The organism is Streptococcus sp. SG1 (assembly GCF_030439935.1).
GTDB classification, from domain to species: Bacteria; Bacillota; Bacilli; order Lactobacillales; family Streptococcaceae; genus Streptococcus; species Streptococcus gordonii.
Genome location: NZ_JAQFJC010000007.1, coordinates 115,344 through 164,767 on the forward strand (window position 1 = coordinate 115,344; position 49,424 = coordinate 164,767).

At 35.2% G+C, this 49,424-nt stretch carries 45 protein-coding genes and 5 tRNA genes (1 of these 50 only partly in view); 27 read left to right on the forward strand and 23 right to left on the reverse strand.

All coding sequences use genetic code 11. From position 1 onward, the window contains the following. The 8 genes from PCY06_RS07405 to PCY06_RS07440 form a co-directional block, all read right to left on the reverse strand. A protein-coding gene (locus tag PCY06_RS07405; RefSeq protein ID WP_061596356.1) for a pyridoxal phosphate-dependent aminotransferase crosses the window boundary here: on the reverse strand, positions 1–1,067 show its 5' portion. 121 nt of this gene lie to the left of the window's left edge; the window shows 1,067 of its 1,188 coding nt (coding positions 1–1,067); its start codon is at positions 1,065–1,067; the stop codon falls past the left edge of the window. A 124-nt stretch (positions 1,068–1,191) separates the two neighbouring features. Then, positions 1,192–1,482, reverse strand: coding sequence for a Veg family protein (locus PCY06_RS07410; protein WP_011999582.1), 291 nt, complete (start codon positions 1,480–1,482; stop codon positions 1,192–1,194). A 1-nt stretch (position 1,483) separates the two neighbouring features. Continuing rightward, positions 1,484–2,839, reverse strand: a complete 1,356-nt coding sequence (dnaB, locus tag PCY06_RS07415) for a replicative DNA helicase (RefSeq protein ID WP_008808062.1) — start codon at positions 2,837–2,839, stop codon at positions 1,484–1,486. A 26-nt stretch (positions 2,840–2,865) separates the two neighbouring features. Beyond that, the gene (rplI, locus tag PCY06_RS07420) at positions 2,866–3,318 is read right to left on the reverse strand and encodes a 50S ribosomal protein L9 (protein ID WP_011999581.1); all 453 of its coding nucleotides are present in this window, start codon (positions 3,316–3,318) and stop codon (positions 2,866–2,868) included. Further along, positions 3,315–5,294 carry a DHH family phosphoesterase gene (locus tag PCY06_RS07425; RefSeq protein ID WP_045634538.1) on the reverse strand — a complete coding sequence of 660 codons (1,980 nt, stop codon included), beginning with the start codon at positions 5,292–5,294 and terminating at the stop codon, positions 3,315–3,317. The genes rplI and PCY06_RS07425 overlap by 4 nt, the downstream gene beginning before the upstream one ends. A gap of 342 nt (positions 5,295–5,636) precedes the next feature. Continuing rightward, entirely contained in the window at positions 5,637–7,556 is a 1,920-nt protein-coding gene (gene mnmG / locus PCY06_RS07430) for a tRNA uridine-5-carboxymethylaminomethyl(34) synthesis enzyme MnmG (protein WP_060971226.1), read from the reverse strand. Positions 7,557–7,693: 137 nt separating this feature from the next. Further along, a complete protein-coding gene (mnmA, locus tag PCY06_RS07435) occupies positions 7,694–8,839 on the reverse strand; it encodes a tRNA 2-thiouridine(34) synthase MnmA (protein WP_223352299.1) in 1,146 nt (381 codons plus the stop codon). Between the two features lie 185 nt (positions 8,840–9,024). Then, complete coding sequence (locus PCY06_RS07440) at positions 9,025–9,588, reverse strand: LysM peptidoglycan-binding domain-containing protein (protein ID WP_008808057.1); 564 nt, start codon at positions 9,586–9,588, stop codon at positions 9,025–9,027. Positions 9,589–9,913: 325 nt separating this feature from the next. On the opposite strand from PCY06_RS07440, the gene sdaAB reads away from it, so the two are divergent. Together sdaAB and sdaAA are read left to right on the forward strand one after the other, a co-directional pair. Continuing rightward, complete coding sequence (sdaAB, locus tag PCY06_RS07445) at positions 9,914–10,585, forward strand: L-serine ammonia-lyase, iron-sulfur-dependent subunit beta (protein WP_045772597.1); 672 nt, start codon at positions 9,914–9,916, stop codon at positions 10,583–10,585. A gap of 8 nt (positions 10,586–10,593) precedes the next feature. Continuing rightward, positions 10,594–11,466, forward strand: a complete 873-nt coding sequence (gene sdaAA / locus PCY06_RS07450; RefSeq protein ID WP_011999574.1) for an L-serine ammonia-lyase, iron-sulfur-dependent, subunit alpha — start codon at positions 10,594–10,596, stop codon at positions 11,464–11,466. A 75-nt stretch (positions 11,467–11,541) separates the two neighbouring features. Here sdaAA and PCY06_RS07455 read toward each other — a convergent pair whose 3' ends face one another. The 8 genes from PCY06_RS07455 to PCY06_RS07490 form a co-directional block, all read right to left on the reverse strand. Then, the gene (locus PCY06_RS07455; protein ID WP_081102625.1) at positions 11,542–12,156 is read right to left on the reverse strand and encodes a LysM peptidoglycan-binding domain-containing protein; all 615 of its coding nucleotides are present in this window, start codon (positions 12,154–12,156) and stop codon (positions 11,542–11,544) included. A gap of 201 nt (positions 12,157–12,357) precedes the next feature. Then, positions 12,358–13,152 carry an energy-coupling factor transporter transmembrane protein EcfT gene (locus tag PCY06_RS07460; protein WP_045772594.1) on the reverse strand — a complete coding sequence of 265 codons (795 nt, stop codon included), beginning with the start codon at positions 13,150–13,152 and terminating at the stop codon, positions 12,358–12,360. Beyond that, positions 13,145–13,984: an energy-coupling factor transporter ATPase gene (locus PCY06_RS07465; RefSeq protein WP_011999571.1), complete on the reverse strand. Its 840-nt coding sequence runs from the start codon at positions 13,982–13,984 to the stop codon at positions 13,145–13,147. Before PCY06_RS07465 ends, PCY06_RS07460 begins: the two co-directional genes overlap by 8 nt. After that, complete coding sequence (locus tag PCY06_RS07470) at positions 13,969–14,793, reverse strand: energy-coupling factor ABC transporter ATP-binding protein (RefSeq protein ID WP_045506007.1); 825 nt, start codon at positions 14,791–14,793, stop codon at positions 13,969–13,971. Before PCY06_RS07470 ends, PCY06_RS07465 begins: the two co-directional genes overlap by 16 nt. A gap of 3 nt (positions 14,794–14,796) precedes the next feature. Further along, entirely contained in the window at positions 14,797–15,336 is a 540-nt protein-coding gene (gene pgsA, locus PCY06_RS07475) for a CDP-diacylglycerol--glycerol-3-phosphate 3-phosphatidyltransferase (protein WP_045505006.1), read from the reverse strand. Positions 15,337–15,344: 8 nt separating this feature from the next. Beyond that, positions 15,345–16,175 carry a cytoskeleton protein RodZ gene (gene rodZ, locus PCY06_RS07480; protein ID WP_061582581.1) on the reverse strand — a complete coding sequence of 277 codons (831 nt, stop codon included), beginning with the start codon at positions 16,173–16,175 and terminating at the stop codon, positions 15,345–15,347. 246 nt (positions 16,176–16,421) lie between these two features. Continuing rightward, on the reverse strand, positions 16,422–17,717 hold the full coding sequence (locus tag PCY06_RS07485) for a pitrilysin family protein (protein ID WP_008808048.1): 1,296 nt from the start codon (positions 17,715–17,717) through the stop codon (positions 16,422–16,424). Then, positions 17,717–18,964: a pitrilysin family protein gene (locus PCY06_RS07490; protein WP_061596358.1), complete on the reverse strand. Its 1,248-nt coding sequence runs from the start codon at positions 18,962–18,964 to the stop codon at positions 17,717–17,719. Before PCY06_RS07490 ends, PCY06_RS07485 begins: the two co-directional genes overlap by 1 nt. Positions 18,965–19,118: 154 nt before the next feature. On the opposite strand from PCY06_RS07490, the gene yaaA reads away from it, so the two are divergent. Both yaaA and recF read left to right on the forward strand, forming a co-directional pair. Beyond that, positions 19,119–19,508 carry a S4 domain-containing protein YaaA gene (gene yaaA, locus PCY06_RS07495; RefSeq protein WP_061596360.1) on the forward strand — a complete coding sequence of 130 codons (390 nt, stop codon included), beginning with the start codon at positions 19,119–19,121 and terminating at the stop codon, positions 19,506–19,508. 1 nt (position 19,509) lies between these two features. Further along, positions 19,510–20,595: a DNA replication/repair protein RecF gene (gene recF, locus PCY06_RS07500; RefSeq protein WP_060971115.1), complete on the forward strand. Its 1,086-nt coding sequence runs from the start codon at positions 19,510–19,512 to the stop codon at positions 20,593–20,595. 102 nt (positions 20,596–20,697) lie between these two features. On the opposite strand, the gene guaB is transcribed toward recF, so the two are convergent. Beyond that, positions 20,698–22,179, reverse strand: a complete 1,482-nt coding sequence (guaB, locus tag PCY06_RS07505) for an IMP dehydrogenase (RefSeq protein WP_008808044.1) — start codon at positions 22,177–22,179, stop codon at positions 20,698–20,700. Between the two features lie 104 nt (positions 22,180–22,283). Beyond that, positions 22,284–23,306, reverse strand: a complete 1,023-nt coding sequence (trpS, locus tag PCY06_RS07510) for a tryptophan--tRNA ligase (protein ID WP_008808043.1) — start codon at positions 23,304–23,306, stop codon at positions 22,284–22,286. 229 nt (positions 23,307–23,535) lie between these two features. Between trpS and PCY06_RS07515 the strand changes: the two genes are divergently transcribed. From PCY06_RS07515 to PCY06_RS07525, 3 genes are all read left to right on the forward strand, one after another. Then, positions 23,536–25,158, forward strand: a complete 1,623-nt coding sequence (locus PCY06_RS07515; protein ID WP_008808042.1) for an ATP-binding cassette domain-containing protein — start codon at positions 23,536–23,538, stop codon at positions 25,156–25,158. 39 nt (positions 25,159–25,197) lie between these two features. Then, positions 25,198–27,765: a YfhO family protein gene (locus PCY06_RS07520; protein ID WP_008808041.1), complete on the forward strand. Its 2,568-nt coding sequence runs from the start codon at positions 25,198–25,200 to the stop codon at positions 27,763–27,765. A 68-nt stretch (positions 27,766–27,833) separates the two neighbouring features. Next, positions 27,834–28,352, forward strand: coding sequence for a YehR family protein (locus PCY06_RS07525; RefSeq protein ID WP_020992856.1), 519 nt, complete (start codon positions 27,834–27,836; stop codon positions 28,350–28,352). 18 nt (positions 28,353–28,370) lie between these two features. On the opposite strand, the gene PCY06_RS07530 is transcribed toward PCY06_RS07525, so the two are convergent. From PCY06_RS07530 to PCY06_RS07550, 5 genes are all read right to left on the reverse strand, one after another. Further along, positions 28,371–28,574 carry a DUF951 domain-containing protein gene (locus tag PCY06_RS07530; RefSeq protein ID WP_008808039.1) on the reverse strand — a complete coding sequence of 68 codons (204 nt, stop codon included), beginning with the start codon at positions 28,572–28,574 and terminating at the stop codon, positions 28,371–28,373. After that, entirely contained in the window at positions 28,574–29,710 is a 1,137-nt protein-coding gene (gene dnaN / locus PCY06_RS07535) for a DNA polymerase III subunit beta (protein ID WP_008808038.1), read from the reverse strand. The genes PCY06_RS07530 and dnaN overlap by 1 nt, the downstream gene beginning before the upstream one ends. A 155-nt stretch (positions 29,711–29,865) precedes the next feature. Further along, positions 29,866–31,218, reverse strand: coding sequence for a chromosomal replication initiator protein DnaA (gene dnaA, locus PCY06_RS07540; protein WP_008808037.1), 1,353 nt, complete (start codon positions 31,216–31,218; stop codon positions 29,866–29,868). Positions 31,219–31,421: 203 nt separating this feature from the next. Continuing rightward, positions 31,422–32,186: a ParB/RepB/Spo0J family partition protein gene (locus tag PCY06_RS07545; protein ID WP_008808036.1), complete on the reverse strand. Its 765-nt coding sequence runs from the start codon at positions 32,184–32,186 to the stop codon at positions 31,422–31,424. Positions 32,187–32,251: 65 nt separating this feature from the next. Continuing rightward, complete coding sequence (locus PCY06_RS07550; RefSeq protein WP_008808035.1) at positions 32,252–33,445, reverse strand: S1C family serine protease; 1,194 nt, start codon at positions 33,443–33,445, stop codon at positions 32,252–32,254. A 193-nt stretch (positions 33,446–33,638) separates the two neighbouring features. On the opposite strand from PCY06_RS07550, the gene rlmH reads away from it, so the two are divergent. The 20 genes from rlmH (at position 33,639) to PCY06_RS07650 (ending at position 49,207) form a co-directional block, all read left to right on the forward strand. Beyond that, entirely contained in the window at positions 33,639–34,118 is a 480-nt protein-coding gene (rlmH, locus tag PCY06_RS07555; RefSeq protein WP_008808034.1) for a 23S rRNA (pseudouridine(1915)-N(3))-methyltransferase RlmH, read from the forward strand. Between the two features lie 42 nt (positions 34,119–34,160). After that, positions 34,161–34,234 (forward strand) — tRNA-Arg (locus PCY06_RS07560). Between the two features lie 169 nt (positions 34,235–34,403). Beyond that, on the forward strand, positions 34,404–34,568 hold the full coding sequence (locus tag PCY06_RS07565) for a bacteriocin (protein WP_080998577.1): 165 nt from the start codon (positions 34,404–34,406) through the stop codon (positions 34,566–34,568). Positions 34,569–34,580: 12 nt separating this feature from the next. Further along, entirely contained in the window at positions 34,581–35,942 is a 1,362-nt protein-coding gene (comD, locus tag PCY06_RS07570; protein ID WP_061582573.1) for a competence system sensor histidine kinase ComD, read from the forward strand. Continuing rightward, positions 35,939–36,706: a competence system response regulator transcription factor ComE gene (gene comE / locus PCY06_RS07575; protein WP_008808031.1), complete on the forward strand. Its 768-nt coding sequence runs from the start codon at positions 35,939–35,941 to the stop codon at positions 36,704–36,706. Before comD ends, comE begins: the two co-directional genes overlap by 4 nt. Positions 36,707–36,767: 61 nt before the next feature. Then, a tRNA-Glu gene (locus PCY06_RS07580) sits at positions 36,768–36,839 on the forward strand. A gap of 5 nt (positions 36,840–36,844) precedes the next feature. After that, a tRNA-Asn gene (locus PCY06_RS07585) sits at positions 36,845–36,918 on the forward strand. A 109-nt stretch (positions 36,919–37,027) separates the two neighbouring features. Further along, entirely contained in the window at positions 37,028–38,143 is a 1,116-nt protein-coding gene (gene ychF, locus PCY06_RS07590; RefSeq protein ID WP_061586345.1) for a redox-regulated ATPase YchF, read from the forward strand. Positions 38,144–38,216: 73 nt separating this feature from the next. Next, complete coding sequence (gene pth, locus PCY06_RS07595; RefSeq protein ID WP_060970646.1) at positions 38,217–38,786, forward strand: aminoacyl-tRNA hydrolase; 570 nt, start codon at positions 38,217–38,219, stop codon at positions 38,784–38,786. Continuing rightward, positions 38,779–42,282 (forward strand): transcription-repair coupling factor, encoded by a 3,504-nt coding sequence (gene mfd / locus PCY06_RS07600; RefSeq protein ID WP_105165102.1) that lies wholly within the window; start codon positions 38,779–38,781, stop codon positions 42,280–42,282. The genes pth and mfd overlap by 8 nt, the downstream gene beginning before the upstream one ends. Before the next feature lie 65 nt (positions 42,283–42,347). After that, positions 42,348–42,614 (forward strand): RNA-binding S4 domain-containing protein, encoded by a 267-nt coding sequence (locus PCY06_RS07605; RefSeq protein ID WP_012131074.1) that lies wholly within the window; start codon positions 42,348–42,350, stop codon positions 42,612–42,614. Then, positions 42,607–42,975, forward strand: a complete 369-nt coding sequence (locus PCY06_RS07610; RefSeq protein WP_012131073.1) for a septum formation initiator family protein — start codon at positions 42,607–42,609, stop codon at positions 42,973–42,975. Before PCY06_RS07605 ends, PCY06_RS07610 begins: the two co-directional genes overlap by 8 nt. A 2-nt stretch (positions 42,976–42,977) precedes the next feature. Then, a complete protein-coding gene (locus PCY06_RS07615; protein WP_012131072.1) occupies positions 42,978–43,094 on the forward strand; it encodes an SP_0009 family protein in 117 nt (38 codons plus the stop codon). Next, entirely contained in the window at positions 43,094–44,374 is a 1,281-nt protein-coding gene (locus PCY06_RS07620) for a serine hydrolase (protein WP_082307312.1), read from the forward strand. Before PCY06_RS07615 ends, PCY06_RS07620 begins: the two co-directional genes overlap by 1 nt. Next, positions 44,371–45,648, forward strand: a complete 1,278-nt coding sequence (tilS, locus tag PCY06_RS07625) for a tRNA lysidine(34) synthetase TilS (RefSeq protein ID WP_008808024.1) — start codon at positions 44,371–44,373, stop codon at positions 45,646–45,648. Before PCY06_RS07620 ends, tilS begins: the two co-directional genes overlap by 4 nt. A 4-nt stretch (positions 45,649–45,652) precedes the next feature. Beyond that, entirely contained in the window at positions 45,653–46,195 is a 543-nt protein-coding gene (gene hpt / locus PCY06_RS07630; RefSeq protein ID WP_060970644.1) for a hypoxanthine phosphoribosyltransferase, read from the forward strand. Between the two features lie 18 nt (positions 46,196–46,213). Next, a complete protein-coding gene (gene ftsH / locus PCY06_RS07635) occupies positions 46,214–48,196 on the forward strand; it encodes an ATP-dependent zinc metalloprotease FtsH (RefSeq protein ID WP_046164766.1) in 1,983 nt (660 codons plus the stop codon). 176 nt (positions 48,197–48,372) lie between these two features. Beyond that, positions 48,373–48,444: transfer RNA gene (locus tag PCY06_RS07640), tRNA-Glu, on the forward strand. 5 nt (positions 48,445–48,449) lie between these two features. Next, positions 48,450–48,523: transfer RNA gene (locus PCY06_RS07645), tRNA-Asn, on the forward strand. Between the two features lie 201 nt (positions 48,524–48,724). Next, entirely contained in the window at positions 48,725–49,207 is a 483-nt protein-coding gene (locus tag PCY06_RS07650) for a sigma-70 family RNA polymerase sigma factor (protein ID WP_048778891.1), read from the forward strand. Positions 49,208–49,424 lie beyond the last annotated feature (217 nt).

Genomic DNA, 49,424 nt, shown 5'->3' on the forward strand with positions numbered 1-49,424 from the left:
AAAGCTGCACCTGGAATAAAAGCAACTGCTTTTTTCTCAGCAAAATCTTTCAGAAAAGCAAACGAATCCTGCGTAAACCCATCCGGAATCTTAGCAAAGATATAAAAAGCACCGTCCGGTTTTATAATTTTAAAGCCCAAGTCCCTCATCTTTTCTAAGATATAATCTCGCCTTATGATGTATTCCTTCTTCATAGGAAGAGCGTCGTCTTTTCCAGCTGATAAGGCTTCTACCCCTGCAAATTGGGCCATAGTATTTGCTGCTGTTACCAAATATTGGTGGCTCTTGATGATCTGAGCGGTAAACTCAGCAGGCGCAAAGATAAAGCCTAATCGCCAACCAGTCATAGCATGAGATTTGGAAAGACCATTGATAACAATAGCTTGCTTAGGTAGGTACTGACCGATGGAAACATGAGCCTCTTCTCTGTAAGTCAGCTCTGAATAAACTTCATCGCAGACAACAAAGACTGGATATTTACTCAACACTGCTGCCAAGTCCTGGATTTGCTCCCTAGAATAAGTCACACCAGTTGGATTGGCTGGATAGTTCAGGATGACAGCCTTGACTTTTTCACCTTGCTCTAAAATAGCCTTTTCTAGCATTTCAGGAGTCAAGACAAAATCATTTGCTGTTGTATCAATCTCGACAATTTTAGCTCCTACAAGATTAACAATCGGCTCATATCCTGGATAAGCAGGTGCAGGAAGTAAAACAACATCATCTTCTTCTAAGATAGCTGTCAAGGTTGCAGACAGAGCTTCTGTTGCACCAATAGTCACCAACACTTCACTTTCTGGTTTATATTCTAAATTATATTTTTCTTTGACAAACTCGCTCGCTGCCTGTCTTAGCTCAAGCAAACCACTCATACCGGTATAATGACTCTGATCGGCATCAATGGCAACCTTAGCCGCTTCTTTTACATGGTTCGGAGTTGTAAAATCTGGCTCGCCCAAGGTCAGGCGTAAAACCCCGGGAATACTTGATATGGACTGATCAAACTGACGAATCATCGATACTTCAATTTTATCTAAATTCTTATTAAAACGTTTCGTTAAATCCATACATTGCCTCCATATCTTTATCTTTTCAAATATTATACTACAAATAAAAGACCGTCGCAAAAACTGACTGTAATCACACAAAAGGAAAAAGATTGCAGCTCAAGCCCAATCTTGTATCCTTTCTTTATTGTTCTTCGCTTTCATCATCGAAATAGCGAATCAAGTTCTTTTCTGTCAAAATATCTGAGTAAGTATAAGATTCTACATAAGTACTTGCAGAGTCTCCAGCTGGAACATTGTCATTTGTATACTCTACTATAAATAAAGAAGGATAAACCTCAATCAAACGTCCTTTTTTATCCTTTTGACGCTTCCGTCCATTTTCCAGAGTCATCTCGACAATCTGCCCCTCATGTGCCTTGATGTCTTCTTTAATTTTTTTCATTTTTGCTACATCTGTAAATGCATCACTCATTTTATACTTCCTCCCTTTTAGAAATACTTGAGAACTTGTTGTATTCTTTTTGGAAAATCAATTCTACCGTACCACGGGCGCCACTCCGGTTTTTCTCAATAATAACTTCCACCTTGTTATTTGGAATACCTTCTTCTTCCTCGCCAGCACGATCATAATAATCATCCCGATAGAGAAAGGCTACGATATCCGCATCCTGCTCGATAGATCCAGATTCCCGGATATCAGACAGCACTGGCCGTTTATCTTGTCGTTGCTCTACTCCACGAGAGAGCTGACTCAAGGCGATTACTGGTACTTTTAACTCTTTTGCTAAAATCTTCAGCTGACGAGAAATTTCTGATACCTCTTGCTGACGATTTTCGCGTCCGGTTCCTGTGATCAACTGCAGGTAGTCAATCAAAATTAAGCCTAAATTGCCTGTTTCTTGAGCCAACTTTCTTGCCCGCGAGCGAATTTCTGTAATCCGAATCCCTGGTGTATCATCAATATAAATGCTGGCTTGTGCCAGATTTGCTTGAGCGATGGTTACTTTCTGCCATTCTTCATCGCTTAGTTGTCCTGTACGGATAGAATGCGAATTAATAACTCCTTCAGAAGCTAACATCCGGTCCACCAAGCTCTCTGCCCCCATTTCCAGAGAGAAAATAGCGACAGTCTTATCTAGTTTGGTCCCAATATTCTGAGCAATGTTAAGGGCAAAAGCAGTTTTTCCGACCGCAGGACGTGCTGCCAAGATAATCAATTCTTCCTCATGTAAACCTGTAGTCATCTTATCCAACTCAGGATAGCCGGTCGCAATCCCCGTAATATGAGAAGTTTGCTGGGAACGAACTTCCAAATTTTCAAAGTTGATATTCAAGATATCTTTGATATTTTTAAAACCACTACGGTTGGCATTCTCACTGACATCAATGAGCGCCTTCTCCGCCCCAGCAATAATTTCATCTGCTGGGCTTGCTCCATCGTAAGCTTGATTGATAGAGTCTGTCAACCGAGCAATTAAGCGACGCAAAATAGCTTTTTCAGCTACGATTTTAGCATAATATTCCGCATTGGCAGAGGTTGGCACTGAGTTAACCACTTCAACCAAATAGCTGAGTCCACCAATGTTCTGTAAATCATCCTGGCTATCCAGAATATTGCGAACAGTCGTCGCATCAATCGCATCACCACGATCAGCCAGATCAATCATGGCTTTGAAAATCAAACGATTGGCATACTTAAAGAAGTCAGCTGGCTCGATATATTCACGAACGAAAACGAGCTTGCTCTCATCAAGAAAAATAGCTCCCAGAACAGACTGCTCAGCTAAAATATCTTGAGGCTGTGCTCGTAATTCATCAATCTCTGCCATAAAGAACTCCTCTCTCCCCTACTTACTTATCCTTCCTTGACACGCAGATTGATGACACCTGTGATATCTTGGTAAATCTTCACTGGAACATCAATCAGACCTACTGAACGAATCGGTGAATCCACTTTGATATTGCGTTTGTCCAACTTAATACCAAATTGTTTTTCTAACTCTTCTGCAATTTTTTTACTGGTAATAGAGCCAAACGTCCGACCATCCGGACCAACTTTTTCAGTAAATTCAACCAAAGTTGCTTCTTCTGCTAATTTGGCCTGAATCGCTTGAGCTTCTGCCACTAATTCAGCATGAGCTTTTTCTTCAGATTTCTGTTTACCCCGCAACTCACCAATAGCCTGAGCAGTTGCTTCTTTCGCTAAATTTTTCTTAATCAAAAAGTTTTGAGCATATCCTGTAGGAACTTCCTTTACTTCCCCTTTTTTGCCCTTACCTTTTACATCTGCTAAAAAGATTACTTTCATTCTACTATCTCCTCTTCTTTTTTGATCACTTCATCAATGATTTCTTGGTTTAATTTTCGGGTAACCTCTGCAACCGTAAGGTCTTTAATCTGAGCAGCTGCTAGATTAAAGTGGCCGCCACCACCCATATTTTCCATAATACGTTGGACATTAATCTTACTACGACTTCTAGCTGAAATCGAAACATAACCTTGCGTATTTTTACTTACCACAAAGGTTGCTTCGATCCCCGACATAGCAAGCATAGTGTCCGCTGCCTTACTGATTGCGACCGTCTGATAACTTTTATCTTCTGGCCCACTAGCTACAATGACGTTTGGTAATATCTTATTACCTCGTAGGATTAGCTCGTTGACCGCCCGATATTCATCAAAATCTGTTGCAGAAATATCTTGAATGGTTACACTATCACTGCCCCGTGTCCGTAAATAACTAGCCACATCAAATGTCCGACTAGTAACGCGAGAGGTGAAATTCTTAGTATCCAACATCATTCCAGCCATCAAAACACTGGCCTGCATCTTACTTAATCGATTTTTCTTAGAATTTTGGAACTGAAGCAACTCCGTCACAAGCTCACTAGCACTGCTGGCTCCACTTTCAATATAAGTAATAACAGCATTTTCTGGGAAGTCATCATCCCGTCGATGATGATCAATTACAATAGTCTGATAAAACTGTTTATAAAAATCCTTAGATAGGGTCAAACTAAGCTTAGAATGGTCAACCATAATGAGTAAAGAGTTTCCTGTGACCATAGTCATGGCTTCCGCAACAGTTACCATATTGGTCTGACCTTCTTCTTGGAGTTTATTGACAGCTCTCTCAATATCTGCAGCCATTTGATACTGATCATAGACAACATATGTCTTATCAATTAAATTGCTTGCAAAAAGTTGCATTCCAACTGCCGAACCCAAAGCATCCATATCCAAATTCTTATGACCCACAACAAAAATTTGATCAACACTACGGATTTTATCCGAAATAGCGGTCATCATGGCCCGAGTACGTGTACGTGTGCGCTTCACTGCAGCAGCAGAGCCACCTCCAAAGAAGATTGGATTCTTGCCATCAGCATTTTCTTTTACGACAGCCTGATCTCCTCCACGAACCTCAGCTAGGTTTAGATTTAACAAAGCCGTTTTACCGATTTGATCGTGGTCTCCATCTCCATAAGCGAAGCCCATACTGAGAGTCAGAGGTATTTCACGATTCTTAGCTTCAATCCTAAATTGATCAATAACTGAAAATTTATCCTGCATTAACTGATCAAGTACCGTAAAATCTGTAAAAAGATAAAAACGATCCATACCTACACGACGATAAAACATACGATGGCGATCAGAGAATTCAGCAATGTAATTGGCAACAAAACTATTAATCTGACTGATATCCGAATCTGATACAACATCTTCTAAATCATCATAGTTATCAACAGATATAATACCAATAACAGGGCGTGTAGTTGCTAATTCTGCAGTTGCATCATACTCATTAGAAGCATCAAAAAAGTAGAAAACATTAGAGGAACGATCCAGATAAATCGAATATTTCTTGTCACCGATTGTCATGTAGCGACCAGAACCTTCTAAACCTGTCTCCATCATCTGCTGTAGCATTTGTGTATCAAAATCCCCATCTTCTGTTGTACAAAGCAACTCAGCATAGGGATTAAACCACTCAACTTCACCAGTTTCTTCTTTAATTTTAATGACTCCAACAGGCATTTTATCTAGTAAAGATGCCAAACTATTTTCTGCATGGTGATTAACATACTGAATTTGTTCAAATTCTGCTGTTTCAAAAAACTTTTGTTGATAAATTAGAAGGGAAACCAAAAAGGCCACTACCAAGAAGGCAGCAAGCAAAACAAGCGTTCCTTCACCAAACGCTCGCAGTAAAACTGCTAAGATTCCAAAAGAAATAACGCCCAGCATTACAAAGTGAATTGGGGCAAAATGAAATTTTTTCATCACAAACCTCTTATCCGCCATTTTACCATAAATTCAAGAAAAAAGCGAGTTTCTACTGGTTCTAAGCTTATTTGTGATGTTTAAACTTTTTGTAAAATTAGTAATTATTTCTCGATGGATTGCATCATCCTCTAGTTAATTGTTTGTTGTCATAGTTGTAAAACAATTTTACAGCAAAGTAAACATATTGGTTACTCCACTCAAGGAAGCTAGTTATTTAGTCATGTTTAATAATTAAAAATTCTTTTTTTCACAAGCTTTTAAACTCAATCCATATCAGGCGAATATTATTTACACTATATTTACAATATTGTAAATATAGTGTAAAAACCACGTTTTTTATTAAACGTGGTTTTGTTTTTCTTTATTTTTTGAAATACTACGTGCTTTTCCTTCCAAATAAACCATCAAAATAGAAATATCTGCTGGATTGACACCAGAAATACGACTCGCCTGACCAATTGTTTCTGGATTGATTTTCTTAAACTTCTGTCTTGCTTCTGTCGCAATCGAATCAATATCATCCCAGTCAATATTAGCCGGAATGCGCTTCTCTTCCATGCGCTTCATCTTTTCAACCTGATCAAGAGCTTTGGAAATATAGCCTTCATACTTAATCTCTGTTTCAATTAGCTCGATAATCTTTTCATCAAGCTCCTCTGCCGCCGGACCAATGAACTGAACCACATCCTGGTAAGACACTTCCGGACGTCGCATAAATTCTTTGGCAGTTACTGCATCTGTCAGAGGCTTAAAGCCAAGCTCTTCTACCTTAGCATTGGTTTCCTTGACAGGTTTTAGCTTGATGGATTCCAAACGCTTCATTTCATTGTCAAATTGATTCTTTTTAATCTCGAAACGAGCCCAGCGCTCATCATCTACCAGACCAATTTTTCGCCCCATCTCTGTCAAACGCATATCGGCATTGTCATGGCGGAGAATCAAACGGTACTCAGCTCGGCTAGTCAAAAGTCGATAAGGTTCTACGGTTCCCTTGGTGACCAAATCATCAATCATGACTCCAATGTATCCATCACTGCGCTTCAAGATTAACTCCGGCTTACCTTGGATTTTCAAGGCCGCATTAATCCCAGCGATAATCCCTTGACCTGCAGCTTCTTCATAGCCAGAAGTCCCATTTGTCTGACCTGCTGTAAAGAGACCTGAAATTTTCTTGGTTTCCAAGGTTGCCCGCAACTGGTGAGGCATAATCATATCGTACTCAATGGCATAGCCTGTCCGCATCATTTCGGCATTTTCTAGACCCTTGATAGAGTGAACCAAGTCCTTCTGCACATCTTCTGGCAAACTAGTTGACAGCCCTTGCACATAAACCTCTTCTGTATCACGACCCTCAGGTTCTAAGAAAAGCTGGTGGCGTTCCTTGTCCGCAAAACGGACAATCTTATCCTCAATTGACGGGCAATAGCGAGGACCCACACCCTTAACGATACCTGAAAACATAGGAGCACGATGCAGGTTATTTTGAATAATTTCATGACTTTCTGGATTGGTATAAGTCAACCAGCAAGGCACTTGATCTTTCACATAGTCTTCATCACGAGATGTGTAAGAGAAATGATTGGCTTTTTCATCACCTGGCTGAATCTCAGTCACGTCATAATTGATAGATGACGCCTTAACACGTGGAGGAGTTCCAGTTTTAAAACGACCAATTTCAAATCCTAGGTCACGCAGATTATCTGCCAAAGGAATTGCTGCTAAGCTATGGTTTGGACCAGATGAATACTTGAGATCACCAATAATAATTTCTCCCCGCAAAGCTGTTCCAGTCGTAACAATGACGGCTTTAGCTGCATACTCCTGATGAGTTGCCGTTTTAACCCCAATGACCTTACCATCTTCTACCAAGATTTCATTAATCATGGTTTGCCGCAAGGTCAGATTTTCTTGATTTTCAACAGTCTTCCGCATTTCTTTGGAATAAAGCTCTTTATCCGCCTGGGCCCTAAGAGCCCGAACTGCAGGGCCTTTGCCGGTATTAAGCATTTTCATCTGGATATAGCTCTTGTCAATATTCTTGGCCATTTCTCCGCCCAATGCATCTACTTCACGGACAACAATCCCTTTAGCAGACCCTCCGATAGAGGGATTACAAGGCATAAAGGCCAGCATCTCAATATTGATGGTTGCTAAAAGAACCTTGCAACCCATTCGACTAGCAGCCAGCGATGCCTCAACCCCAGCATGCCCTGCTCCAATCACGATAATATCATAACTTTCAGTAAAATTGTGTGACATTTCTTTTTCCTTCGTTTTTTCACCAAAAAAGGCCAAGTCTCCAGAAGTGCAGGACAAAAAAGCCTGCAACATCCATGAGCTTTGACCATCATAGGTATTGCTTATCTTATTTTAGCAGATTGTACTGAATTGTCAATCTAAATGTACTGCAAGACTTGACCATTCTTATAAGCTTTGTCAATTAAGCCTCCACCTAGGCACTCATCCCCATCATAGAAGACGACTGCTTGACCTGGTGTAACTGCCCTTTGAGGCTGATCAAAGTTGACAACCGCCTTGTCACCCTTTACAGTAACTGTCACCTTAGAATCTGGCTGACGATAACGGAACTTAGCTGTACATTCCATAGTAAATTCTTCTGGCATTTCTTTTGTGAAATGAACCTGACTAGCGTCAAGGCTGGTTGACATTAAGTTGTCATGATAAAAACCTTGACCTACATAAAGAATATTTTGGCTGAGATCTTTTCCAACCACAAACCAAGGCTCATTATCACCGCCATGTTGTCCACCAATTCCAAGACCACCCCGCTGGCCAATGGTATAATACATCAACCCAGCATGCTGGCCCATATCTCGGCCTTCTAAGGTCATCATGCGACCAGGCTGGGCTGGTAAATATTGACTCAGAAATTCTTTAAAATTCTTCTCACCAATAAAGCAAATGCCAGTCGAATCTTTTTTCTTGGCTGTAGCTAAACCAGCTCTTTCAGCAATTGCTCGAACTTCTGGCTTTTCTAAATGACCCAGAGGAAACATGGTCTTTTGCAGTTGTTCTTGTGACAGTTGACTCAAAAAGTAAGTCTGATCCTTATTGTTGTCCTTGCCACGCAGCATGTGAACTAGGCCGTCTTGGTCTCTCTTCACCTGAGCATAGTGACCTGTTGCAACGTAATCTGCACCCAGTGTCAAGGCATAGTCAAGGAAGGCTTTAAACTTGATTTCCTTGTTACACATGACATCTGGATTCGGAGTTCTACCAGCTCGGTATTCCGCCAAGAAGTATTCAAAAACGCGATCCCAATACTCTTTTTCAAAGTTGACAGAGTAGTAAGGAATGCCAATCTGGTCTGCAACAGCTGCCACATCCTTGTAGTCTTCTGTGGCTGTACAGACACCAAATTCATCTGTGTCGTCCCAGTTTTTCATGAAGATGCCAATTACATCATAACCTTGCTCTTTTAATAGCAAGGCAGTTACTGATGAATCGACACCTCCGCTCATACCAACAACGACACGAGTCTTAGAGTTATCACTCATTGTGTTCTCCCATCTTTTCGTTATTTCACGATTGAAGGTCGTGCTGTGCTTTCAACGATTGAAGGTCGCTTGAGCAAGCTCTATTATAGCACGAAATTTTTATAAGAACAAACAAATAGAGAATGCTTCCTTCTACTAGCCCAGTTAACTTTTTGTCAAGAATGTTTACAATAGTGTAAAGAAAAACTCTCAAAATTGAGAGTTTCCTTTTAATACCAGCCATTTGCTAACCAAAAGTTTTTAGCAGCTGACCATGAACCATATCGACTCGTTACATATTCATTCGCCACTTTTTCTTGATTTTCAGGCGAGAGATCTCCATTTAAGTATGTAATAGTTAATTGATATCGACCATAATATTGACCATTTTGAGCAGTGTAACTACCACTTGATTCCTTTTGAGCGATAAATTCTTTAGCTTCTGCATCTTCCGCACTTAAACCTGAAGAAGCATTTGCTGTGTTTGTACTTGTATTATTAGTCTCAGGCGTTGTTGTAGTTGGTGCAGTTTCTGTCTTGTTTTCCTTCTGTCCTCCTACTTCTAGGACTTGTCCAACATGGATAAGATTTACATCAGAAATTTTATTCAGTTCAGCTAGCTTTTCAACACTTGTATTATTAGCTGACGCAATAGCAGAAAGTGTATCTCCTGACTTCACGGTATAACTATCAGCGTTTGCTATTACTGGTAGGAATAAAGCTAAAGCTGCTAAGCTTACTACACCTGTCTTTACTGTATTTTTTTTATTTTTTAAAAATGTCTTTACTTGCATTTTATTCTCCTTTTCTTGTAACTAGCAAAACGAGATACAAGAAGTTCATAATTTTTTCTTGGTCTCATATTTATCATTTTGCTATACTCCTATCATACAGATTCTATGTTACCTTTATTTTTAAAGTATATGATAAATGTTACAAAATTGTTTAAATTAGAAAAAGAAAGCTTATAAAAGGCTTAAAATAAGAAATTTTATTTTGGTTTTCAAATGATTATCCTAATTTATAGGATTTGTTATTTTATAATTTTTTATTTAAAAATGAAGCAGATACACCTCAACTTTGTTATAATGAAGATAGAACTTTACACGAGGAGAAATTATGACATCATTAAGATTTCAATCTGTTTTTGATATTATTGGCCCTGTAATGATTGGACCATCTAGTAGCCATACAGCAGGAGCCGTTCGTATTGGAAAAATAGTCTATTCTATATTTAACGATGAACCTACTGAAGTGGAATTTCAGCTTTTTAATTCTTTTGCTAAAACATATCGAGGACACGGAACTGATTTAGCTCTTGTAGCAGGAATCTTAGGAATGGATACGGATGATCCAGAGATTCCCAATAGTCTAGAAATAGCCCATAAACGGGGTATCAAAGTTGTCTGGTCTATTCAAAAAGATAGTAATGCTCCACATCCCAATACAACGAAAATTACAATAAAAAACGATCATAAAACAATTAGTGTTACTGGGGTATCTATTGGCGGGGGCAATATTCAAGTAACAGAGCTGAATGGTTTTTCAGTTTCCCTCAGCATGAACACACCTACTATTATTATTGTTCATCAAGATGTCCCTGGTATGATTGCTCACGTTACCGAGGCCCTCTCACGCTACAATATCAACATTGCTCAAATGAATGTCACGCGTGAAAAAGCTGGCGAGAAGGCAATAATGATTATTGAAGTGGATAGCCGTAGCTGTGAAGAAGCTGTTGAAGAAATTCGAAACATTCCTCATCTGCATAATGTAAATTTCTTTAAGTAGGAGAAAATATGTTTTATTCTATAAAAGAATTAGTTGAGCAAGCTGACTTGGATTACCAAGGAAATGTTGCAGAACTAATGATTGCTACTGAGTATGAATTGACTGGTCGCGAAAGAGATGAAGTCTTAAGACTGATGGGTCGCAATCTAGAAGTCATGAAAGCCTCTGTTCTTCTTGGACTTGATGAAAGTAAGTCTCGCAGCGGATTGACTGGCGGAGATGCAGCAAAACTTGACCACTATATCCAATCTGGAAAAACATTGTCAGATCACACTGTACTGACTGCAGCAAAAAATGCTATTGCTGTCAATGAGCATAATGCTAAAATGGGTTTGGTTTGTGCCACACCAACGGCTGGTAGTGCTGGTTGTCTACCTGCTGTCCTTACATCTGCTATTGAAAAATTAGGACTCTCAGAAGAAGAACAGCTGAACTTTCTGTTAGCTGCAGGTGCTTTCGGCCTAGTCATTGCCAATAACGCCTCAATTTCAGGTGCTGAAGGGGGCTGTCAAGCAGAGGTTGGCTCTGCTTCTGCCATGAGCGCAGCTGCTCTAGTTCTGGCTGCTGGAGGTTCTCCTTTTCAGGCTAGCCAAGCTATTTGTTTTGTTATTAAAAATATGCTGGGCTTGATTTGTGATCCAGTTGCTGGTCTAGTAGAAGTGCCATGTGTCAAGCGAAATGCTATGGGAGCCAGTTATGCTTTTATTGCAGCAGATATGGCTCTTGCTGGAATCGAATCTAAAATTCCTGTTGATGAAGTCATTGACGCCATGTATCAAGTCGGGTCAAGTCTGCCTACTGCATTCCGAGAAACGGCTGAAGGTGGCTTAGCTACAACACCTACAGGTCGCAGACTTTCAAAAGAGATATTTGGAGAATAACACAGATTGACAAATGTGTAAACCTATTGATTTTTATAACATAAAAAACGGCTTTGAGCCGTTTTTAATTTTATATTAATAATTCCAAGCTGATAAACCTTGAGCATTATAGGCGTTGTATGCAGATTGGATTTGATCCTCAACAGTTGCTGTAGAACCCCATCCTGGCATAGTTTGGAATAATCCACTAGCACCTGAAGCATTATAGGCGTTTACTTGACCATTTGATTCACGAGCAATAATTGCTTCCCAAGTTGAAGCAGAAACTCCTGTCAGCTCAGCCATGCGAGCTGCTGCATAAGTACCTGTCTCACCTGCTGTATTACCGTTGGCAAGAACAGGTGTAGAATTATAGGTAGAATAGTTAGCTGATGGTGCAGGAACTGTAATAGTTGCCACTGGTGCAGGTGCTGCTTGATTAGTTTGTGTAGCTGGTCCTGGTGCTGCAGCAACAGCTGGAGCTTTTTTATTAGCTTTTGTATCACCAAGTTCTAGCACTTGATTCTCAAAAATTAAATCTGGATTTTCAAGCTTGTTTAATTTAATTAAGCTTTCAACAGTTGTAGATTTTTCTTTTGCAATTTTTGACAAGGTGTCGCCAGCTTTTACTGTATATGTGTCTGCCTTAGCTACAACTCCTGTCAAAAATAGGGTAGCTGCTGTAGCAACAAATGCGAAGGCACCTTTCATTGGTTGTAATTTCATTATAATTCTGGTTCTCCTTTTCACTGATAGTTCCATCATACACTTTAAATATTACAGGTTATTTAAAATAGGATTACAAAAATTACAAATGTATTTTATTTAAACACCAACATTGCCTTATCCATCGTATTTCTACATATTAATTTTAAATAATATGTGAAATTAACACAAAACCCAGACTTGACATCAATTTTTTAGCAAATATAATATAGCTCCTAAAATTAATAAGACAAGAATCGCATAGGAATCTTTATTTTGCCACTTTAACTGTCTATAGCGACTTCTTTGATCTCCTCCTTGATAACCACGCGCTTCCATTGCAATAGCTAAAGCATCTGCTCTTTTAAAGCTAGAAGCAAATAAAGGAATCAAAATCGGTATAATGGATTTCACTTTTTGTACAATGTTTCCCTCACCAAAATCCACTCCTCGAGCTCGCTGAGCGTTCATAATTCGAACAGTATCATCCATTAAGGTTGGTACAAATCGCAAACTCATTGATAACATCAAGCCTACTTCATGCACTGGAAATTTAAAAACAGTCAGAGGTTTTAGGAGAGCTTCTACCGCATCCGCCAAACTTAAAGGCATTGTAGTCAAACTGAGCAATGTTGAGAAAAAAATGATCAAAACGAATCGACTAAAAATAATGCCTGCTTGTGCTAAGCCTATATCTGTAATGCGAATAAAGGAAAATTGGACAAGAGTATTTCCCGTTGTAGTAAATAAGAGCTGAAAAACAGTCGTAAAGGCAACCAAGAAAAGCATAGATTGGAGACCTTTTACAAAAAATCCAATAGGGACTCTAGAAAGAAAAACTAAAAAAAATGTAAAAACAAAAAGCAAAAGGTTTGTTGCTAAATTATTTGCCCAAAAAATAATTAAAACAAACAAGAACATAGATAATAGTTTACTTCTAGGATCCAAACGGTGGATCAGAGAATTACCCGGAATATACCGCCCTAAAATCATCTTATCCATGCAGTATCTCCTTAAATTCAGTAATTGTAATCGGTAAATTAGGCAAGTTTAAACCTTTTTCTACCAGACCTTGAGCAAATTTTGTAATCTTAGGGACTCCCAGTTGGATTTTTTCCATAAATTCCACATCCTGAAAGATATCCTTTGGAGAACCACTTTTCACTAAATGTCCCTTCTCCAGAACATACGTAGTATCAGCAAAATTTGCCACGTCATCCATCAAATGAGTTACCAGCACAATAGTCATACCATCCTCATGTAAACCTTGGAAGATTTCCATTAGTTCCTTACGACCTGCTGGATCTAACCCAGCTGTCGGCTCATCAAGGACTAAAACTTCAGGCTCCATTGCTAGGATTCCAGCAATAGCTACTCGTCTCATTTGTCCTCCTGAAAGCTCAAAAGGACTACGTGAGAACAAGTCCTCAGAAATTCCTACCAAAAGAAGTTTTTCACGCGCCAAACGTTCCGCTTCTTCTTTAGAAACTCCAAAATTTTGTGGACCAAATGCCACATCATCTAAAACTGTTTCCGCAAAGACTTGGCTTTCTGCAAATTGAAACACCAAACCAACTTTTTTTCTTACTTGCTTTATGTCTTTATTAACAGAAGTAGCTGTAATTTCTATATCATTAACAGTGACACTTCCTACAGAAGGTGTCAACAAGCCATTTAAAAGTTGCAAAATAGTAGATTTTCCACTACCAGTATGACCAATTAGAGCAGTGTAAGAGCCATCTTTAATTTCCAAATTCACATCAAAAAGGGCAGGCCCTTCAAATGGTGTGCCTGCTTGATAAGTATAACTAACATTCTTTAAAGTAATTCCCATAAAGATTCCTGCAATTCTTTTTCTGTTAGATAGTCAGCTGGCAAATCAAAATCTTCATTCAAGGTTGCCTTGACTTGATTTGAAAAGGGTTCATCAAGTCCTAATTCCTGTAAATCTGATCTTGAAAACAGCTCTCTAGCTGTACTGCTTGATTCTACTTTTCCTTTTTTCATGACCAAAACACGGTCACTAAGTGCAACTTCATCCAAGTCATGTGTAATCGAAATGACCGTCATTTGATTCTCATCTTTGATGCGTTTCACTGTTTGAATCAGGTCTAAACGTCCTTCTGGATCCAACATACTAGTCGCTTCATCCAAAATAATAATATCCGGACGAAGAGCCACTATTCCTGCGATAGCCACCCTCTGTTTTTGCCCTCCTGAAAGACGAGCTGGTTCTCGATTTTTAAAGTCTTGCATCCCTACGATCTCAAGCGCTTCATTTACTCGATTTACCATAGTCTCATGGTCCATTCCCTGATTTTCCAAACCAAAAGCCACATCGTCTTCCACAGTTGCTCCAACAAATTGATTGTCTGGATTTTGAAAAACCATTCCAATATGACGACGTTTTTCCCAAACATTTTCTGGAGTCAGCTGATCACCTAAGATAATAATTTCTCCACTTTCAGCTTCTAAAAGGCCATCAATCAAACGAATCGTGGTCGATTTGCCGCTCCCATTATGACCAACAATGGACAACCATTCACCATGTTTCACGTGAAACGTTACATCATTTAAAATGTATTCTTCAGTATCGTTGTCGTATTTATATTTGAGGTTGTGTACTTCGATAATATTTTTCATCATTTATTTAAAGGTATCTTTAAAGAGATAGGCGCTCCCTTTGAAATAGTCATAACCAGAATATATTGTAAAGATTAAAGCGATATACAGACAGATTTGTCCCAAAAGCGTCCAATGAATCAGCAAGAAGATAATAGCAAACATCTGTGTGAATGTTTTAATCTTGCCGGGCATCGCTGCAGCTAAGACCGTTCCTCCCGTTTCTACCAACAAAAGACGCAATCCGGTCACAGCTAATTCTCGACAAATTATCACAGCTACCACCCAGGCAGGAGCCATTTTCATTTCAATCAGCATGATAAACGCTGACATAACTAAAAGTTTGTCTGCCATCGGATCAGCAAACTTCCCAAAATTGGTGACAACTTTCCATTTACGAGCTAAATATCCATCCAAATAATCAGTAATGCTGGCCACCGCAAAGATAATCGCAGCAATGACATGAATAGTCTTAGATGAACCAACGGTCAGTAATAAGATAAAAATTGGGATTAACGCCACTCTCAAGAGCGTTAAAGCATTTGGAATATTTTCTTTTTTCATAAGCATTCTCAATTATTGATTGTTAAAGTAATCGTTCCCGATTGGGTATTGATTGCAGAAGTATTAATGATCTGGTCGTTTACAGAGACCGTTACACCCTCTACAACACCTAAAGTGATAACTGTAGATGAACCAGGAGACACAGTAGTTGTTACACTTGGATTTTCTGGAGATAAAACAGCCCCATTGTCTAAATCTGTTCCCGACACACTGACCCAACTAGTTGCAGTTGTGACGGATAATTTGATAGTTACAGGATCTTTTGCCCCAGAATAAGTCGCTGTCAGATTTTGCCCGCTACCAGAAACTGTTAAAGCATTGCTGCTAGACGATGTGGTTGAAGAAGAACTCGTCAGATTAGAGCTAGTTGAAGTGGCCTCTGAAGACCCTTCGCTTTTAACCACACTGTAACTAGAAGAAGCTGAATTCTCCGTTTCCGTTTCCATCTGATTAACATATTGCCAGACATAGTAAGTTACAAAGGCAATGATTGCCAACGATATGACAGAAAAATAGAAAAGTGGCAAATAAGATGTTTTTTGTCTATTGCTTCTTCTTCTCCCCATATTTTCTTCATCAACATCTACTTCATCATAAGTAACCATACTACCTGATTCGTAGGCGTCTAAAATGATTTTTTCGTCTAAGTCTACTGCCCAAGCATACTTACGGAGAAAAGATTTGGCATAAAAACTACTAGGTAGTTTATCAAAATCATCTGCTTCTAAAGCCTCTAATAAATCTAACTGAATATCTGTTTTTTGTTGTAAATCTTCTAGGCTTAGTCCCTGATTAATTCGAGCTAACCTTAATACCTCACCTATCGTTTTTTTTCTCATACGTTCAAATTCCTCTAAAAAATACTAGAAAAAGCTGTGCCCAAGCCAGATGTCACAAGCTTTAAAGTTTATCATATTTATAAAATCTAGATTTCATAGCCAATAACATGAATCAGCCTTACAAAGATAATACTAGGGACTAGATCTTTGTTTCATTTTTTATGTTTTATATCCTCTTTTCTGAAAACATCTTCTATCATTTTTTTACAGACTATTGTACCAAATTTTTCTCTTCTTTTGTTAGGATTATTTTGGAAAAATTGTAAAATCTATCATGTCACAGTGATCAATAAACTCATGACCAACTTCTAAAATATCTTCTAAGTGAATATCCTGTAAAATTTTTGGCAAGTCAAAAAGATTTTCTCCATCTATAAGGGTTTCATACTGCGTTGCCATATATTCTAACGAATTTAGACCATGCATCAAATCACCATACATTTCACTTTTAACAATATCTAAATGCTCTTCTGTTACATCCATATCTTGAGCGAATTCTTTAATTGCTGTACGGATTTGATGAGATAGGGCTACTGGCTCCTGGGTATCCATCGTCAGCATAACAAAGTGGAAGCGTTCTTCTACTTCAACTTCCAGAGTCAAAGAAGCATCAATTTTCCCATTTTCATACATTTTTTGATAACGTTTAGAAGTCCAGCCAAACATCATATCAAATAATAATTTCAAAATAAGTTTATAGCGAAATAATTTTCTCTTTGAAATTTTGTCATTTCCTCGCATAGCAACAGCTAATTTAGGTCGGCTGACTTCCATCCTCATACTAGCAGTTGGAACTACAGGAGATAATTTTAATGAACGCCTTTTGATGGATGATTTTTCATCCTCTATTTCATACGAATTTTGTTGTTCACTAATAGTAGCTACCGTTTTATCCAGATCAAAATTTCCAACTAAAAATAAACTCATATTAGACGGATGGTAAAAAGTTTCAAAGTTTTCATCCAAATCTTCCACTGTGATTTCAGCAATCGACTCGCGATTCCCAGCTATATCTTGTGCCAGAGCTGTCCCTGGGTATAGATTTGCTAAAGCGCTAAAAAACAAACGATAATCTGGATTATCCTGGTACATTTCTATTTCTTGCTGGATAATTCCTTGTTCTCTCTGAACAGATTCTTCTGTAAAATAAGCTTCCCCAATCAAATCCTGTAGTAATTCCAAACATTCTTCTACATTCTCAGTTGTTGAAAACAGGTAACTTGTCTTTGTGAAACTGGTAAAGGCGTTACTTTCTGCTCCTAAGTCTACAAATTCCTGCAAAAGATCATTGCCATTTTCATCTTCAAATAATTTATGTTCTAAAAAATGAGCAATTCCAGCTGGATAATGGATAGCTTGCTTGGTCCCTCTTGGTACAAAATAAGTATCCACTGACCCAAAATTCACTGTCATAATACCATATGTCTCATGAAAATTTGTTTTAGGAAGTAAAAAAAGTCGCAATCCATTTGGTAAAATTACCCGATAAAGACTTTCTCCAATAGCTGTATATTCTATTTTTTTCAGCGCTAAATTCTGCATTATTTCCCTTCCATAAAGTACACCGCTTGAAGTTTTAAGGTATTCGCTGCTAAAACAATATCTTCCTTCTTAACATTTTCCATAACTTCTAACCATTCATCGACTCTTAAAAATTTCTTGCCTAAAACAGCCGACAAATAAGTTGTTTCCAGTAAAGCATTTTGACGATCTTGAGATAAGAGAGCACTGTTTTTAAGCATATTTTTTGTCTGTTGAAGCTCTTCTTCAGAAAATTTTCCTCTTTTTAGATCAGCTACTTGTCGGTTAATTAAAGTCATCGCTTTATTACGATTTTTTCTATCAATTCCAGCATATACTCGTAACATTCCTGAAAAAATATCCATAGTGCTAGAAACAGTATAGGCCAGACTTGCTTTCTCACGAACTTCTACAAATAATTTTGAGTGTGCATAACCACCCAGAAGACCATTCATTACAATCAAAGGGATATGACTAGTATCTCCATATTGAATAGGGAAATGATATCCCATTTCTAAAATGGATTGATTAGCTTCCTTTTGTTCAATCCCTTCTCGTAAAATTTTTGAAAAAGGTTGCTGATAATCCAATAGTAAATCCTGTTCACGATCCGTGAAGCCAAATTGAGAAAATTGTTCCTGCATAGCCACTTCATTAAAATCACCGATAAAAAAGATATCAATCTTATCTTCCTTCAGCATTTTTTGAAAAACTGCAAGACTAGTCTCAGGTGTCACTTGTTTCATTAAGTCAAGTCTTGAGACCCGAGGAAGTTGCATTTCTTCACTTAAATAAAATAACTTATTCAATTCCAAATGAGCGTGGTAAAAATGGTTTTCTATTTCAGATTCCAACTCATGAATAATATTTTTCTTTTCAATTTCAAAGATAGAGGAATCAAAACCTTTCTGGTCAACTAAAGGAGATAAGAGACTTGCTTTGATAAATTCAACCATCTCCGTTGTTAGGGCGTTTTTCCTACTTAAAAAAGAATCTCTAACAAAGGAAACATTTATATCTACATAATGAACCAAACCTCTTTTTGAAACACTGGTTGAATAATTTGATCCATATAAACTAGCTAAACGCTCACGAAATAGCTGAGAAGTTGGATAAACAGCATTTGCCGTTTCTAAAATACTAGAAACCAAAACTCGCTCAGCAACAGTAGCCGGACTCATTGGTGCAGAAAAACGAAGTTTTATTTTATTTGTTTTAAATTTCGTTGATTTAATAAAATGGAGATTGACTCCTTTTGCTAATTCCATAAGGTTCCTCTTGCTTCCTAATATGAATTCTATTATATCACGAAATGATGTGAAATTGGTGTTCCTTATAACAGATTAAAACGTTTTCTTTTCTGGATATTTTATACACTTTCAGTCTTAAAATATGGTATAATGACAAGGATTGAGGTGAAATATGGATTATAAATTATTTGATGAATATATCACACTGCAAGCTCTCCTGAAAGAGGTTGGAGTAATCCAAAGTGGCGGTGCTATTAAGGCATTTTTAGCTGAAAATGATGTTTTTTTCAATGGCGAATTAGAAACAAGACGAGGAAAAAAAGTCCGAGTTGGAGACCAAATAACGATTCCTAGAGAAAACCTAACTCTATCCATTCTTGAACCAAGTCCAGACGAAAAAGTTCGGCATACAGAAGAAACAGCTGAAAAACAACGCATTGCTAACATGGTTAAAGAAATGAATAAAAATCTTAAAAAAAATACTACTCCCGAAAAGAATAACAGAAAGCAAACAGGTATAAAGCAAGAGAAAAAAGCTCCTGTACGCTTCCCAGGAACATAATATGTGGCTAAAATCACTGACTCTTAAACATTTTCGTAATTATCAAGACGCGGAAATCAACTTTCACTCTGGTCTAAACGTTTTTCTTGGTCAAAATGCACAAGGAAAAACAAATATTCTAGAATCAATTTATTTCTTAGCATTGACTCGTAGTCATCGAACTAGATCAGATAAAGATTTTATTCATTTTCAAGAAAAAGATCTCAAAGTATCAGGTATCCTTGAAAAAAAGACAGGAACAATTCCTCTTGACATCGAGTTGACAGCTAAGGGACGTATTACTAAAATCAACCATCTCAAGCAAAATAGACTGTCTGACTATATTGGGACAATGAATGTTGTTCTGTTTGCGCCAGAAGATTTACAACTTATTAAAGGTTCGCCTTCATTAAGACGAAAATTTATAGACATTGAATTGGGGCAAATAAAGCCTCTTTATCTATCAGATCTTTCCAATTACAATCATGTTCTTAAACAAAGAAATTCTTATCTAAAGAACAGTCAAAAAATTGATGAGAATTTTCTATCTGTTTTAGATGAACAGCTTATTGAATATGGTTGTCGTGTGGTCAAACATCGCTTAGACTTCTTAAAAAAACTCGAAATATTCGCCCAGGAAAAACACCTTGATATCTCACAAAAAAAAGAAACTCTAACTATTGACTATCTATCCTCTGTACCTTTACAAGATATTGACAGTATTGAAGAAAGTTTTAGACAAAGCCTAAGTAAAAATCGAAAAAGAGATTTATTTAAACAAAATACTGGTGTAGGTCCTCATCGAGATGATATAGCTTTCTTTATCAATCAAATGGATGCTAATTATGGAAGTCAGGGGCAACACAGAAGTGTAGTACTCTCTCTTAAATTAGCAGAAATAAAATTGATTGAAAATATAACAAAAGAATCTCCTATCCTCCTGCTTGACGATGTGATGAGTGAACTTGACAATGATCGTCAACTTAAATTGCTAGAAACAATTTCTCAAGAAATACAAACTTTTATTACCACAACTACTTTGGAACACCTAAAAAACCTACCTAAAGATATCAAGATTTTTGAAATTTCAAATGGAAATATAAAATAGAGTTTACAATATTGTAAACTCTATTTTTACAACCTTTACATATAATGTAAAGATTTCTATATCCATTGTAAAATAAAAATGCACCAAAATATAGCGCATTTTTTATTGTACTGAATAGTTAGGAGCTTCGTTTGTAATTTGAACATCATGAGGATGACTTTCCTTCAATCCAGCACCACTCATTTCAATAAATTGAGCATTTTCGTGTAGTTCTTGTAGATTTGCAGCTCCAACATAACCCATACCAGAGCGAATCCCACCAAGCATTTGGAAGACAATATCAGCTGCAGCACCCTTGTATGCTACACGGCCTTCAATTCCTTCTGGAACTAACTTATTAGCTTCGTTGACAGAACCTTGGAAGTAACGGTCACTTGAACCTTTTTTCATTGCTGCAATAGATCCCATACCTCGATATGTTTTGAACTTACGTCCTTGGAAAATTTCGGTTTCCCCAGGAGCTTCATCAGTTCCTGCAAACATAGAACCTAACATAACAGCATTTCCACCTGCTGCTAGAGCTTTGACAATATCACCTGAGTATTTAATACCACCATCAGCAATGATTGTTTTACCATATTCGCGCGCAACAGCTGCTGCATCATAAATAGCAGTCACTTGAGGGACACCAACACCAGCAATCACACGAGTGGTACAGATAGAACCTGGGCCAATACCAACCTTGACAACGTCTACACCTGCTTCATAAAGGGCACGCGCACCTTCAGCAGTTGCAATATTTCCTGCGATTAAAGTACGATCTGGGAAATGAGCACGAATTTCAGCAATCTTACGCAGAACTCCTGCAGAATGTCCATGAGCAGTATCAATAACAATCGCATCAGCTCCTGCCTCAAAAAGGGCTTCGGCACGTTCAAATGTATCTGAAGTAACACCAACTGCACCTGCAACTAGGAGACGACCGAACTCATCTTTAGCAGCATTTGGAAATTCAATTACTTTTTCAATATCCTTAATCGTGATTAAACCTGAAAGACGACCATCTTCATCAACTAGAGGAAGTTTTTCAATACGGTGTTCCTGAAGAATACGCTCAGCAGTTTCTAAATCTGTTCCAACCGGAGCTGTAACCAAATTTTCGCTAGTCATATGATTAGAAATAGGTTGATTAAAATCAGAAATGAAACGCAAATCTCGATTGGTCAATATACCAACCAACTTACGGTTTTCTAATGTTTCAACAACTGGAACACCACTAATACGATAACGTCCCATCAATTCATCTGCTTCAGCAATTGTATGTTCTGGTGTTAAGAAGAAGGGATCAATAATGACACCATTTTCAGAACGTTTTACCTTACGGACTTCGTCTGCTTGTTGCGCAATAGACATATTTTTATGGATTACTCCAAGACCACCTGCACGCGCGATAGCAATGGCCATTTGACTTTCTGTTACGGTATCCATTGCCGCTGTAATAATTGGGATATTTAAAGTCAAATTATCTGCCAATTTCGTAGTTAAATCAGCATCGTTAGGCAACACATGACTTTCAGCTGGAATCAACAATACATCATCAAAGGTAAAACCTTTTTTCAAAAATTTAGTGTCCCAATTAGACATTCGAAGTTTCCTCTTTTCTATTTTCATCTATATAGTAGAACCATGTTCTAGACCAACATAATTTATAATATAATACCACTCTGTTATGATTTGTCAATCATCTATTAAAAATAATTAATCCCCATCGCTGATTTCACTTCAGAAAGAGTCTGGCTAGCTTTTTGACGTGCTTTTTCACTTCCTTTTCTAAGCATATCATAGACTTGTCCCATATCTTTAGCAAACTCTATGCGACGCTCACGAATAGGGCCCAACTCTCTTTCTAAAATTTCCAATAGATATCGTTTTGTTTTTACATCTCCTAAGCCGCCTCTTTGATAATGTTCTTTCATAGCAGCAATTTCTGCTTGATCTTCTGGTCTTCCAAAAACATCCAGATAATGAAAAACCATATTACCTTCGATTTTTCCCGGATCTTCTACTCTAATATGATTAGGGTCTGTGTACATTCCCATCACTTTTTTCTTAAGTGTGTCCATATCATCAGCAAGGTAGATTCCATTATTTAATGATTTAGACATTTTAGCATTTCCATCCAACCCTGGTAATCGTCCTGCAGCTTCATTCTCAGGATAAATCCCCTCCGGTTCAACTAAGACATCTTTTTGATAAGCATTGTTAAAAGAACGAACTATTTCTCTAGTTTGCTCAATCATTGGCTTTTGATCAGTCCCAACTGGTACATAATTCGCCTTAAAAGCTGTAATATCAGCCGCCTGAGAAATTGGATAAACCAAAAATCCTGTAGGAATGCTTTGACCAAAGCCCTTTTGAGCTATTTCTGTCTTGACAGTTGGATTTCTTTCCAACCGAGCTAAAGAGACTAGATTCATGTAGTACATTGTTAATTCAGCAAGTTCAGGAATTTGACTCTGAATAAAAATAGTAACCTTTTCTGGATCCAAACCAGCAGCTAAATAATCCAAAGCTACATTTCCAATTGATTCAATAATTGTTTGTGGGTCCTTAGCATGATCTGTCAAGGCTTGTTGATCAGCTAAAAAAACAAATAAATCATATTTTCCTTCATTTTGTAAAAGAACTCGATTCCGTAAACTTCCTACATAATGGCCAATATGTAATTTTCCAGTTGGCCGATCTCCTGTTAAAATAATAGGCTTTGTCATCTATTTCTCCTCAATTAATGTTGAATTCATTATAACATTTTCAATAAAAATGAGAAAGGAGATTGGATAAATTTCTATATAAAAATAACTTTTACACCTTTGTCAATTTAATTGACAACAAGTTGACGGAAATTTTACAATTAAAAACAAGAGTTTCTTCTTGAATCATTTGAAATATGGCGATTTTTCTAGTAAAATAGTACTAGATATATTAAAGAGGAGAATTATATTGCTTACAGTATCAGATGTTTCATTACGTTTCAGCGACCGCAAATTATTTGATGAAGTCAACATCAAATTTACAGCTGGTAATACCTATGGTTTAATTGGTGCCAATGGTGCTGGAAAATCAACATTTTTAAAAATATTAGCTGGAGATATTGAACCAACTACGGGGCATATTTCTTTAGGACCCAATGAGCGTCTTTCAGTTCTTCGCCAGAATCACTTTGACTACGAAGATGAAAGAGTCATTGATGTTGTTATTATGGGAAATGACCTACTTTACAGTATCATGAAAGAAAAAGATGCTATCTACATGAAGCCAGATTTTTCAGATGAAGATGGTGTTCGTGCGGCTGAACTTGAAGGAGAGTTTGCTGAACTAGGTGGCTGGGAAGCAGAAAGTGAAGCTTCTCAACTCTTACAAAATCTAAATATTCCAGAAGATCTTCACTACCAAAATATGAGTGAGCTCTCTAACGGAGACAAGGTAAAAGTACTCTTAGCCAAAGCCCTTTTTGGTAAACCTGATGTCTTGCTTTTGGACGAGCCAACTAACGGTTTAGATATTCAGTCTATTACTTGGTTGGAAGATTTTCTTATCGATTTTGATAATACAGTTATTGTTGTATCTCACGACCGTCACTTTTTAAATAAAGTCTGCACTCATATGGCCGACCTTGACTTTGGAAAAATCAAGCTCTATGTTGGAAACTATGATTTCTGGAAAGAATCAAGCGAACTAGCGGCTAAACTACTCGCTGACCGAAATGCCAAAGCAGAAGAAAAAATTAAGCAACTTCAAGAATTTGTTGCTCGTTTCTCTGCCAATGCTTCAAAATCAAAACAGGCAACTTCCCGTAAAAAGATGCTTGACAAGATAGAGTTAGAAGAAATTGTCCCATCTAGCCGCAAATACCCATTTATCAGCTTCAAAGCAGAACGTGAAATTGGTAATGACCTCTTGACAGTAGAAAATCTTTCAGTCAAGATTGACGGAGAAACTATTTTGGATAATATCAGTTTCATCTTACGTCCAGGTGACAAGACAGCTCTGATTGGTCAAAATGATATTCAAACAACAGCCTTAATTCGTGCTTTAATGGGTGATATTGAATACGAAGGGACTGTCAAGTGGGGTGTGACAACTAGTCAATCTTATTTACCTAAAGATAATTCTCGTGATTTTGCTGGTGGTGAATCAATCCTTGACTGGTTGCGTCAATTTGCAAGTAAAGAAGAAGATGACAATACTTTCCTCCGAGGTTTTCTTGGGCGTATGCTTTTCTCTGGAGATGAGGTTAACAAGTCTGTAAACGTCTTGTCAGGTGGAGAAAAAGTTCGTGTTATGCTTTCTAAATTGATGTTGCTTAAATCCAATGTCTTAGTATTGGATGATCCAACAAATCACTTAGATTTGGAATCAATTTCCAGCTTAAATGATGGATTGAAAAACTTCAAAGAGTCCATTATTTTTGCTAGCCATGACCATGAATTTATTCAAACATTAGCAAATCATATTATTGTGTTATCTAAAAATGGTGTGATTGATCGTATTGATGAAACTTATGATGAATTCTTAGAAAATCAAGAAATTCAGCAAAAAGTAAAAGAATTATGGAAAGACTAAAAAGCGAATGAATATTCGCTTTTTAGCTATATATAGTTTATGAAAAAAATAAAGAATTATTTTAAAAATTATTGGGTTTACTTTGCAGCATTTTTAATTCCTTTTTTAATTATGTTCATTGTATATCTTTCCCAAGGTATTTATTGGAATAGTGATACATCTCCTTTACTAGGAGATGGCTTTCATCAGTATGTTATCTTTGATACTACGCTCAGAAATATTCTTCATGGCAGTGATAGTCTTTTTTATACCTTTACAAGTGGATTAGGTTTAAACTTTTATGCTCTGACTAGTTACTATTTAGGAAGTTTTTTATCTCCTTTTGTTTATTTCTTCAATCTAGAAAATATGCCAGATGCTGTCTATCTCTTTACCTTGATTAAATTTGGATTAATTGGATTAACAGCTGCTATCAGTTTAAAAGGGATATTTAAAAAAATACCAAACTTTCTTATTTTAATGCTGTCAACCTGCTATTCTCTTATGAGTTTTGCAACTAGTCAAATTGAAATCAAAACTTGGCTAGATGTCTTTATTATTGCTCCTCTAATTCTCTATGGTTTACACCTTTTACTCATAAAAAGAAATCGAGTATTATACTTTACGAGTTTGTCAATTCTCTTTATCCAGAATTACTATTTTGGATATATGATGGCAATATTTTTAATTTTTTGGTTTTTTGTTCAAACAACATGGGATTTTAAAAATAGAATTAAAACTTTTTTAGACTTTACAATTGTGTCAATATTATCTGGCGTCACAAGTCTAATTATGATTTTGCCAACATTTTTGGATTTAAAAACTCATGGAGAAAAATTAACTTCAGTTGATAGACTGTTTACAGAAAAAACTTGGTTTTTAGATATTTTTGCTAAAAATTTTATTGGAAGCTTTGATACAACTAAATATGGATCAATTCCAATGATTTATGTTGGAATAGTTCCACTCTTGCTAGCTATCTTGTTTTTTACATTAAAATCGATTAAGTTTCACGTGAAACTTTCCTATTTTTTTCTAATTATAATATTTATTGCAAGTTTTTCTCTTGAAAGATTAGACTTGTTTTGGCAAGGGATGCACGCGCCTAATATGTTTTTACATCGCTATTCCTGGCTCTTCTCTCTTTTCATTATCTTTTTAGCAGCAGAAACCTTACAACGTCTTAAACAAATTAAATTTAAGAATCTAATCATATCTTTCACGATTTTATCCATTGGATTTATTTTAGTTTTTGTTTTTAGAAAACATTATGATTTTTTAGGACCTGTAAACTTTATTTTAACTTTAGAATTTTTACTAGCCTACTTATTAATATTTGGTACTTTTACTAAATCTTTTATTTCAAAAAGAGTATTTTATATTACAACATTAGCTTTTGTTTGCTTTGAAGTTTCTTTAAATGCCTTTTACCAAGTTGATGGCATTGCTAAAGAATGGGTATTTGCTAGTCGTTCTTCCTATGCTAAAAATTTAAAACAAATTGACAATCTTATAAAGTATTCAAAAGACAATAATACAGAATTTTTTCGTACAGAGACATTGGATCCTCAAACAGGAAATGATAGTATGAAATATAACTACAATGGTATTTCACAATTTTCTTCTGTTCGAAATACAATGACAAGTTCAACTTTAGATAAACTTGGTTATAAATCAACTGGAACTAATCTTAATCTACGATATCAAAACAATAGCATTTTAATGGATGCTATCTTCTCACTTGCTTATAATATTTCTGAAGTAAATCCTCAAAAATATGGATTCACTCCAATTAAAACAGAAAAAAATTTAACCCTATATCAAAACAAAAATGCAACTTCCTTAGCTTTTTTAACTAATAAAGTTTACAAGGATGTAAAGTTTAATAATTTAACTCTTGATAATCAAACAAAATTTCTAAATCAATTATCAGGTTTAAACTATAAATATTTTCAAAAAATTTATCCAATAAACTCTCACAATATTATTGAAAATAATGATCATATCACTGTAAATGTTGACAAAGAGGATAATGAGAGCTTTGCTAGTATGACTTATACACTAGATGTTCCTGAAAATAGTCAAGTTTATGTCAGCCTTCCAAATATTCATTTTTCTAATGATGATCAGACTGTTGTTGATATTTCGATAGGAAACGAAACAAGACGCTTTACAACAAATAATGTCTTTACATTTTTTAATCTTGGTCATTTTATGGATAAACAAACAGTAACTGTTCGCTTTACATTTCCTGATAATTCTCAAGTTTCTTTTGATAAACCTGAATTTTATAAAGTAAATATCAATCACTTTCAAGAAGCAATAGATAAAATTCATTCTCAAAAAGTCGAAGTTACTACAAAAAATAGCCAAATAACTGTAGATTATCATGCTCAAAAAGATTCCTCTCTCTTCTTAACTTTACCTTACGATAAGGGATGGAGCGCAACACAAAATGGTCATCCAGTTACTATCTATAAGGCTCAAGATGGCTTCATGAAGGTTGATGTAAAAAAAGGATCAGGAAGAGTTATCCTAAAATTTATTCCTAGAGGTTTTAAGGAAGGGATAGGATGTTTTATTTTTGGAATTGCTCTTTTTACACTTTATAATTACAAAAAAAGATGATAATTCAAAAAAAATATTTGAATTTTAAAGAATTTATTTTATAATATTTGTATATGAAGGAGGTTTCCATGATGAAAAAAAATCATTTATTAAAATTGTCCCTTACTATACTTACAGTATGTTTTGCTTTTCTTTTAGTAGCTTGTGGTCAAAAAGAAGAAGTTACTTATTACCAAAGAATTGATCAATCAAATCAATTTGATATGCGTTTGACCTATTATCATAAAGGTGACGTAGTTACCAAACAAACTACTGAAAACTTCATTTCTTATAAGTCTTTAGGAATCGATGAAAGCCAAGAAGAGCAAAAAAATGCTGCTAAAGCTAAAATAGAAGAACTTTCAAAACAATATCAAACAGTCAAAGGAATTAAAGAAAAAGTCTCCTTTGATAAAAACGGTATTAAAGAAAATATAGAAATTGATTACGACAAAGCTGATTTAAAAGAATTAGCCTCTCTTCCAGGTATGATGATTTCTAACGAAAAAAATGCTAAAAAAATTAGTATGAAAGCTAGTGGAGAAGCGCTTGAAAAAAGTGGCTTCAAAAAAGTCGAAAATGGTAAATTTGAAGAACTAAAAAAATAAAAAGAATAATAAAAAGTCTTAAGTTTCATCACTTAAGACTTTTTTCATTTTTCTCTCAAAGTCATAACGGCTCATCATGACAACATGATCACAATTAGTGCAACGAATTTTGATATCCGCTCCAACTCTCGTGATTTCCCAACGATTTGCCTTTTTACCTGTTGACTTAATCGTACAGGCATGTGGCTTTTTCATTTCAACATAACTTCCTTTATCATACATTAGTTTGTTCTCACTGGAGTAATTAATTGAATGAAATCTTCTTCTTGATCACTAGGCACAAGAGTAAATGGGCGAACAGCTGAGATAAAGCTAATAGTTACTTTTTCACTATTAACAGCTTTTAAAGCTTCAATAAGATAAGTTGGGTTAAAGCTAATAGTTAGATTGTCTCCTGAAACATTTTCAGCATCAATTTCTTCATTCACTCGTCCAACTTCTGGAGAATTAACATGAGCACTTACAACGCCACCTTCAATCTCTAGTTTTACAGTTCCATTCTGTGTGGCATTAGATAATAGTCTAGCGCGTTCCATCGCAGCACGTAAAGCAGATGTAGCAAAAGTAACAACTGTTGAAAACTCTGTGGGAATAAGACGATCCGTATCTGGGTAATTTCCTTCTAATAGACGTGTATAGAAGCTAATATTTTCGCTTCTAAAAAGAATTTGATGATTAGCAAAGAAAACCTCAACTGTCTCAATTTCATCGCTAAAAACAGCTGTAAATTCGCGTAAAGAACGACTTGGAATAACAACGTCAAAGTTATCCCCATTTTTTTCTAGAATAATTTTCTTTTGACTGAGTCGATGGGAATCAGTAGCAACTGTTTTAAGATTCTTATGATCCGTTAAAACAAAGTGTACACCAGTTAAAATAGGACGACTCTCTTGTAAGCTAGCTGCAAATGCTGTTTCATTAATTAAATCCTTCAAAATCTTTGTTTCAAGAACCAATGGATTAGAAGTTGGTACATCTTGAATACGTGGATATTGATCAGCATCTTTTCCTTTTAGAGTAATTTCTGATTTTCCACTAGTCAGTACGATTTGCTTTTGCTCAATTTCTTTAAAATCAAGAGTCACATCTGGAAGACTAGAAACAACATTAATAAAGAAAGTAGCTTCAAGAAGGATTGAACCTAAGGAAGTAACTAAGAGACCTGCATTTTCATTATTTATAGAAATAAAATTTTCAATCGAAATTTGTCCATTAGAACCAATTAAGGTAATTCCTTCGTTAGTAACATCAATTTTAATCGTTGAAAGAATAGGAATGGCATTTTTATGACTAATAGCTCGTTTGGTTGTGTTCAAGGCTTGTAAAAATAAATTTTTATTAATAGAAAAGTTAATCATGAAAACTCCTTTTATTATTTATGATTATAAGGTTAATAGTAATAGTAGGCTATGTGGATAATGTGGAAAAATAGTTCAATCATAGTTACAGCAAGTATTTTTACTTGTGCACAATTTGTGGATTAATTTCCATATTTTTGAAAACTTATCCACAACTATTTTATTTTATTTTTTATCGATTCAATTTCTAAACGTAGATTATCATCTTCTTCTAGCATACTTTTTATTTTTCCATGGGCATGAATTACAGTTGTATGGTCTTTTCCTCCAAATTCACGTCCAATCTTTGGTAAGCTATTATCTGTTAATTCTCTGGTCAAGTACATGGCAACCTGACGAGCTAATACAATATTTTGAACTCGCCTAGTCCCTTTCATTTCTTTGACACTAACTCCGTAAAAATTCCCAACTTCAGTTTGGATACGATCAATTGGGATGACTAATAGTTGACTTCCTGCTTGTTTACGAGAGCGAATAGCTTCAGCTGCAATATCGATAGTAATCTCTTTAATTTGCTTCATACTAGCAAGTAAATTGATATCTTTTAGAGCACCTTCAAGATCACGTACATTTGAATCAAATTGTCCAGCTAAATATTCAATTGTCTCATTTGGGAAAATAAGATCAAATTCTTCGATTTTATTTCGCAAAATAGCAATCCTGGTTTCAAAATTTGGAGGAGTGATATCACTAGTTAATCCCCACTTGAAGCGCGTGACTAGTCTTTCTTCCAAATTTTCTAAGTAGTCTGGACTACGGTCACTGGTCAAAACAATTTGTTTATTTTCTCCATGCAAGGCATTAAAAGTGTTAAAGAATTCTTCTTGAGTAGATACTTTTTTACTAAGTGCTTGAATATCATCGATTAATAATAAATCAAGACTGCGATAGATTTTCTTAAAACTATCCATTTCTCCTAAGCGAAGATGTTCCAGAAAATCATTAATAAAGGTCTCAGCAGGAACATATTTTATCCGAGCATCAGGTGTATTTTCTAATACTTCGTTTCCAATAGCATTTAATAAATGTGTCTTTCCTAAACCTGGTCCACCATAAATGAATAAGGGATTATAGATACCTCCCAGATTATCAGCGACAGCTAAGGCAGCTGCTTTTGCCCACTGATTTCCATCTCCTTGTACGAAGTTTTCAAAAGTATATTTTGCTTTTAAGCCAGTAGCTAGTGGAGGAGATTTTTTCTTTTCAGTTAAATCAGGCTGCTGTGAAGTTAAATAAACTGGTTCTTCTTTAACTCTGTCTTCTGTTTCAAATACGTATAAGGCAGTAATTTGATCATTGTAGATTTCGAAACCAGCCGTTAGGATAATATCTGCTAAATTTTGCTCCCAGAAAAGCTTTTTGACAGGACTATCTAAGTGAATTGTCGCCTGATTATTTTCAATTTTAATCAATTTGGCTTCTGCTACAAAAAAGTCAAAGGTTGTTTTTTTTAGCTGAGTGTGAGCTAACTCTAATACACGCGCCCAAAATTCTTGTTCCTGAGCCATTATTTCTCCCTTCTACTTATAATATTCTTCAATATTTTAACATAAACTTAAAAAGTTTTCCACAACTGTGAATAGAAATCCACAATGTTTATCAAAGTTTTCCACAAGTTGTGGAAAGTTAAGGTTTTTCTTGCTATATAAAGTTTTCTGGATACTATATTTTGTGGAAATGCTTGTGAAATGATAAAAGAAAAATAACAGTACTATTTAAGACTGTTAATAATTCTTTCATATTCTTCCTGATTAGAAAAAGAAATTGAGATTTTGCCAGTTTGTTTCTTAGAGAGACTAATCTTTACATCAACTCCCAATAATTTCTTTAGATTTTCTTCTTCTTCTTCGATAAAAATTTTTTGGACATTTTCAGACTTAGGCTTAGTAGTAGAAGTTTGTAATAATTTCTCTAATTTTCTAACAGAAATATCTGAAGAAATAATTTTTTCAAGCCATTTTTTCTGGTCTTTTTCCTTAAGTTTTATTAGTAATCGAGCATGAGCCTGAGAAATACGACCTTCTTTTACAGCTTTTAAGACAAAATCAGGTAACTGTAGCAAGCGAACAAGATTTGTAATATAAGGCCTTGATTTCCCCATAATCTGAGCGATTTCATCATGCGTTAACCCCTTGTAAATAAGATGTTGATAAGATTCAGCTTCTTCTATTGGATTGAGATCCTCTCTTTGAAGATTTTCAATAATAGCCTGCTTCATCATTTCATCATCGCTTAGTGATTTGACTAAGGCAGGAATTTCAGTTAAGCCTGCTATTTTAGCTGCCCTAAATCTTCTTTCCCCAGCTAAAAGTTCGTATCCAATGATAGATGATTTCCTGACGATAATAGGCTGAATTAATCCGTTTTCTTTAATAGAATTTGCTAACTCGTTTAATTTCTCTATTGAAAAATCTTTTCTTGGTTGATAGGGGTTGGTGTGAATATCTTTAATTAAAATATATTGATAATTTTCCATTTGTATATAGCATAACACACCTTTACGAAAGAGTAAAGGTGTGTTGACAGTCTTGTAAATGGTATTTATTCAGAACTTAAATCATCAGTTGATTTAGTTAGTTTAATAGTTGTTGTTTGCTCTTTTCCATCACGATAATAAGTAACTTTAATTTCTTCATTAATTGAATGTTTATAAAGAGCTGATTGGATATCGCTAGCAGATGATATTTCTGTATCATCAATTTTTGTAATCACATCATATTTTTGTAACTTACCATCAGCAGGCATTCCAGTTTGTGTGGAACGAACAACGACACCATTTTTAACATTGTCTGGAAGTTTTAATCGATCAGAGCTTGAAGAAGACAAACTACTTAAGTTGACCATTTGAATTCCTAGAGCTGGTCGAATGACTTTACCATTCTTTTCTAATTGTTCAATGATATTTACAACATCATTGGATGGGATTGCAAATCCCATACCTTCAACAGAAGTACTACCATTATTGGTGTTAGCAATTTTACTAGAGGTAATACCAATAACTTGACCTTGAATGTTTACAAGAGGACCACCAGAGTTACCTGGATTAATTGCTGCATCAGTTTGAATAGCTTGGGTAGCAATTGTCTGACCATCTTCTGATCGTGAAGAAACATTACGGCTTAGACTAGAAACAATTCCCTGAGTTACTGTATTAGCATAATCAGAACCAAGAGGACTTCCGATTGCAATGGCAGTTTCTCCAACGGTTAATTTACTAGAATCTCCAAATTCTGCTACATTTTTAACCTTATCGGCAGGAATTCTGACTACAGAAATATCAGAATATGTATCAGTCCCGACTATTTCACCAGGAACCTTATTCCCATCAGCAAGACGGATATCAACTTTTTTTGCACCATTGATAACGTGTGTATTGGTAACTAAGTAAGCATAGTCTTTATCTTTTCTATAGATAACACCAGATCCTTCGCTAGCTACCTGATCATTTTCATTTCCTGAATTATTGTTGTCAAAAATAGTATCCGAATTAGATTCAGAATATGTAATGACAGAGACAACAGCATCTTTTACTTTATCAACAGCCTTTGTTGTAGAATTACTATTTTTATAGGATGTTGTTACTGTAGTCGCTGTTTTCTGATTATTATTTGTGGCTGAATGAGGTGTTGAAAAATAAGAAAATCCCCATGTTCCAGCAACACCACCTATAAAACCAACTAACAAAACAATGAAAATTTGCAATGTTTTTTTGAAGAAATTTGAAGAGTTTTTCATATCTTCCTCCTAATATTTCAAATTGCTGTAAGTATAGAACCGATAACTTAATTATATCTTAAAAATAATCACTTTTCCACAGTTTGTGGAAAACTTAGAAAAAACGTTAATTTTTATTAGAAAATCTATAGATGAGGTAAAAATTTCTCATTGAAATGGTGTGAATAAAGTGTGAATATGATAAAATGAAATTATGAAAATAAAGCTTGTAACAGTTGGAAAACTAAAAGAGAAATACCTTAAAGAAGGGATTGCAGAATACTCAAAACGACTCAGTCGTTTTACGAAAGTAGAGATAATTGAATTAGCTGATGAAAAAACACCAGATAAAGCAAGTCCATTAGAGAACCAACAAATTCTGTCGAAAGAAGGGGAACGAATTTTATCTAAAGTATTAGATCGTGAATTTGTTATTGTTTTAGCTATTGAAGGTCAGCAATTTCCTTCTGAAAAATTTAGTAAAGTTATTGAAGATGCTTCAGTTCGAGGTTTTTCAGATATCACTTTTATTATTGGTGGTAGCTTAGGCTTATCTCCTAAAGTAAAAGAAAGAGCAAATCTTTTGATGAGTTTTGGTCAATTAACCCTACCTCATCAATTAATGCGTTTAGTTTTAATGGAGCAAATTTATCGTGCTTTTATGATTCAGCAAGGAAGTCCTTATCATAAATGAATCTTGACGCTATACGGTCTTTTTGTTACAATAATAAAGTATGGTCCCATAGCTCAGCTGGATAGAGCATTCGCCTTCTAAGCGAACGGTCGCAAGTTCGAATCTTGCTGGGATCAGATAAGATTGAGGGTGCGCTCAAGCGCACTCTTTTTTTAATAAAATTTTTAAAAATGACATTTCAGTTATATTTACTTGCATATGAAGCTGATTTTCTATATTTGGGAAATCTCCCTGTATAATAATCTTGTAAGTTAACTTTACAAAAAATTATTAGGAGATATTTTTATGAAAAAGAAAAACAAACAAAATTTATTGCCAAAAGAGTTACAACAATTTGAAATTTTGACAGATAATAAACTTCAAACAGTCATTGGGGGATCTCAAAAAGGTGTTTATGCCAGTCAGAGATCATTTGTTCCAAGTTGGTTCCGTAAAATTTTTAGAAATTAAAAAGAAGTTAGAATGATGAATTTTGAAAAAATATTTGCTATTTTCTCTTTACTAGTTCAAACAATTTCTTTTGTTACTGTATACAAAAAAATATGTGATATAAAAAAATTAAATATTTCTATCATATTTCTGTACTTAACAATAAGTTTTAGTAGTTTGATATTAGCACAGTTTTATAATTTATTACCCGAATATGGAGATGTATTAAGTACTTTCTTACATTACTTACTTATATTTTTCCAACCACTAATCTTACATTTATATTTTTCTAAAAAAGGATTATATAAAGGATATGTATCTATCTTTTTATCCCTACTTATATATCTTTCTGTATCATCTTCTGAAACTTTTTTCTCAGTTATTATATCTTCAGTGACAGGAGATGATTTTGTTAATCAATACTGGGGTTCTTACTATACTATAGTAAATATCTTAGCATTATTTTTTGTTTTGAAATCTTTTGAATTTTTTGAGTTTGAATTTAGTTATTTTAAAAATTTTGATTTTGAAAAAGAAATAATGAATGTAATTAAAATTTATGTAACGATTCATATCTTATTAAATATTTCTCATTGGTTCAGCGAAAATGCACATCTTAATAGCTTTGCTAGTATGATTGCAACTATAGGATTTATTATGTTTTTGTCGACCTTATTTTATCTGAAGTCTGCTCGTGAACAATATGAAAAAGCTAAAGAAATTCAGCAAAAAAAGGAAGAACAAAGACAACTACAACTTTATACAGATGAAATTGTAGGTCTTTATAACGAAATTCGAGGTTTTCGTCACGATTATGCTGGTATGTTAACAAGTTTGCAAACCGGAATTAACTCAGGTGATATGAAAGAAGTAGAGCGAATCTTTCATAATGTTTTAAGTCAAGCTAATATTTCCCTTCGATCAGATGACTATACTTTTTTTGAGTTAAATAATGTTCAAGACACTGCCTTGAGAAGTGTGTTAATTCAAACTATATTTAAGGCTCGAGAGTGTGGAGTAGAGATCGTATTTGAAATGAAGGATGTTATTGAGACATTACCTATGAAACTTTTAGATTTAGTTCGAGTAGCTAGTGTATTGCTCAATAATGCGGTTGAAGGGGCAGCTGAAAGTCCCTCAAAAACAATGAACGTGTCTTTAGTAAAGCTAGATAAAGAAATTGTTTTTGTAATTCAGAATTCTCGTCAAAGCCGTTACATTAATTTAGAAGAAATTTATGAAGTAGGCTTCTCGACAAAAGGAGAAAATCGAGGATTAGGTTTAAATAATGTCAAAGAAATTATTGACAAATATGATGAAGTTATTCTGGAAACAGATATAGAAACAAATTATTTTATACAAGTTGTAAGATTTAAAAGAAAGGAAAAAATATGAAAGTATTAGTGCTAGAAGATACTATTGAACATCAAGTGAGAATTGAAAATGTCTTCGAAGAAATTTCTCGCGAACTTAATCTTGAAATTAAAGCAAAAGTAACAGGAAAAATTCATGAATTTAAAGAATATGTTGAGTCAGACGAGGTAAATCAACTCTATTTCTTAGATATAGATATCAAAGGAGAAGAACAAAAAGGTCTAGAAATGGCGCAATTTATACGCCAACATAATCCCTATGCTATCATTGTTTTTGTCACGAGTCATTCAGAATTTGCGACTTTAACTTTTAAGTATAAAGTATCAGCGTTAGATTTTATAGATAAAGACATAAATGATAATTCTTTTAAGAAAAGAGTTAAAGATTGTATCGTTTATACACGAAATAATTTAATTGAAAATACAGATATTGTTGACTTTTTTGAGTATAGTTTTAGAGGAAACGAAATTCGAATTCCTTTTAGGGATATTCTATATATTGAGACTACAGGAAGTCCTTATAAATTAAGAGTTGTTGGAAAAAATTTCTTTAAGGAATTTTATGGGACTATAGCAGAAATTCAAGAACAAGATAAAGAACTTGGATATTTTTTCTCACCACATAAGTCATACCTATCTAATATTAGCAACATTAGTGGATACGACAAAAAGACAAAAGATGTTTTGTATTATGATGGTCATCGTTCACCAATTTCTCGATTACGTGTCAGATACTTGAAAGAAATACTGAAAGCCAAAAGTAAAAAAGAAGAAAATAAAAAATAAAACTGTTGACAAAGCGAGATAAACTGGTATAATAAAATATGTCTTCTTGCAAGACATATATGGTCCGTTGGTCAAGGGGTTAAGACACCGCCTTTTCACGGCGGTAACACGGGTTCGAATCCCGTACGGACTATATTATCCGGCATAGCTCAGTTGGTAGTAGCGCATGACTGTTAATCATGATGTCGTAGGTTCGAGTCCTACTGCCGGAGTCGCTAACACTCAATTAATTGAGTGTTTTTTTGTTTATATTTTCCTCTACAGACTTAGTCTGTTTTATGGTATAATAATTTGAATTGAAAAGATGAAAGGAAGAGCTAAATGGCTTTAACAGCAGGAATTGTCGGATTACCTAATGTCGGCAAATCAACTTTATTTAATGCAATTACAAAAGCGGGGGCAGAAGCAGCAAACTATCCTTTTGCAACAATTGACCCTAATGTTGGAAGAGTGGAAGTTCCGGATGCACGTCTTGATAAATTAACAGAGCTCATCAAACCACAGAAAAAAGTTCCAACAACCTTCGAATTTACAGATATTGCTGGAATTGTGAAAGGTGCTTCAAAAGGAGAAGGACTAGGGAATAAATTCTTGGCCAATATCCGCGAAGTAGATGCTATCGTCCACGTTGTACGTGCTTTTGATGATGAAAATGTCATGAGGGAACAGGGTCGCGAGTCTGATTTTGTTGATCCAATGGCAGATATTGAAACAATCAATTTAGAATTGATTTTAGCAGACTTAGAAAGTATCAACAAACGTTATGTGCGTGTAGAGAAGATGGCAAGAACTCAAAAAGATAAGGATTCTGTGGCGGAATTTAATGTATTACAGAAAATTAAGCCAGTTCTCGAAGATGGTATCTCAGCTCGGACAATTGAGTTTACAGAAGAAGAACAGAAGATTGTTAAAGGGCTCTTTCTCTTAACGACTAAACCTGTGCTTTATGTGGCCAATGTTAGTGAAGATGAGGTGGCTGATCCAGATAATATTTACTATGTAAAGCAAATTCGCGAATTCGCAGCTACAGAAAATGCAGAAGTTGTAGTCATTTCAGCGCGTGCTGAAGAGGAAATTTCTGAATTGGATGATGAAGATAAATCAGAATTTTTAGAAGCTATTGGCTTGACTGAATCAGGTGTGGATAAACTGACCAGAGCAGCTTACCACCTGTTGGGACTTGGAACATACTTTACAGCTGGTGAAAAAGAAGTTCGTGCTTGGACCTTCAAACGTGGAATGAAAGCACCTCAAGCAGCAGGTATCATCCACTCAGATTTTGAGAAAGGTTTCATCCGAGCGGTAACCATGTCTTACGATGACTTATTGCATTATGGAAGTGAAAAAGCAGTGAAAGAAGCTGGACGTTTGCGTGAAGAAGGAAAAGAATATATCGTTCAAGATGGCGATATTATGGAATTCCGATTTAATGTGTAAAAGAAAGTATAAATGGAATAAAGAATAGGTTGGAAAAATTTTTCCAACCCTTTTAAGCTTTGAAAGGATAATAATGACAAAATTAATTGTTGGATTAGGAAATCCAGGAGATAAATATGTTGAAACAAAACACAATGTTGGATTTATGTTAGTTGACAAGTTGTGTAAAGATTTAAATTTAAAGTTTACAGCCGATAAAATTTTTCAATCAGAAATTGCTTCAACATTCTTAAATGGTGAAAAGGTATATTTTATCAAACCAACAACTTTTATGAATGAAAGTGGAAAAGCAGTTCATGCTTTGTTAACATATTACGGTTTAGAAGTTGAAGATTTACTTGTAATATATGATGATTTAGATATGGAAGTTGGTAAGATTCGTTTACGTGCAAAAGGTTCAGCAGGCGGCCATAATGGGATTAAATCAATTATTAAACATATAGGTACTCAAGATTTTAAACGAGTTAAAATAGGTATTGGTCGTCCCAAAGAAGGTATGACAGTGGTTCATCATGTTTTAGGAAAATTCGATAGAGATGATTATATAACTATTTTGAACACTCTTGATAAGGTTGACAATGCTGTAAATTATTATTTACAATCAGGCAATTTTGAACAAGCAATGCAGAAGTATAATGGATAATAAAATGAACTTGATTGATTTATTTTGTCAAAACCAGCAAATTTTAGATTGGAAAAAAAATCTAAATCAAAAGACTAGACAGTTACTAATGGGGTTGTCTGGTTCCACTAAGGCACTTGCAATAGCCTCTGCTCTTGATGAACATCAAAAAATTCTCGTTATGACATCAGGTTATAGTGAAGCAGAAAAGTTATCTAGTGACTTGATTTCTTTGTTAGGTGAGGAAAAAGTATATAATTTTTTAGCTGACGATGCACCTATGGCTGAATTTATCTTCTCGTCTCAAGAGAAAATATATACTCGGATTGGAGCATTAAATTTTTTATTAGATGACAATGAGTCAGGTATTCTAGTCACAAATCTTTCAGCTAGTCGCCTTTTTTTGCCAAATCCAAATGAATTAAAATCTTCAATTATAGAACTAAAAGTTGGTCAAGAATATAACCTTGATACCCTTGTAAACTTTTTGATTAAGATTGGTTATAGGAAAGAATCACAAGTTTTTAATCAGGGTGAGTTCAGTTTAAGAGGTGATATCCTAGATATTTTTGATAAAGATAGTATTTCTCCTTACCGTTTAGAATTTTTCGGAGATGAGATTGATGGAATACGTATTTTTGATTCAGAAAGCCAAACTTCTATTGAAAATTTAAATCAAGTTTTAATTCATCCTGCAAACGATATATTGTTAGCAGATGAGGATTACTTAAGAGCTCAGAAAAAAATAGAAGAGGCAGTAAAAGCAAGTCAGGATAGCCGTCTAAAATCTTATCTTGAAGAGATCTTACAAGATGTTAAAAAACGCCAACTTCATCCAGATTCTCGAAAATTCTTATCCTATTTTTATGAAAAAGAATGGACTATTCTAGATTATCTTCCAAAACATACTCCTATTTTCTTTGATGATTTTCAAAAAATCATGGAGCGAAATGCACAATTTGAAATGGAAGCTGCAACTATTTTGACAGAAGGTTTACAATCTAGTAAAGCTGTTTCAAATCAGAAATATTTTGTTAATGCTTATCCAGATTTTAGAAATTACAAACCTGCCACCTTTCTTTCAAATTTTCACAAAGGCTTAGGTAACTTAAAACTTGATTCTCTTTATCAATTTAATCAATACCCTATGCAGGAATTTTTTAGTCAATTTCCTTTATTGAAAGATGAAATTGATCGTTATAAAAAAGCAGGTTCTACAGTAATCCTGCAAGCATCTTCATTATCTTCTTTACAATCTTTACATAAAACTTTACAAGAATACGACATTCAAGCAGAGTATATAAATGATAAAGAAATCCATAAAAATTCAGTACAAATTATACAAGGAAATTTAAACCAGGGATTTAATTTTGTTGATCAAAAACTTGTATTAATTACAGAATATGAAATTTTCCAAAAGAAAGTTAAAAGACGTGTAAGGCGACAAAATGTATCTAATGCAGAGCGATTAAAGGATTATAATGAGTTAGAAAAAGGAGATTATGTTGTCCATAACATACATGGTATTGGGCGATATCTAGGAATTGAAACCATTGAAATTTCTGGTATTCATCGAGATTATGTAACCATTCAATACCAAAATGCCGATCGAGTATCAATTCCAGTTGACCAAATCCAACTCTTATCAAAATATGTAGCCAGTGATGGAAAGACACCAAAAGTCAATAAGTTAAATGACGGTCGTTTTCAAAAGACAAAACAAAAAGTTCAGCATCAAGTGGAAGATATTGCAGATGATTTAATTAAATTGTATGCAGAGAGGAGCCAGCTAGAAGGTTTTTCCTTTTCTAGTGATGACGAAAATCAGATTGAATTTGATAATGATTTTCCTTATGTTGAAACAGAGGATCAATTACGAAGTATTCAAGAAATAAAAAAGGATATGGAAAGCAAGCAGCCAATGGATCGCCTATTGGTAGGAGATGTTGGTTTTGGTAAAACTGAAGTAGCAATGCGGGCTGCTTTTAAGGCTGTTAATGATCATAAGCAGGTTGCAATTTTGGTGCCAACAACTGTACTTGCTCAGCAACATTATACAAATTTTAAAGAACGTTTTAATGACTTTGCTGTTAATGTTGATGTTCTAAGTCGCTTTAGGACAAAGGCAGAGCAGAGTGAGACTTTAGAAGCTTTGAAAAAAGGTCAAGTAGATATTATTATTGGGACTCATAGACTTTTATCGCAGGATGTTGAATTCGCAGATTTGGGTCTGATAGTTATTGATGAGGAACAGCGTTTTGGAGTTAAGCATAAGGAGAAACTAAAAGAATTAAAAACAAAAGTTGATGTTTTAACGTTAACGGCAACCCCTATTCCTCGTACCTTGCATATGTCAATGTTAGGTATTCGTGATTTATCAGTCATTGAAACTCCTCCGACCAATCGTTATCCAGTTCAAACTTATGTTTTAGAAAGTAATCCAACTATCATTCGAGATGCAATTTTAAGAGAAATAGATCGTGGAGGACAAGTTTACTATCTTTACAATAAAGTTGACACAATTGAGCAAAAAGTAGCTGAATTAAAAGAGTTAATTCCAGAAGCAAGCATTGGTTTTGTTCATGGTCAAATGAGTGAAATTAGATTGGAGAATACTCTAATTGACTTTATAAATGGAGAATATGATGTCTTGGTTACAACTACCATTATTGAAACAGGAGTTGATATTCCAAATGCAAACACTTTGTTTATAGAAAATGCTGATCATATGGGTTTGTCAACCTTGTATCAACTTAGGGGACGAGTAGGTCGGAGTAATCGTATCGCCTATGCTTATTTTATGTACCGTCCAGATAAAACTTTGACTGAGGTGGCTGAAAAACGTTTAGAAGCAATTAAAGGCTTTACAGAGCTAGGTTCAGGATTTAAAATTGCAATGCGAGATTTATCCATTCGAGGAGCAGGAAACATTCTTGGAGCTTCTCAATCAGGATTTATTGATTCTGTAGGATTTGAAATGTATTCTCAGCTTTTAGAAGAAGCAATCGCTAAGAAGCAAGGTAAGGAGCAAAAAAGACAAAAAAGTAATGCAGAAATTAATCTCCAAATTGATGCTTATTTACCAAGTGACTATATATCAGATGAACGTCAAAAAATTGAAATTTATAAACGTATTCGTGAAATTGACAACCGTGTAAACTATGAAGATTTACAAGAAGAATTGATAGATCGTTTTGGAGAATATCCAGATGTTGTTGCTTATTTATTGGAAATTGGTCTGTTGAAATCATATTTGGATAAATCCTTTGTTTCTTTAGTTGAACGCAGACAGCAGACTGTAGTTGTTAGATTTGAAAAGATGTCTCAGCAACTATTCTTGACCCAGGATTATTTTGAAGCTTTGGCTGCAACAACTTTAAAAGCTCGTATAGGAGAAAGCGATAAACTAATTGAAGTTATTTTTGATGTTCGTCAGAAAAAGGATTACGAAATCTTAGAAAATTTAATTCAGTTTGGTCAAAAGTTGGTGGAGATAAAACAAAGAAAAGATGATTAAAGGGATTTTGTTTTTTCATTTTCTTTAAAACATGGTAGAATATTAAGAGAATTGAGGTAAGGAATATGAGATTAGACAAGTATCTAAAAGTATCAAGAATTATTAAAAGGCGAACTGTTGCAAAAGAAGTTGCAGATAAAGGACGAATAAAAGTAAATGGAATTCTAGCCAAGAGTTCAACAGACTTAAAAACAGATGATATTGTTGAGATTCGTTTTGGTAATAAACTACTCACTGTGAAAGTATTAGAAATGAAAGATAGTACCAAAAAAGAAGATGCAGCAAGTATGTATGAAATTGTCAGTGAAACAAGGGTAGAAGAAGATGTCTAAAAATATTGTTCAATTAAATAATCAATACATTCAGGATGAAAATCAGCGTCGACGCTATTTAGAAGAAGAACGTCGCAAAAAAAATCGTTTTATGGGCTGGGTTTTAATTTTAGTTATGCTTTTGTTCATTTTACCAACATATAATTTAGTACAATCCTATCAAACTCTTCTAGAACGTCGGCAAAAGCTTGTTGAATTACAAGAAAAATATGATGAGTTGAGTAAGGAAAAAGAATATCAAGAAAACTTGTCTAAGCGTTTAAAGGATGATGACTATGCCGCTAAGTACGCTCGAGCAAAATATTTCTATGCCAAAGAAGGAGAAACAATCTATAATATACCAGATTTGTTACCACAGTAATCATGGATAATATCGTTAAAACAGTGGAGAAATTTTTAACTTTCTCAGAGGAGAAATTGGAAGAACTTTCACAAAAGAATCAAGAGTTGAGAGAAAAAAATATAGAAAGGAAGGATTGATGAGAAAATACTTAGCTTTATTGTTGTTACCGGCTTTCTTTTGCAGTAATATAGTCATTAGCACAGAAAAAGATATTCCATTGACAACAAGTCAACAGTATGAATTGACCAATACAAGCTACAGCAATTATTATCAAACACTTCCTACCAATCCAAATGTTTATGAAGAAGTTTTAACCTTTTCTTCTGCAGAACTAGATAAGATTTCTGGGAAGCTATCTCCAAATCAGCCTTTCAAGTTGACTGAGTTAGTAGTCAACTCTCAGGGGTTACCTCTCTTTAAGTTATCCAATGGTCAGTTTGTAGTTGCTGATAAACGTTCCATTTATGATGATACTGTCTTGGCTTTGGAAGATATAAATCAAACAATGTGGCTTAAACCAGGTTTTACAGTTTATGAAAAAGCTTATGTAAATGGTGTCAAAAAAATTAATAGTAATAAATCAGCCTATACTTCTGTAAAAATTACTCAACTGGCTACAACACCAATAGCACAATATGCAAAAATTGAAAATAGTGGTTGGGTAAGAGCGGATTATCTTTCAGATACAGATAATCGCATCGAAAAAGTTCAAGAAATCTTAACTAGTCGATATAATCAGGCGGACTTTTCTATTTATGTCAAACAGTTGAATACAGGAAAAACGGCAGGAATCAATCAAGATACGGAGATGTATTCTGCCAGTGTAACTAAATTGCCAATTCTTTATTATGCTCAAGAAGAATTAAATCAAGGGAAAATTACACTTGCACAAGGACTAAAATATATTCAGGATGTTAATGATTATTCTGGAGCTTATGATACGGAAGGAAGTGGGAGTTTACCCAAAGAAGCGGATAATAAAGAATACAGTGTACAGGATCTCATTAATCATATTGCCAAAGAATCTGATAACGCCGCAACCAATATTTTAGGTTACTATGTTACAGATAAATCAAGCTCGACCTACCGTTCCACTATTGAAAACATTGCAGGTAGAAAATGGGATGTGGAAGAAAGAAATGCCTCTGCTAAAATGGCAGGAAATGTAATGGAAGCTATTTATTATCAAAATGGTTCTATTATTGACACTCTTTCGCAGACCAACTTTGATAATCAGAGGATTTCTAAGGATATTCCAGTGAAGGTTGCTCATAAGATTGGTGACGCTTATGATTTCAAACATGACGTTGCCATTGTTTACAGTGAATCACCTTTTATCATATCGGTTTTCACTAATCATTCAAACTATGACACTATTTCAAAAATAGCCAATGATGTCTATGAGGTGCTGAAATGATTGAGCAGCAATTTTTGAAACAGTGTAAAGAAAAAGCTTATTTTATTGAGCATCAAAGAGTTTTGTTGGCCATTTCTGGTGGCCTTGATTCTATGACCTTATTGAACCTTTTATATAAGTATCAAAAAGAGTTGGATATAGAACTTATCTTGGCTCATATCAACCATAAACAACGAATTGAAGCTGATCAAGAAGAAAAACAATTAAAAGAAATTGCTCAAAAACTTGGTGTAAAGATTCTTACATCAAGTTTTTCTGGAGTTTTTTCAGAAAAATCAGCTAGAGATTTTCGTTATAATTTTTTCAAAAAAGTCATGCAAGAAGAAGATTGTACTGCCTTGGTGACAGCCCATCATGCAGACGATCAAGCAGAAACGATTTTTATGCGGATTCTACGTGGAAGTCGCTTACGTTATTTGTCTGGTATGAAAGATAGGCAGCCTTTTGGTGGTGGCGAGTTAATTAGACCCTTGTTGGAATTTTCTAAAACTGATTTTCCGACGGTTTTTCATTTTGAAGATGCCTCAAATTTTGAAAATACTTATTTTAGAAATCGTGTAAGAAACCAATATTTCCCGCTTTTAGAAACAGAAAACCCCAGAATCAAACAAGCTATTATAGGTTTAGGTTTAGAAATTGCTCAATTACAAAAAGCTCTTTCCGGCTTAACAAAAGACTTAAATCTGACGGATTTACAGACGTTTAGGAAGCAAAAAAGAGAAGTTCAAGTTTTTTTATTGCAGGAATATCTTGAAAAATTTCCTGATTTACAACTAAGTAAAGCACAGTTTGATGATATTTTACATATTGTAAATACTAAAACCAACTATCACCATTATCTTAAAAATCAATATGAGCTCATCCAAGACTATCAAACCTTTAAAATTAAGAAAATCGGTCCTAAGTCTGATTCAAAAAAGGGAGCTATTTTGCTACAATTTGAAGATATTATTGAACTAGGTGGTTATTGTTTCTCTTTTGGGAAAGAATTAATTGGTGGAGAGGTTCAGATGATTCCTGTTTCACGTAAAACTTCTATTGTGCTCCGTCACCGACAGTCTGGAGATAGAATTTTATTAAATGGTCACCATAAAAAACTAGCTCGCTATTTTATAGATGAAAAATACTCTCTTAAAGAAAGAGATGAAGCTGTCATTGTGGAACAATTTAATGAAATTTTAGGGATTGCTGGAATCGTAACAAGTGATTTGAGTAAGAACTCGAAACGTGATATAATGAAAGATGTTCTTTATATTAAAAAAATAGATAGGTAAGATTATGTTAGAAAAAGACATTAAAAAAGTACTGATTTCGCACGATGAGATAGTTGCTGCTGCTAAAAAACTAGGTGCTCAATTAACAGAAGATTATCATGGGAAGAATCCTATTCTAGTTGGTGTTTTAAAAGGTTCGGTTCCTTTTATGGCTGAGTTGATCAAGCATATTGATACTCATATTGAATTGGATTTCATGATTGTATCTAGCTACCATGGTGGAACTTCTAGTAGTGGTGTAATTAACATTAAAAAAGATGTTGATCAAGATATCGCTGGCCGTCATATTCTTTTTATTGAAGATATCATTGATACTGGAAAGACCTTAAAAAGCCTTTGTGAAATGTTCAAAGATAGAAATGCGGCATCAGTTAAAATTGCTACACTCTTGGATAAGCCAGAAGGACGCCTCGTTGAAATTGAGGCAGATTATACCTGTTTCACAATTCCAAATGAATTTGTAGTTGGCTATGGATTGGACTATGTTGAAAACTATCGCAATTTACCTTATGTAGGTATCTTGAAGGAAGAAGTATATACAAAATAAAAGGTTTACTATATATAAATGAAAAATAAGCAAAATAATGGATTAGTAAAAAATCCACTTCTGTACATTCTAGTTGTGATTGCCTTAGTAACAGGGTTTCAGTATTTGATGGCTGGAAATTCTGTCAATCGCAGTCAACAGATTAATTACACAGAATTAGTTAAAGAAATTGAAAAAGGTAACGTGAAAGATATTAGTTACCAACCTAATGGAAGTGTTGTTGAGATTTCCGGAACGTATAAAAAATCTAAGGAAGTGAAAGATACAACAGGCATTCAATTTTTCCCATCGCCTTCATTATCGGTTAAAAAATTCACTAGCATCATATTGCCGGCAGATTCAACTATTTCTGAATTACAAAAGTTAGCAGCTAAAAACAAGACAGAGATTAGCATCAAACGTGAAAGCTCAAGTGGAATGTGGCTTAATATCTTAATTTCTGTCTTTCCACTTGTTATTGTTGGATTCTTCTTCTTTTCAATGATGAATCAAAGTGGTGGCGGTGGTGCCCGTGGTGCGATGAATTTTGGTCGCAATAAAGCGCGTGCTGCTAGCAAAGAATCAATCAAAGTGCGGTTTTCCGATGTTGCTGGTGCTGAAGAAGAAAAGCAAGAATTGGTTGAAGTAGTTGAGTTTCTTAAAGATCCTAAACGTTATACCAAGCTTGGAGCTCGTATCCCTGCTGGAGTTCTCCTCGAAGGCCCTCCAGGAACAGGGAAAACTCTTCTTGCTAAAGCAGTAGCTGGAGAAGCTGGTGTTCCTTTCTTCAGTATTTCTGGTTCAGATTTTGTCGAAATGTTTGTTGGTGTTGGTGCTAGTCGTGTTCGCTCATTATTTGAAGATGCTAAAAAAGCAGCTCCAGCAATCATCTTCATTGATGAAATTGATGCAGTCGGTCGTCAGCGTGGTGTTGGCCTTGGTGGTGGTAATGATGAGAGAGAACAAACTTTAAACCAACTTCTTATTGAGATGGATGGTTTTGAAGGAAACGAAGGTATTATCGTTATCGCCGCAACAAACCGTTCAGATGTACTGGATCCTGCGCTTCTTCGTCCTGGTCGTTTTGACAGAAAAGTTTTAGTCGGTCGTCCAGATGTCAAAGGTCGTGAAGCTATCTTACGTGTTCATGCTAAAAACAAACCTTTGGCTACAGATGTTGATTTGAAATTAGTTGCTCAGCAGACCCCAGGATTTGTTGGTGCAGATCTTGAGAATGTCCTAAATGAAGCAGCCTTGGTAGCAGCTCGCCGCAATAAGAAAGTAATCGACGCTTCCGATATCGATGAAGCTGAAGATAGAGTTATCGCTGGACCGTCTAAAAAAGATAAGACAGTTTCAGAACGTGACCGCCAAATCGTTGCGTATCATGAAGCAGGTCATACAATTGTTGGTTTGGTTCTATCAAATGCACGTGTTGTACATAAGGTAACCATCGTACCTCGTGGTCGTGCGGGAGGATACATGATTGCCTTACCTAAGGAAGATCAAATGCTTCTATCTAAAGAGGATATGAAAGAGCAATTAGCAGGTCTCATGGGTGGACGAGTTGCAGAAGAAATCATTTTTAATGTTCAAACAACAGGGGCTTCTAATGACTTCGAACAGGCAACACAAATGGCTCGAAGCATGGTTACAGAATATGGTATGAGTGACAAACTTGGTCCCGTACAATATGAAGGAAATCATGCTATGATTCCAGGTGCTTATAATCCACCAAAATCTATCTCTGAGCAGACTGCCTATGAAATTGATGCTGAAGTACGCGACCTCTTAAATGAAGCACGTAACAAAGCAGCAGAAATCATTCAATCAAATCGTGAAACTCATAAATTGATAGCTGAAGCGCTTCTGAAATATGAAACGTTGGATAGTAATCAAATTAAATCTATTTATGAAACCGGGAAAATATCTGAAGATCAATTGGATGAAGATAAAGAGTCACACGCTCTTTCATATGATGAAATTAAATCAAAAATGGAAGAAAACAAATCAGCTGAATAAAATCAAAAAGAATCTCATTTTGGGATTCTTTTTTTGAGAAGTTAGCCATAAATCAAACTCATTTGATACATATAACTCAATTACTAGATTACCAATAAAAGATGATTAAAAAAATAAATAGAAAAGTATTGACAAAACGAAAGGAACTGATATAATGTTCTATGTTGTGTGTTTATGGTCCGTTGGTCAAGGGGTTAAGACACCGCCTTTTCACGGCGGTAACACGGGTTCGAATCCCGTACGGACTATATTATCCGGCATAGCTCAGTTGGTAGTAGCGCATGACTGTTAATCATGATGTCGTAGGTTCGAGTCCTACTGCCGGAGTTAAGTATAAAAAAACAGGAAGAAGATTCTTCCTGTTTTTTTATGTTTTAAAACGAGAACAAAATGCATAAAGTATTATCAATAGATACATGACAATAATTTTAAATAAACAAATACACCCCAATGTCCGCAACAGTCTGGATCTTTGATAGATTAATAGGTGAGGAGAAATCCTCTAAAACCAAAAGAAAGGACTAGTCAATGAAGTTTGAGGACGTATACAAACAAGTTGAAGGGATAGTCAAGCGCTGTTATAAAGATTATTATCTGCACTTATGGGAGTATGCAGATTGGAGGCAGGAAGGAATGTTGGTGTTGTACGAATTATTAAAAAGTCATCCCAACCTACTGGAAGATCATCCACGCCTGTACCGTTACTTCAAGACCAAGTTTCGGAACAGAATTCATGATTTGATTCGTCGCCAAGAGAGTCAAAAGCGGAAATTGGACAGGCAACCCTATGAAGAGGTCAGCGAGATAGGTCATCGTTTAAGAATGAAAGAGCTGTATCTGGATGAATTGGTAGCCTTTAGAAGTGCAATGGCAGAGTATAGAAGTCAGCTCAGTCCAGAAGAATCAAAACAATATGAGCGTCTGATGGCAGATGAAAGGTTCAAAGGACGTAAGGCAATGCTCAAAAATCTATCCTATCACTTAAGGGATTTCAATCCCCGTTTAGATTAAAAAGAAGGGAGAGGAGATCTCCCTTTCAGTCTGTTTTCCAATTTCATGCTCAAGAAAAAAGCCAACGAAAAGAAGAATAATAAAAAAATATAAAAAAAGTTCAAAAAAGTAGTTGACAGTTTAGCGAGTAGATGATATACTAAGATAGTTGTCTCCGAGGGAGGCAAAGACCTTTGAAAACTGAACAAGACGAACCAAGTGCAGGGTGACATAGAGA

What these genes read in the sequence shown, in the direction of transcription:
- PCY06_RS07410 (WP_011999582.1), bottom strand. Translation starts at nt 1,482, where the DNA reads ATGAGTGATGCATTTACAGATGTAGCAAAAATGAAAAAAATTAAAGAA.
- dnaB (WP_008808062.1), bottom strand. Translation starts at nt 2,839, where the DNA reads ATGGCAGAGATTGATGAATTACGAGCACAGCCTCAAGATATTTTAGCT.
- rplI (WP_011999581.1), bottom strand. Translation starts at nt 3,318, where the DNA reads ATGAAAGTAATCTTTTTAGCAGATGTAAAAGGTAAGGGCAAAAAAGGG.
- PCY06_RS07425 (WP_045634538.1), bottom strand. Translation starts at nt 5,294, where the DNA reads ATGAAAAAATTTCATTTTGCCCCAATTCACTTTGTAATGCTGGGCGTT.
- mnmG (WP_060971226.1), bottom strand. Translation starts at nt 7,556, where the DNA reads ATGTCACACAATTTTACTGAAAGTTATGATATTATCGTGATTGGAGCA.
- PCY06_RS07440 (WP_008808057.1), bottom strand. Translation starts at nt 9,588, where the DNA reads ATGCAAGTAAAGACATTTTTAAAAAATAAAAAAAATACAGTAAAGACA.
- sdaAB (WP_045772597.1), top strand. Translation starts at nt 9,914, where the DNA reads ATGACATCATTAAGATTTCAATCTGTTTTTGATATTATTGGCCCTGTA.
- sdaAA (WP_011999574.1), top strand. Translation starts at nt 10,594, where the DNA reads ATGTTTTATTCTATAAAAGAATTAGTTGAGCAAGCTGACTTGGATTAC.
- PCY06_RS07455 (WP_081102625.1), bottom strand. Translation starts at nt 12,156, where the DNA reads ATGAAAGGTGCCTTCGCATTTGTTGCTACAGCAGCTACCCTATTTTTG.
- PCY06_RS07460 (WP_045772594.1), bottom strand. Translation starts at nt 13,152, where the DNA reads ATGGATAAGATGATTTTAGGGCGGTATATTCCGGGTAATTCTCTGATC.
- PCY06_RS07465 (WP_011999571.1), bottom strand. Translation starts at nt 13,984, where the DNA reads ATGGGAATTACTTTAAAGAATGTTAGTTATACTTATCAAGCAGGCACA.
- PCY06_RS07470 (WP_045506007.1), bottom strand. Translation starts at nt 14,793, where the DNA reads ATGAAAAATATTATCGAAGTACACAACCTCAAATATAAATACGACAAC.
- pgsA (WP_045505006.1), bottom strand. Translation starts at nt 15,336, where the DNA reads ATGAAAAAAGAAAATATTCCAAATGCTTTAACGCTCTTGAGAGTGGCG.
- rodZ (WP_061582581.1), bottom strand. Translation starts at nt 16,175, where the DNA reads ATGAGAAAAAAAACGATAGGTGAGGTATTAAGGTTAGCTCGAATTAAT.
- PCY06_RS07485 (WP_008808048.1), bottom strand. Translation starts at nt 17,717, where the DNA reads ATGCAGAATTTAGCGCTGAAAAAAATAGAATATACAGCTATTGGAGAA.
- PCY06_RS07490 (WP_061596358.1), bottom strand. Translation starts at nt 18,964, where the DNA reads ATGGAATTAGCAAAAGGAGTCAATCTCCATTTTATTAAATCAACGAAA.
- yaaA (WP_061596360.1), top strand. Translation starts at nt 19,119, where the DNA reads ATGGATTATAAATTATTTGATGAATATATCACACTGCAAGCTCTCCTG.
- recF (WP_060971115.1), top strand. Translation starts at nt 19,510, where the DNA reads ATGTGGCTAAAATCACTGACTCTTAAACATTTTCGTAATTATCAAGAC.
- guaB (WP_008808044.1), bottom strand. Translation starts at nt 22,179, where the DNA reads ATGTCTAATTGGGACACTAAATTTTTGAAAAAAGGTTTTACCTTTGAT.
- trpS (WP_008808043.1), bottom strand. Translation starts at nt 23,306, where the DNA reads ATGACAAAGCCTATTATTTTAACAGGAGATCGGCCAACTGGAAAATTA.
- PCY06_RS07520 (WP_008808041.1), top strand. Translation starts at nt 25,198, where the DNA reads ATGAAAAAAATAAAGAATTATTTTAAAAATTATTGGGTTTACTTTGCA.
- PCY06_RS07525 (WP_020992856.1), top strand. Translation starts at nt 27,834, where the DNA reads ATGATGAAAAAAAATCATTTATTAAAATTGTCCCTTACTATACTTACA.
- PCY06_RS07530 (WP_008808039.1), bottom strand. Translation starts at nt 28,574, where the DNA reads ATGTATGATAAAGGAAGTTATGTTGAAATGAAAAAGCCACATGCCTGT.
- dnaN (WP_008808038.1), bottom strand. Translation starts at nt 29,710, where the DNA reads ATGATTAACTTTTCTATTAATAAAAATTTATTTTTACAAGCCTTGAAC.
- dnaA (WP_008808037.1), bottom strand. Translation starts at nt 31,218, where the DNA reads ATGGCTCAGGAACAAGAATTTTGGGCGCGTGTATTAGAGTTAGCTCAC.
- PCY06_RS07545 (WP_008808036.1), bottom strand. Translation starts at nt 32,186, where the DNA reads ATGGAAAATTATCAATATATTTTAATTAAAGATATTCACACCAACCCC.
- PCY06_RS07550 (WP_008808035.1), bottom strand. Translation starts at nt 33,445, where the DNA reads ATGAAAAACTCTTCAAATTTCTTCAAAAAAACATTGCAAATTTTCATT.
- rlmH (WP_008808034.1), top strand. Translation starts at nt 33,639, where the DNA reads ATGAAAATAAAGCTTGTAACAGTTGGAAAACTAAAAGAGAAATACCTT.
- PCY06_RS07565 (WP_080998577.1), top strand. Translation starts at nt 34,404, where the DNA reads ATGAAAAAGAAAAACAAACAAAATTTATTGCCAAAAGAGTTACAACAA.
- comD (WP_061582573.1), top strand. Translation starts at nt 34,581, where the DNA reads ATGATGAATTTTGAAAAAATATTTGCTATTTTCTCTTTACTAGTTCAA.
- comE (WP_008808031.1), top strand. Translation starts at nt 35,939, where the DNA reads ATGAAAGTATTAGTGCTAGAAGATACTATTGAACATCAAGTGAGAATT.
- ychF (WP_061586345.1), top strand. Translation starts at nt 37,028, where the DNA reads ATGGCTTTAACAGCAGGAATTGTCGGATTACCTAATGTCGGCAAATCA.
- pth (WP_060970646.1), top strand. Translation starts at nt 38,217, where the DNA reads ATGACAAAATTAATTGTTGGATTAGGAAATCCAGGAGATAAATATGTT.
- mfd (WP_105165102.1), top strand. Translation starts at nt 38,779, where the DNA reads ATGGATAATAAAATGAACTTGATTGATTTATTTTGTCAAAACCAGCAA.
- PCY06_RS07605 (WP_012131074.1), top strand. Translation starts at nt 42,348, where the DNA reads ATGAGATTAGACAAGTATCTAAAAGTATCAAGAATTATTAAAAGGCGA.
- PCY06_RS07610 (WP_012131073.1), top strand. Translation starts at nt 42,607, where the DNA reads ATGTCTAAAAATATTGTTCAATTAAATAATCAATACATTCAGGATGAA.
- PCY06_RS07615 (WP_012131072.1), top strand. Translation starts at nt 42,978, where the DNA reads ATGGATAATATCGTTAAAACAGTGGAGAAATTTTTAACTTTCTCAGAG.
- PCY06_RS07620 (WP_082307312.1), top strand. Translation starts at nt 43,094, where the DNA reads ATGAGAAAATACTTAGCTTTATTGTTGTTACCGGCTTTCTTTTGCAGT.
- tilS (WP_008808024.1), top strand. Translation starts at nt 44,371, where the DNA reads ATGATTGAGCAGCAATTTTTGAAACAGTGTAAAGAAAAAGCTTATTTT.
- hpt (WP_060970644.1), top strand. Translation starts at nt 45,653, where the DNA reads ATGTTAGAAAAAGACATTAAAAAAGTACTGATTTCGCACGATGAGATA.
- ftsH (WP_046164766.1), top strand. Translation starts at nt 46,214, where the DNA reads ATGAAAAATAAGCAAAATAATGGATTAGTAAAAAATCCACTTCTGTAC.
- PCY06_RS07650 (WP_048778891.1), top strand. Translation starts at nt 48,725, where the DNA reads ATGAAGTTTGAGGACGTATACAAACAAGTTGAAGGGATAGTCAAGCGC.